Source organism: Enterococcus sp. C50, assembly GCF_040887505.1.
GTDB classification, from domain to species: Bacteria; Bacillota; Bacilli; order Lactobacillales; family Enterococcaceae; genus Enterococcus_B; species Enterococcus_B thailandicus.
Map to the genome: position 1 here is coordinate 115344 of NZ_JBFOFW010000001.1, position 57671 is coordinate 173014.

General features: G+C 37.1%; 47 protein-coding genes and 1 pseudogene (1 of these 48 only partly in view). 39 read left to right on the forward strand and 9 right to left on the reverse strand.

Features of this window, described 5'->3' with window-relative positions:
• Positions 1-430 precede the first annotated feature (430 nt).
• The 7 genes from AB3I20_RS00535 to AB3I20_RS00565 all read left to right on the forward strand — a co-directional run bounded on the left by AB3I20_RS00535 (position 431) and on the right by AB3I20_RS00565 (position 7861).
• Entirely contained in the window at positions 431-1288 is an 858-nt protein-coding gene (locus tag AB3I20_RS00535) for a shikimate dehydrogenase (protein WP_067482213.1), read from the forward strand.
• Positions 1289-1301: 13 nt separating this feature from the next.
• Positions 1302-2327, forward strand: a complete 1026-nt coding sequence (gene aroF, locus AB3I20_RS00540; protein ID WP_368026801.1) for a 3-deoxy-7-phosphoheptulonate synthase — start codon at positions 1302-1304, stop codon at positions 2325-2327.
• Positions 2328-2352: 25 nt separating this feature from the next.
• Entirely contained in the window at positions 2353-3426 is a 1074-nt protein-coding gene (aroB, locus tag AB3I20_RS00545) for a 3-dehydroquinate synthase (protein WP_368026802.1), read from the forward strand.
• Between the two features lies 1 nt (position 3427).
• Positions 3428-4594 carry a chorismate synthase gene (aroC, locus tag AB3I20_RS00550; RefSeq protein ID WP_270345416.1) on the forward strand — a complete coding sequence of 389 codons (1167 nt, stop codon included), beginning with the start codon at positions 3428-3430 and terminating at the stop codon, positions 4592-4594.
• 54 nt (positions 4595-4648) lie between these two features.
• Complete coding sequence (aroA, locus tag AB3I20_RS00555; RefSeq protein WP_071868422.1) at positions 4649-5959, forward strand: 3-phosphoshikimate 1-carboxyvinyltransferase; 1311 nt, start codon at positions 4649-4651, stop codon at positions 5957-5959.
• The gene (locus AB3I20_RS00560; protein ID WP_067482203.1) at positions 5952-6461 is read left to right on the forward strand and encodes a shikimate kinase; all 510 of its coding nucleotides are present in this window, start codon (positions 5952-5954) and stop codon (positions 6459-6461) included. Before aroA ends, AB3I20_RS00560 begins: the two co-directional genes overlap by 8 nt.
• A 215-nt stretch (positions 6462-6676) precedes the next feature.
• Positions 6677-7861: an LCP family protein gene (locus AB3I20_RS00565; RefSeq protein WP_095803671.1), complete on the forward strand. Its 1185-nt coding sequence runs from the start codon at positions 6677-6679 to the stop codon at positions 7859-7861.
• Positions 7862-8036: 175 nt separating this feature from the next.
• Here the strand turns inward: AB3I20_RS00565 and AB3I20_RS00570 are convergent, their stop codons facing one another.
• Positions 8037-8927: a hypothetical protein gene (locus AB3I20_RS00570; RefSeq protein WP_368026803.1), complete on the reverse strand. Its 891-nt coding sequence runs from the start codon at positions 8925-8927 to the stop codon at positions 8037-8039.
• An 81-nt stretch (positions 8928-9008) separates the two neighbouring features.
• Between AB3I20_RS00570 and AB3I20_RS00575 the strand changes: the two are divergent.
• Both AB3I20_RS00575 and AB3I20_RS00580 read left to right on the forward strand, forming a co-directional pair.
• Positions 9009-9161 (forward strand): annotated as a pseudogene (locus tag AB3I20_RS00575) (N-acetylmuramoyl-L-alanine amidase); the annotation flags it as partial.
• A 250-nt stretch (positions 9162-9411) separates the two neighbouring features.
• Positions 9412-9843, forward strand: a complete 432-nt coding sequence (locus AB3I20_RS00580; protein ID WP_172843727.1) for a DUF4231 domain-containing protein — start codon at positions 9412-9414, stop codon at positions 9841-9843.
• A 231-nt stretch (positions 9844-10074) separates the two neighbouring features.
• Here the strand turns inward: AB3I20_RS00580 and AB3I20_RS00585 are convergent, their stop codons facing one another.
• Entirely contained in the window at positions 10075-10332 is a 258-nt protein-coding gene (locus AB3I20_RS00585; protein WP_002295273.1) for a hypothetical protein, read from the reverse strand.
• Between the two features lie 162 nt (positions 10333-10494).
• Here AB3I20_RS00585 and bsh point away from each other — a divergent pair, with 162 nt between their 5' ends.
• Positions 10495-11469 carry a choloylglycine hydrolase gene (gene bsh / locus AB3I20_RS00590; RefSeq protein ID WP_067482195.1) on the forward strand — a complete coding sequence of 325 codons (975 nt, stop codon included), beginning with the start codon at positions 10495-10497 and terminating at the stop codon, positions 11467-11469.
• Positions 11470-12007: 538 nt separating this feature from the next.
• Here the strand turns inward: bsh and AB3I20_RS00595 are convergent.
• Positions 12008-12310 carry a DUF5960 family protein gene (locus AB3I20_RS00595; protein ID WP_271027236.1) on the reverse strand — a complete coding sequence of 101 codons (303 nt, stop codon included), beginning with the start codon at positions 12308-12310 and terminating at the stop codon, positions 12008-12010.
• Between the two features lie 390 nt (positions 12311-12700).
• Positions 12701-14323 (reverse strand): alpha-glucosidase, encoded by a 1623-nt coding sequence (locus tag AB3I20_RS00600; RefSeq protein ID WP_368026804.1) that lies wholly within the window; start codon positions 14321-14323, stop codon positions 12701-12703.
• A 210-nt stretch (positions 14324-14533) separates the two neighbouring features.
• Between AB3I20_RS00600 and AB3I20_RS00605 the strand changes: the two genes are divergently transcribed.
• The 6 genes from AB3I20_RS00605 to AB3I20_RS00630 all read left to right on the forward strand — a co-directional run bounded on the left by AB3I20_RS00605 (position 14534) and on the right by AB3I20_RS00630 (position 24116).
• Positions 14534-15775: a sugar ABC transporter substrate-binding protein gene (locus AB3I20_RS00605; protein ID WP_071868418.1), complete on the forward strand. Its 1242-nt coding sequence runs from the start codon at positions 14534-14536 to the stop codon at positions 15773-15775.
• Positions 15776-15913: 138 nt separating this feature from the next.
• On the forward strand, positions 15914-16807 hold the full coding sequence (locus AB3I20_RS00610; protein ID WP_067482187.1) for a carbohydrate ABC transporter permease: 894 nt from the start codon (positions 15914-15916) through the stop codon (positions 16805-16807).
• 13 nt (positions 16808-16820) lie between these two features.
• Positions 16821-17651 (forward strand): carbohydrate ABC transporter permease, encoded by an 831-nt coding sequence (locus AB3I20_RS00615; protein ID WP_368026805.1) that lies wholly within the window; start codon positions 16821-16823, stop codon positions 17649-17651.
• A gap of 12 nt (positions 17652-17663) precedes the next feature.
• On the forward strand, positions 17664-19814 hold the full coding sequence (gene bglX / locus AB3I20_RS00620; RefSeq protein ID WP_368026806.1) for a beta-glucosidase BglX: 2151 nt from the start codon (positions 17664-17666) through the stop codon (positions 19812-19814).
• Between the two features lie 16 nt (positions 19815-19830).
• The gene (locus tag AB3I20_RS00625; protein ID WP_368026897.1) at positions 19831-23142 is read left to right on the forward strand and encodes a cellobiose phosphorylase; all 3312 of its coding nucleotides are present in this window, start codon (positions 19831-19833) and stop codon (positions 23140-23142) included.
• Positions 23143-23156: 14 nt separating this feature from the next.
• Positions 23157-24116: a LacI family DNA-binding transcriptional regulator gene (locus AB3I20_RS00630; protein WP_368026807.1), complete on the forward strand. Its 960-nt coding sequence runs from the start codon at positions 23157-23159 to the stop codon at positions 24114-24116.
• Positions 24117-24257: 141 nt separating this feature from the next.
• Here AB3I20_RS00630 and AB3I20_RS00635 read toward each other — a convergent pair whose 3' ends face one another.
• Complete coding sequence (locus AB3I20_RS00635) at positions 24258-25106, reverse strand: YitT family protein (protein WP_067482176.1); 849 nt, start codon at positions 25104-25106, stop codon at positions 24258-24260.
• A gap of 207 nt (positions 25107-25313) precedes the next feature.
• On the opposite strand from AB3I20_RS00635, the gene AB3I20_RS00640 reads away from it, so the two are divergent.
• Together AB3I20_RS00640 and AB3I20_RS00645 are read left to right on the forward strand one after the other, a co-directional pair.
• A complete protein-coding gene (locus AB3I20_RS00640; protein ID WP_368026808.1) occupies positions 25314-25781 on the forward strand; it encodes a MarR family transcriptional regulator in 468 nt (155 codons plus the stop codon).
• Between the two features lie 151 nt (positions 25782-25932).
• Complete coding sequence (locus AB3I20_RS00645) at positions 25933-27174, forward strand: MFS transporter (protein WP_368026809.1); 1242 nt, start codon at positions 25933-25935, stop codon at positions 27172-27174.
• Positions 27175-27231: 57 nt separating this feature from the next.
• Here the strand turns inward: AB3I20_RS00645 and AB3I20_RS00650 are convergent, their stop codons facing one another.
• The gene (locus AB3I20_RS00650; protein WP_067482170.1) at positions 27232-27591 is read right to left on the reverse strand and encodes a PaaI family thioesterase; all 360 of its coding nucleotides are present in this window, start codon (positions 27589-27591) and stop codon (positions 27232-27234) included.
• Positions 27592-27709: 118 nt separating this feature from the next.
• Here AB3I20_RS00650 and menB point away from each other — a divergent pair, with 118 nt between their 5' ends.
• From menB to AB3I20_RS00720, 14 genes are all read left to right on the forward strand, one after another.
• Positions 27710-28525, forward strand: a complete 816-nt coding sequence (gene menB, locus AB3I20_RS00655) for a 1,4-dihydroxy-2-naphthoyl-CoA synthase (protein WP_067482168.1) — start codon at positions 27710-27712, stop codon at positions 28523-28525.
• Complete coding sequence (menE, locus tag AB3I20_RS00660) at positions 28470-29984, forward strand: o-succinylbenzoate--CoA ligase (protein WP_368026810.1); 1515 nt, start codon at positions 28470-28472, stop codon at positions 29982-29984. The genes menB and menE overlap by 56 nt, the downstream gene beginning before the upstream one ends.
• A complete protein-coding gene (locus AB3I20_RS00665) occupies positions 29965-31347 on the forward strand; it encodes an isochorismate synthase MenF (RefSeq protein WP_368026811.1) in 1383 nt (460 codons plus the stop codon). Before menE ends, AB3I20_RS00665 begins: the two co-directional genes overlap by 20 nt.
• Complete coding sequence (menD, locus tag AB3I20_RS00670; protein WP_368026812.1) at positions 31337-33064, forward strand: 2-succinyl-5-enolpyruvyl-6-hydroxy-3-cyclohexene-1-carboxylic-acid synthase; 1728 nt, start codon at positions 31337-31339, stop codon at positions 33062-33064. Before AB3I20_RS00665 ends, menD begins: the two co-directional genes overlap by 11 nt.
• Positions 33057-33881, forward strand: a complete 825-nt coding sequence (gene menH, locus AB3I20_RS00675) for a 2-succinyl-6-hydroxy-2,4-cyclohexadiene-1-carboxylate synthase (protein WP_067482163.1) — start codon at positions 33057-33059, stop codon at positions 33879-33881. The genes menD and menH overlap by 8 nt, the downstream gene beginning before the upstream one ends.
• Positions 33882-33894: 13 nt before the next feature.
• Positions 33895-35001 carry an o-succinylbenzoate synthase gene (menC, locus tag AB3I20_RS00680; RefSeq protein ID WP_368026813.1) on the forward strand — a complete coding sequence of 369 codons (1107 nt, stop codon included), beginning with the start codon at positions 33895-33897 and terminating at the stop codon, positions 34999-35001.
• A gap of 165 nt (positions 35002-35166) precedes the next feature.
• Positions 35167-36933, forward strand: a complete 1767-nt coding sequence (locus AB3I20_RS00685; RefSeq protein WP_067482159.1) for a glycoside hydrolase family 13 protein — start codon at positions 35167-35169, stop codon at positions 36931-36933.
• 108 nt (positions 36934-37041) lie between these two features.
• Positions 37042-38301, forward strand: a complete 1260-nt coding sequence (locus AB3I20_RS00690; protein ID WP_067482157.1) for an extracellular solute-binding protein — start codon at positions 37042-37044, stop codon at positions 38299-38301.
• 97 nt (positions 38302-38398) lie between these two features.
• Positions 38399-39703 (forward strand): carbohydrate ABC transporter permease, encoded by a 1305-nt coding sequence (locus tag AB3I20_RS00695; protein WP_067482155.1) that lies wholly within the window; start codon positions 38399-38401, stop codon positions 39701-39703.
• A 3-nt stretch (positions 39704-39706) separates the two neighbouring features.
• A complete protein-coding gene (locus AB3I20_RS00700) occupies positions 39707-40558 on the forward strand; it encodes a sugar ABC transporter permease (protein WP_071868410.1) in 852 nt (283 codons plus the stop codon).
• Between the two features lie 12 nt (positions 40559-40570).
• The gene (locus AB3I20_RS00705; protein ID WP_086270918.1) at positions 40571-41392 is read left to right on the forward strand and encodes a maltodextrose utilization protein MalA; all 822 of its coding nucleotides are present in this window, start codon (positions 40571-40573) and stop codon (positions 41390-41392) included.
• Between the two features lie 243 nt (positions 41393-41635).
• A complete protein-coding gene (gene abc-f / locus AB3I20_RS00710) occupies positions 41636-43105 on the forward strand; it encodes a ribosomal protection-like ABC-F family protein (protein ID WP_368026814.1) in 1470 nt (489 codons plus the stop codon).
• A 182-nt stretch (positions 43106-43287) separates the two neighbouring features.
• Positions 43288-43620, forward strand: a complete 333-nt coding sequence (locus tag AB3I20_RS00715) for a PadR family transcriptional regulator (RefSeq protein WP_095803660.1) — start codon at positions 43288-43290, stop codon at positions 43618-43620.
• Positions 43621-43635: 15 nt separating this feature from the next.
• Entirely contained in the window at positions 43636-43965 is a 330-nt protein-coding gene (locus AB3I20_RS00720; RefSeq protein WP_368026815.1) for a DUF1048 domain-containing protein, read from the forward strand.
• 195 nt (positions 43966-44160) lie between these two features.
• Here the strand turns inward: AB3I20_RS00720 and AB3I20_RS00725 are convergent, their stop codons facing one another.
• On the reverse strand, positions 44161-45072 hold the full coding sequence (locus AB3I20_RS00725) for an NAD-dependent epimerase/dehydratase family protein (RefSeq protein ID WP_368026816.1): 912 nt from the start codon (positions 45070-45072) through the stop codon (positions 44161-44163).
• Between the two features lie 104 nt (positions 45073-45176).
• Here AB3I20_RS00725 and AB3I20_RS00730 point away from each other — a divergent pair, with 104 nt between their 5' ends.
• The 6 genes from AB3I20_RS00730 to AB3I20_RS00755 all read left to right on the forward strand — a co-directional run bounded on the left by AB3I20_RS00730 (position 45177) and on the right by AB3I20_RS00755 (position 53288).
• Entirely contained in the window at positions 45177-45710 is a 534-nt protein-coding gene (locus tag AB3I20_RS00730) for a TetR/AcrR family transcriptional regulator (RefSeq protein ID WP_368026817.1), read from the forward strand.
• A 181-nt stretch (positions 45711-45891) separates the two neighbouring features.
• Entirely contained in the window at positions 45892-47223 is a 1332-nt protein-coding gene (locus AB3I20_RS00735; RefSeq protein ID WP_071868405.1) for a PTS sugar transporter subunit IIC, read from the forward strand.
• Positions 47216-49510, forward strand: coding sequence for a glycoside hydrolase family 3 N-terminal domain-containing protein (locus tag AB3I20_RS00740; protein ID WP_067482142.1), 2295 nt, complete (start codon positions 47216-47218; stop codon positions 49508-49510). The genes AB3I20_RS00735 and AB3I20_RS00740 overlap by 8 nt, the downstream gene beginning before the upstream one ends.
• 11 nt (positions 49511-49521) lie before the next feature.
• Complete coding sequence (locus AB3I20_RS00745) at positions 49522-50508, forward strand: LacI family DNA-binding transcriptional regulator (RefSeq protein ID WP_067482140.1); 987 nt, start codon at positions 49522-49524, stop codon at positions 50506-50508.
• Between the two features lie 230 nt (positions 50509-50738).
• Positions 50739-51953, forward strand: coding sequence for a multidrug effflux MFS transporter (locus tag AB3I20_RS00750; RefSeq protein WP_067482138.1), 1215 nt, complete (start codon positions 50739-50741; stop codon positions 51951-51953).
• Between the two features lie 393 nt (positions 51954-52346).
• A complete protein-coding gene (locus AB3I20_RS00755) occupies positions 52347-53288 on the forward strand; it encodes a dihydroorotate oxidase (protein WP_071868402.1) in 942 nt (313 codons plus the stop codon).
• 52 nt (positions 53289-53340) lie between these two features.
• Here the strand turns inward: AB3I20_RS00755 and AB3I20_RS00760 are convergent, their stop codons facing one another.
• Both AB3I20_RS00760 and AB3I20_RS00765 read right to left on the reverse strand, forming a co-directional pair.
• Positions 53341-54849 carry a helix-turn-helix domain-containing protein gene (locus AB3I20_RS00760; RefSeq protein ID WP_179189254.1) on the reverse strand — a complete coding sequence of 503 codons (1509 nt, stop codon included), beginning with the start codon at positions 54847-54849 and terminating at the stop codon, positions 53341-53343.
• Between the two features lie 463 nt (positions 54850-55312).
• Positions 55313-56224: a transcriptional regulator gene (locus AB3I20_RS00765; RefSeq protein ID WP_270607590.1), complete on the reverse strand. Its 912-nt coding sequence runs from the start codon at positions 56222-56224 to the stop codon at positions 55313-55315.
• Between the two features lie 251 nt (positions 56225-56475).
• Here AB3I20_RS00765 and AB3I20_RS00770 point away from each other — a divergent pair, with 251 nt between their 5' ends.
• Positions 56476-57671, forward strand: the 5' portion of a protein-coding gene (locus tag AB3I20_RS00770; RefSeq protein ID WP_067482130.1) for an extracellular solute-binding protein. The gene runs 67 nt beyond the window's last position; the window shows 1196 of its 1263 coding nt (coding positions 1-1196); it begins with the start codon at positions 56476-56478; the stop codon falls past the right edge of the window.

Sequence of the window (57671 nt, forward strand, 5' to 3'; positions counted from 1 at the left end):
AACCAAGCAAGAGTGTTGTGAATGTCTTCGCCAATGTTTGCGCAACATTGAGTCGTGTCTCCAACTTGTGGACGTTTTCTTCTGATTGAATCGGATACAATCAAAAGAAAGAGGTAAGGACTTCTATCTATCCTTACCTCTTTTTAGCTGGCGAAGTAGAATGAAAAAGGAATTGACAAGCTCCTTTCATTCGTCCTATACTTAGTACAATCTAAGACAGTTTAGGCGTTTCGTGAGGTTATACTTTGAGTGAAAATTAAATAAGTTTCATGAGATGCTTTACGTTTTGTGAATAGTTCAAGACATCTTGCCACGTAGTCGTTTACTGTACTTTTTGTTTAGTACGAAAACACTAGGTGGTTTTTTTATATTTCATGACAAGATAAATAAACAAAATAGTATTACTTTGGACAATCAAGGAGGACAAAGCGTGATTTCTGGGAAAACAAAACTTGCAGGTTTTTTTGCAAATCCAGCGGAACATAGTTTATCACCACGGATGCATAATCGTGGGTTTCAAGCTTGTGGTGTTGATGCGGTATATTTAGCTTTTGAAGTAGATCAAACAAATCTGGCACGAGCAATTGAAAGTATTCGCACATTGGATATGTTAGGTGTGAATTTGTCAATGCCTAACAAAACGACGGCTATCGCTTATGTCGATGAACTAAGTCAAGAAGCACAGTTGATTGGTGCAATCAACACGATCGTGAATCAAAATGGAAAACTGATCGGCTATAATACAGATGGTATTGGTTTTGTGAAAGCAATGGCAGAAACCGCAAAAATTAAGATAAAAGACAAAAAAATAACTATTCTCGGTGCTGGTGGTGCGGCTAAAGCAATCACTGTCCAGGCTGCTCTTGAAGGTGCTAGAGAAGTTGTTTTATATAAAAGAAAAAATGAACGATTTTTAACGGTGAAACGTGACTTTGAAAAAATTGGAGAACAGACTGATTCAATCGTACGAGTGGTTGATTATGCAGATGAGGAACAACTCGTACGTGACTTGCAGACGAGTGAACTATTAGTGAATGCAACAGATATTGGCATGGGTACAAAAGAAGGACAATCGCCGTTAGCAAAAGCTACCTTTTTACATGAAAACTTATTTGTGATTGATTTAATTTATTCACCAAGAAAAACACAATTACTAAAAGAGGCAGAAAAAATAGGTGCGCCTGCCTTTAATGGTTTAGGTATGCTATTATATCAAGGTGCAACGGCTTTTCATTTATGGACGAATCACGAAATGCCACTTGATATCATGAAAGATTTATTTGAATAAAGGGGAAAAAGAAATGATTATTATTATGAAACAAAATGCAACAGATGAACAAATTTCACAAGTCGTGAATCGTGTAAAAGAAGAAGGCTTAGCTGTTCAAATGAATCGTGGAAATGAGCAACAAATCGTTGGCTTAGTTGGTGATACTAGAAAAATTCAGGATGTTGCCTTTCAACGATACGACGGAGTAGAAGAAATTGTTCGTATTACAAATACGTACAAACTAACCTCGCGTGAGTTTCATCCACAAGATACAGTTGTGGATATTAACGGCGTCAAAATCGGTGATGGTTCGTTTGTCACAATGGCGGGCCCATGTTCCATTGAGGGCTTAGATCAAATTCGCGAAACAGCTCGGATGGCTAAAGCTGGTGGTGCGAAAATCTTGCGTGGTGGTGCATTCAAGCCAAGAACTTCACCTTATGCTTTCCAAGGGTTGGAAGAAGAAGGATTGAAATACATTCGCCAAGCGGCAGACGAACTTAATATGCAGGTCATCACTGAGGTAATGGATGAAGCCCACATTGAAATGGTGGCACATTATAGTGATATTTTACAAATTGGCGCACGAAATATGCAAAATTTCCGTTTACTTGAAGCGGTTGGAAAAACAGGCATGCCAATTGGATTAAAACGAGGGATTGCTGGAACGATTAATGAATGGCTAAATGCTGCAGAATATATTGCTGTTCAAAATAATAATCAGATTATTTTTATTGAAAGAGGTATTCGAACGTATGAAACGGCAACTCGAAATACGTTTGATTTAAGTGCCGTTCCTTTGATTAAAAAGCTTAGTCATTTCCCAATCATTGTTGATCCAAGCCATGGGACTGGAGTTTGGGATTTGGTTCCGCCGATGGCTCGTGCTGGTGTTGCTGCAGGTGCCGATGGCATGATTGTTGAAATCCACCCCGATCCGGTTAATGCTTGGTCAGATGGCCCGCAGTCTTTGAATGAAAAAACGTATCTGAAGATGATGGAAGAAGTGCATATTTTAGAAAAAGCAATGAAAGAAATTCGTGAATTAAATAGCTAATGACAAAGGAAATGCAGGTGTGAACATGAGTATTCAAGTAGAGCTACCACAACATTCTTATGAAATCATTATTGAAAAAGGTGCATTATCGAGAATCGGTCAATGGGTGAACGCTTTGTGGTCCCCACAAAAAATTTGTTTGATAACTGATAAAAATGTTGATTCACTTTATGCTCAAACAGTGAGTGACCAATTAACTAATGCAGGCTACATGGTAATCAAAGCTGTGATTGAGCCGGGCGAAGCAAGCAAATCATTGCAGCAAGCAGAAAAGTTGTTTCAGTTACTAACAGAAAAACAATTTACTAGAAGTGATGGCATCATTGCTTTAGGTGGTGGCGTAATTGGTGATCTAGCAGGTTTTGTTGCAGCAACGTTTATGCGTGGTATTCATTTTTTACAAATCCCGACGACTTTACTTGCTCAAGTAGACAGTAGTATTGGTGGAAAAACAGCAGTGAATACCTCGTATGCCAAAAACATCATTGGTGCATTTTGGCAACCTGAAGGGGTATTGATTGATCCGGATACGTTACTTACGTTAACACCAAGAAGAGTCAGTGAAGGATTAGCAGAAGTAATCAAATATGCTGCAATTGCTGACAAAAATTTATGGGAAACCTTAGTGAATATAAATGGACGAGAGGAAATAGTTCAGCAATCTGAACAAATAATTGAAGCGTGTTTAGCTATAAAAAAAACAGTAGTTGAAGCAGATGAATTTGATAATGGGCAACGACTAATTCTTAATTTTGGCCATACAATCGGTCATGCTGTTGAAAAAACTGCCGGTTATGGAAAGATTACCCATGGAGAAGCTGTTGCAATCGGAATGATTCAATTAACCAACGTCGCGGAAAAAAAGGGTTTAACGGAAACAGGAACAACGGAAAGTTTACGTGAAATGGTGCGGAAATTTGAACTTCCTGAAGAAACAACTGAATGGCAAGAGCGTGCATTATTTGAAGCTATCACTCACGATAAAAAAGCACGAGGAAATCGAGTGAAATTAATTGTGCTCAATAAAATTGGTGAAGCAACTATTTTGCCGACCCCCTTAAATGAATTAATGGATTATTTGAAGAAGGAGGAGAAATGAGATGCGCTTTTTGACAGCCGGAGAATCGCATGGATTAGAATTAACCGCGATTATCGAAGGATTGCCAGCAGGTCTTTTCTTATCTGTTGATGAAATCAATCTTGAACTAGCAAGACGTCAGGTCGGTTATGGTCGTGGTGGCAGAATGAAAATCGAAAAGGATCGAGTAAAAATTACTTCGGGTGTTCGTCATGGCTATACACTAGGTTCCCCAGTAACATTAGTTATTGAGAATAAAGACTGGAAAAACTGGCAAACTGTGATGTCGCCTGAACAAGTTTCTGAGAAAGATGCACCCCTGCGACAAGTGACTAGACCTCGACCAGGACATGCAGATCTTGTTGGGGGGATGAAGTATGGTCACCGCGATTTAAGAAATGTTTTGGAACGATCATCCGCGCGTGAAACGGCAATACGAGTAGCGATTGGAGCCGTTTGTAAACAATTGCTTAAGGAACTGGACGTTTCGGTTGCTGGGCACGTATTAGCCCTTGGAGGTTTGAGAGGTGAACTACCGGATAACTTGACAGTAGAAGAAATCAAACATCGCTCTGAAAATTCCGAATTACGTGTAGTTGATCCTAAAGTTGAAGCTGCGATGAAAGAGTTGATTGATCAGACGAAAAAAGCGGGAGATACTTTGGGTGGCGTAGTCGAAGTGCTAGTAGCAAATGTTCCAGCTGGGTTGGGAAGCTATGTCCATTGGGATGAAAAACTAGATGCGAAAATCGCCCAAGCAGTGATGAGTATCAATGCTTTTAAAGGTGTCCAGTTTGGCTTAGGTTTTACTATGGCAAACTTGCCTGGATCAAAAGTCATGGATGAAATCACTTGGGATGAAACGCGTGGATTTACTCGGCAGTCTGATAACTTAGGTGGTTTCGAAGGTGGCATGACCAATGGTGAAACGATTATCGTACAAGGAGTAATGAAGCCAATTCCAACTTTATATCGTCCGTTACAAAGTGTTGATATTCAATCAAAAGAAGCATACCGAGCAAGTGTTGAACGTTCTGACACGACAGCTGTTCCTGCAGCAAGCGTTATTTGCGAAAGCGTCGTGGCAACAGAGATAGCTAAAGCATTTTTAACAAAATTTTCTGCGGACACTTGTGGGGAATTAAAAGAAGCTGTTGACTTGTATCGCGATCGAATTGCTCAGTTTTAACGGCAACAAATAGTTTAGCTATTATTTCAGCTATGTTAGGAAGTGGGACAAAAGATGAAATTACTGACAAATCAGACGAAGCTCCGAGGCACTTTACAAGTACCTGCAGATAAATCAATTTCTCATCGAAGTGTTATGTTTGGTGCAATCAGTTATGGAGAAACTGTTATTCATAATTTTTTGCGGGCACAAGACTGCCTTTCAACGTTACAGCTATTCCGAAACTTAGGTGTCGAGATCACTGAGGAGATAGACCAAACTATTCGTATCAATGGAAAAGGGATTGAAGGATTACGTCCAAGTAGTAGTCCGCTAGATTGTGGGAATTCAGGAACAACGGTTCGGCTCGTTTCAGGAATTTTAGCTGGTGCGGCCTTCTCGTCAACGTTAATTGGAGATGCTTCGTTAAGCAAACGACCAATGAACCGAATCATTGATCCGCTGACTCAAATGAATGCTCGAATAACTGGGGCGACGGAGAAAGGTTTGTTACCTCTCAAAATCGATCAAACAAATCAATTAATACCAATCACATATGAAATGCCTGTTGCAAGTGCTCAAGTGAAATCAGCTATTTTATTTGGAAGCTTACAGGCAGAAGGTACGACAACAATTATTGAAAAAACACCTTCTAGAAATCATACAGAAGAAATGATCCAACAGTTTGGTGGGCGAATTCAGCAGTCAGGAAAAGAAATCACACTTGTTGGACCACAAAAATTAACCGGCTGTGAAGTAAATATTCCCGGTGATATTTCTTCAGCTGCGTTTTTTATTGTTGCAGGTTTGTTGTGTCCAGAAAGTGAAATTACACTAAAAAATGTCGGTATTAACCCAACTCGAACTGGCATTTTAGATGTAGTTAAACAGATGAATGGTCAAATCAAGCTAACGGAAGAAGATTCTGTTAACCAATCAGCAACGATTCAGGTGAAAACATCTGAACTTCAAGGCATCGAAATCGGAGGGGCAATCATTCCGCGACTGATTGATGAACTACCTGTGATTGCGTTACTTGCTACCCAAGCAAAAGGAACAACCCGAATTTATGATGCCGAAGAATTAAAAGTGAAAGAAACCAATCGAATTGATGCAGTGGCGACAGAATTAACAAAATTGGGTGCAAAAATCCAAGCGACAGAAGATGGGCTAATCATTGAGGGACCAACACCACTTCGAGTTTTCCAAAAAAAACAACAAGTTTCCAGCCATAACGATCATCGGATTGGTATGATGTTACAAATTGCTGCTTTGTTAGTCGAAACTGGCGAAATAGAACTAGCGGAAGCAGAAGCGGTAGCCATTTCATATCCTCAGTTCTTTGGTGATTTAGCTAAATTAGTCCAAGGTACATCAAATGAATAATTCGATTATACTTGTTGGTTTTATGGGGTCGGGAAAAACCACGATTGGCACACTCTTAGCAGAAAAACTTGCTGTTTCTTTAGTCGATTTAGATGAATTGTTCGAACAGAAATATGCGACTACGATTACACAATATTTTGAAAAATATGGCGAATCACACTTTCGTCAAGCTGAGACAAAGCTGCTTCAAGAACAATTGACTGTTTCAAAAGCACAAGTGATTTCTACTGGTGGTGGCATTATTTTAAATCAAAGAAATCGAACATTGCTAAAAAATGGTGGAAATGTTATTTTTTTAGAAGCATCAATTGCTGAGCTGTATCAAAGAGTTATTCATGACGAAAAAAATGTGAGACCTTTGGCACGACAGAAGACAGTTGCTGAATTCTCAGAACTATATCAGACTAGAAAAGCATTTTATCAAGAAGTAGCCACGTTTCAAATTGAGACGACGAACAAATCGCCACAACAAATCGTGACAGAAATTTTAGCACGCTGTTAAGAAAGCATCTCGAATGACTATTGGTAAATTGGCAAAGAAGAGTGGGGGAAAACAAGAAGTTTGTTTTGTCCTACTTTTTTACGAAATTGACTGAAAAAAAATAGTATTTCAAATAAAAAATCGTTATTTTTTATTAAATTGGACTTAAGTAGCATGCTTTTTATCGATAGGTAACGTATCCTTGAACTATCACTAGGTAATTAGGAGGAAATGCGATGAGTCGGATGGACCGTCACAATAAAAAAAACAAAGGGAAATCCTTAAAAAATAATACAGATAATCTCTTCGCTCGCCGTCAACGAAAACAGGATATTCAGCGAGAATCAGATCAACATGTAGAACAAAATCAAAGCAATCAGTCATTTTCGAATGATTTTGATTCATCAAACAACCAATTGAATCGACCATTTGATGAATACAATGAATATGAGCAATTGAATCAGCAAACAACTGAGAAAAAGAAATTTTTTCGGAAAAAGAAATCACCACAGCCACCACCAAAAGGACGAAAAAAACGTTCATGGAAGAAAATGCTTTTTGGTCTTTTCATTCTTATTCTACTTTATTCAGGTATTTCTTTTTTTGTAGGAAAATTTATGGCTGAGCATGACAGTAGTTTAGCTAATGCACCAGTTGAGACCTTTAATGGTGTTCAGTCAGAAAACGGAGCAAAAAACATTTTGATTTTGGGAAGTGATACAAGGGGAGAAGACGCTGGTCGGGCAGACACAATTATGGTTTTGCAGCTACGAGGTCCAGCGCACAAACCGAAGCTCGTTTCCTTTATGCGTGATAGCTTTGTTAACATTCCTGGTGTCGGGCAAAACAAAATCAATTCTGCTTATGCCTATGGCGGTGCAGAGCTAGTCCGGCAGACGTTAGCAGAAAACTTTGGAATCGAGTGTCAGTATTACGCAAAAGTTGATTTTCAGTCGTTTGAAAAAGTAATTGATGCGTTATTTATGTTCGGTGTGAAGCTAGATGCTGAGAAAGACCTGAATCTTGATGGTGTCGATATCAAGAAAGGGGTCCAAAAAATGGATGGCCATGTCTTATTGCAATATGCTCGTTTTCGAATGGATGAGGAAGGGGACTTTGGTCGTGTTAGACGTCAGCAACAGGTGATGAATGCAATTTTCAGTCAACTAAAAAATCCAATTAACTTACTTCGAGCACCTTATGCGGCTGGAAAAGCAATTGGGTATACTTCGACAGACGTCACCGCAACATTTATAGCTACTCATCTGCTTTCAATTGCTCGTGGTGCAACTGGCATCGATCGACTAAGCGTACCAGTTGACGGCTCTTGGGATTATGGTAACAGTGAGTATGCAGGAAGTGTCTTAGTCATTGATAATCAAATGAACCAAGATGCGATTACCACGTTTTTGAATGAATAATTTGAGTAAAGATAAGAGTGATTTTGTTATCAGATAGGCTCATAATGGAAGCAATTAAAAAAAATCCTAGGATGAAAAAATTCCTAGGATTTTTTTATTAGGGACTTTAGTCATTTTTTCGCAAAGCATGTAAAAAAACCACGCATTTTATGCGTGGTTTAATTTATTTTCGTTGCTAGTCCTCAAAGCCGCATAAACCATACGAACCTTGTGCCTCGGACAATGGAATACTTACAACCGAATTTGCGTTATTTAGCCCACGACAATTGGGATTATAGTGATATTTTCGACCAGAATCCGGAGCAATATAAACCATTTGTTGGTTTTGATTTTGCTGGGCTGCAGCTTGCGCAGCGGCGGCTTGTTCCGCAGCGACTCTAGCTTGTTCTGCTTGTTCATCGGCGATCCGCTTAGCTTCAGCTGCAGCCTGCTCTTCAGCGACACGTTTAGCTTCAGCCGCAGCTTTTTCTTCGGCGACTCGCTGTTCTTCAGCAATTCGTTTGGCTTCAGCGGCCTTTTCCTCAGCGACGCGTTTTTCTTCTGCTGCCTTTTTTTCCGCAGTAACGATGGTTTGTTCAACTTTATTTGTTCGTTCAGTTAATGCACTGCTTCCACCAGGGATTTTTCCAATCGCTGTCAACGCAATGTTTAGTTGATCTCTGGTTGGTTCTTTTTCCGCTTTTTCAACTTCTTGTTGTGCCTGTTTTGTTAAATTTTCTAGTTCTTTTTTCTTAGCTTTTTCTTTTGAAATCTCAGTAGTATCTTTAGTTGATGATTCACTTGTTTTTGATGACTTGGTTATGTTGGTCGAACTACTAGTGCTTTCTGTAGTTATAGCCGAACCAGTTCCACAGGCACCAAGAATCAGTGAAAGGGAAAAGATTATTGGCAAAAGCCATTTCTTGTATTGAACTCTTTGTGTTTGTTTTAGTTGCCAACCAACGAATGCAAAGAGTAAGGTACCCAATGTAATCGAGGCAGTTGCCTCCATATTAATTATTGATTGAAAGAATAAAACCATCCCAATCCCTGCAAGAAACCAAGTTACCCCATTTTTCTTTTTCATTTTTTCCTCCTAGATAATTTTTGCTCCCACTTATTGGCAGGTAGCGATAGTCGCCATATAGTTGTGTAAAAGTTATTTAAAGTTGGCTATCATGTATCTTTCAATATGCGTGATTTCCCTAATAAGAAAGTATACGTCATGATGCGTGCGACAAACGATCCAGAAGGAAATACTAAGGGTGGAGCACAAGATTTTCATGACAAGCGTTGGTATTTAAATATTCCACAACGATAAAAAATTCCCCCCTCTTTGAGGGGCGGTACATAAAAATTTATTATTTAGATTCTATAAACATGTACAACTTATCTAACAACAAAGTATATATTCTACAGAAGTAAACAAATAGCTTATATTTTAGGATGTACACAAATTGACAAGTATAATAAAACTTTGATAAAATACAAATGTTTTTTTATTTTTATGTGTGATTAGTTAGAACTTACTTAAATCCTATTATAATATTTTTGTTAATGATTTTAATAAAATGATTGGAGAGAAAATGATGGATCAAAAAGCGTTTATCGAATCTATTGATTCTACAATCGATAGATTAAAAAAAGAAATTCGATTTTATAATAGAGTAATTGCTATCGGAAATATTATAAAAATAGTCTTATCAGCTAGTATCCCAATATTAATTGATCAGGCTTCCGAACACAGGTCTTTACTATTGATTGTTTCAATTGCTTCAGCAATAATTACAATTATACAAAGTGGGATGTCTGCATTTAATTATCAAGATAAAGTACAGACTTCGACAGAGTTATTAATGAAAATTGAAAAAGAAAAGTTGTTATATATAACGAAAACATCCCCATATAATAAAACAGATGAAGAAAATTTCCATTTAATCGTTACAACCCTTCAAACTGAATTAAATGATATTATCTCTGATTTTAATCAAGTTAATAACTAAAAATTTATTTAATTATAAAGTAGTGCAGATAGTACTAATTGTACAATTAAGAAAAGAGATAAGACTTTACATTCCTAAAAAAATGTAAAGTCTTATCTCTTTTCTTAATGCTATAAATTCATAATAACATTATGGACAATAAATTTAAAATTTATTCAGACTGTAGACAAACTCCTAAATTTAGAGTGTTGTTTGCAGTCTGACGACTCAAAAATGAGTCGTATAAATCAATTATAGTAATAAGTCATTGATTTCTTTAAATTCTTTATCAAGTTCTTTTTCATCATATTTTTCATATTTATCAGCTTCATGAAGAACTTTTTTAATTTCATGAATAGCCTTTCGTTCAACTAACCATTTTTTTAGGTTATGTTTTTTTTCTGGATTTTCAGATAACGTATCAAGTTCGTCTAACTCTTTATCCAGTTTATTGACAACAGAAACAATTTTGTTTACAACTTTTTCTTCTTTGTTTTCTAAATTTGACATTTATCTTCACGTCCTTTTTATTTGATAATTTAAGTATAGAACTTTGATATAGTTTATACAAATAGAAACGCTTCTTCGTGTATTCTGTGATTTTCTTTTGAAATGAGGAAAACTTTGGAGTAAAATGAACGTGGACAGAACAATATTTAGGAGGAATAAACTATGTGTACGTCTATTACTTATGTAACAAGTGATCATTATTTTGGAAGGAATTTTGATTATGAAATATCTTACAATGAAGTAGTCACTGTTACTCCAAGAAATTATAAGTTGAATTTTCGAAAGGTAAATGATTTGGATACTCATTATGCAATGATTGGTATTGCCGCTGGTATAGATGACTACCCTCTTTATTACGATGCGACAAATGAAAAAGGATTGAGTATGGCTGGGCTAAATTTTTCTGGGTATGCTGATTATAAAGAAATACAAGAAGGGAAAGACAATGTATCTCCTTTTGAATTTATTCCTTGGATTTTAGGACAATGCTCAACAGTAGGAGAAGCTAAAAAATTGTTAAAAAATATCAATTTAGCAAATATAAATTATAGTGATGAACTTCCTTTATCCCCTTTACATTGGCTATTAGCTGATAAAGAAAAATCAATTGTCATTGAAAGTATGAAAGATGGACTTCATATATATGATAACCCTGTGGGCGTTCTTACCAATAATCCTTCATTTGACTATCAATTATTTAATTTAAACAATTATCGTGTCTTATCGAGTGAAACTCCTAAAAATAATTTTTCAAATCAAATAAGTTTGAATGCCTATAGCCGCGGTATGGGAGGGATAGGCTTGCCTGGAGATTTATCCTCAGTATCTCGTTTTGTTAAAGCGACTTTTACGAAGCTGAATTCTGTATCTGGAGATTCAGAGTCAGAAAGTATTAGTCAATTTTTCCATATCTTAGGTTCAGTAGAACAACAAAAAGGTTTGTGTGATGTTGGTGATGGAAAATATGAATATACAATTTATTCTTCTTGTTGCAATGTTGACAAAGGAATATATTATTATCGAACATATGAAGACAGTCAAATTACTGCAATTGATATGAATAAAGAAGACTTAGATAGTCATAAGTTAATTAGTTATCCAATTATAGAAAAACAACAAATTAAATATATAAATTAGTTAATGTGTTGTGATTGATTATTTAATATAGATATAATACAAAAAGGCAAAGATATTTTCAAAACATTTTTTCTTGATGTGATATCCTTGTCTTTTTTGTAATGTTTTTAACTTATTGCTTTTGCAAAATTTATTTACCTGTTTTCTGGATCAACGATAGTGTATATTATGCTATCCTTGTTTGGATTTTAGGACGTTTAAAGAGGCACTTTTTTACATAACTTAATCTATAGACCTTTTAAGCATGCTGTGAGATAATAATAAAGAAGAGTTTAAAGCGCACCCCAAACCACTTCCCCATAAGTGTTTTACGCTTTAAACTCTTTTATATTTGAATTCACTAAGAAGCATACCATATTTTTGAAAAAAAGTGAGAAAAAAGGCTTATAATTAGGATTTAGAGTAATTAATTAGATGTTTATTTTATAGGACTGATACTATAGATTACAAATAGTATCGTATTTCGCAATCTTAAAATTATCTTCTTACTATGAATAAGATAATAAAATTTGTATTTGTCCTTTTTAGGTAACTTATTTTAATCTATATACCTTTCTGGATCAACGAAAGTATAATTTATATAGTCATAACGTCGATGTTTTTGGCGAACATCGGGGACATCTGTTTTAACATTAAATAAAAAATAGATTGACTTGCCAATTCTACTCTTAGATGCCGAAATCTTAATGTATTTTTTTTGACTATAATATAAATTGATTAGCAATCTATCTTCGATAGCTTCAAATATGATTTCAGTACTCCAAAATTTGTACAAGTCTTTAACGAATTTATGTGTTGGGTCATAGTTGAACCACAGATAGACTCCATCAATTGCAAACATAAGATCACCTCGAAAATATTATACGAACAAACGTTCTTATTGTAAAGTTGATTTTCTGAGACGGAAGGGGCAAAAAAGGGGCAAAAAACTATTTCTAGTGCGCTCTAGTTCGATCTTTGCGTAAATAAAAAACGTTATATTTCCTTGATTTTATGCGAAAAAGTACCAGTTTGTATTAGTGATAAACAAGTTGAATTAAAGTTAATCTTAAAATAACCATCTTATTAAATAAGTTTACTATATTGTAACTAGTAATTAAAGAATTAATCAGGAAATTAAAATGACAAAATGAAATTTAAGTTAGCGGTTACTTTTGAAATAATTTTGCTATAAATAAAAACTGCTATTTTTCTAGTTACTAAAATCGTAAATAGAAAAATAGCAGAGTAGTCAAGGTGTAAGTTTTACAACAAAAGTTTCGTATGGACGTAAGTTAAGTTGGTCAAGTGTTGAATAAGTGGCATCGTAATTACTGATAATTGTCGTTTCTGGTTTTTCAGAAAAGGAATAGAAAGTCTTTTGATCTGAAAAATTTGCGCAGACTAACCAAGTCTCGTGTTCGTAATTTCTTTTATAGGCAAAAATTGTAGGGGGAGTATCTAATAACTCATAGTTTCCCCAAATAATAATTGGGTATTTTTTTCGTAAAGCAATCAGCTTTTGATAAGTAAAGAAAAGTGAATTAGGATGATTCAAATTTGCTTCGACATTGATTTGCTCGTGATTTGGATTGATTGGGTACCAAGGAGAAACAGTTGAGAATCCCCCAAAGAGCGAATCGTCCCATTGCATAGGTGTACGTGCATTGTCACGACCTTTGGTATTGATCGCTTCAAAAATTTTTTCTTTCGCAATCCCCGCTTCTTGTTGACTATGATAAAAATTTAGACTTTCGATATCTTGAATCTGCTTGGCGGAATGAATCGGAAAATTCGTCATACCAATTTCTTCACCTTGATAAATAAATGGGGTCCCACGCATCAAATGAAGCAGGATTGCTAACATTTTCCCGCTCTCTAATGGATAGTTTAAGTCTCCCCAACGAGATAAAATGCGAGGCTGATCGTGATTGCTCCAAAATAAACTATTCCAAGCATTTTCAGGTAGGGCAGTTTGCCATTTTGAAAGCACCTTTTTTAGTTCAGCAACACTTAACTTTTTAAGTGCCCACTTTGAGTGCCCAGTTTGCTCATCTAATGCCATATGTTGAAATTGAAAGACCATTGAAAGTTCGTTTCTTTCTGGTGCCGTATATAACGGTGCAGTTTCAGGAGTCACACTTCCTGCTTCGCCAATAGTCACTAGGTCAGTTTCTTTTAAGACTTCATGATACATTTCTTGGAGGTATGTGTGTAAGTTTGGTCCGTTACCGAGTACTTCTTTTTCAGGTTGCTTTCCAATCAAATCAATAACATCTAATCGAAAGCCACCGATCCCTTTATCAATCCAAAAGCGCATCATTTCCCAAATCTCTTTTCGCATATTGGGATTCTCCCAATTTAAATCTGGTTGATGTTTGGAAAATAAATGCAAATAATACCGATTTTGTTTTTCGTTAAATGTCCAGGCCGTTCCGCCAAAAAAGGACTGCAAAGTATTGGGTGGTTCTTTTTGCCAAATATAATAATCCTGATATTTTTTATTTCCTTTTTCTGCTTCCAAAAACCAAGAATGTTGATCAGATGTATGATTAACAACTAAATCCATAATGATTCGGATTCCAAAAGACTTCGCTTTGGTAATTAACTGTTCAACATCCGCCATTGTTCCAAATTCATTTAAAATTGCATAATAGTTGTCAATATCATAACCATTATCAACGTTAGGCGAGGAATAAACCGGTGATAGCCAAATCGCATCAATTCCCAGTTGATGCAAGTAGGGAAGGCGAGAGACAATGCCGTTGATATCACCAATCCCGTCATGATTGCTGTCTTGAAAACTCTTTGGATAGATTTGATAAAAAACCGCTGATTGCCACCAAGGTATAGTCTCTTTATTGTCTTTATTCATAAAAAACTCCTTTCTGGTGAAACGTTTCTAAGAGTCGCTTGATAAAATTCAAACAAGTTCCTGACTTAGCTTTCATTATAATCAAAAAAATCAAGCTTTCAATGCTTTTTTATCGAAAAAAATATTTTAGAAAGCGCTTTACAAATTAGAAACAAGCTAGTATACTTCTCCCTGTAGAAACGTTTCACTAAAAAATGGAGGAGTAAAAAAATGAAACTATCGAAGAAAATTGGCTTATTAGGATTGACAGCTGTAATGGCACTTGGTGGATTGGCGGCGTGTGGTTCAAGCAATAATTCAGCAAAAGATAGCGAAGTTTTAAATATTTGGGGAATGGGGGACGAAGTAAAGCAGTTATCAAAAATGACTGATAAATTTACAGATGAAACTGGAATTGAAGTGAAAATTCAATCTATCCCATGGTCGAATGCACACGATAAACTACTAACGGCTGTGGCTTCAAAAAGTGGTCCAGATGTTTTACAGATGGGAACGACTTGGATGCCTGAATTTCAAGAAGCTGGTGCATTAGCAGATATGTCAAGTTACATTGATAAGTACGATGCGATGAATCCAGATAACTTTTATGAAGGTTCTGTTGAAACGACACAGTTTGATGGGAAGTCTTATGGTATTCCTTGGGCGGCAGAAACACGTGTCTTGTTTTACCGAACAGATATCTTAGAATCAATAGGATATAAAGAACCACCAAAAACTTGGGAAGAATTAGAAGATGCTGCGAAAAAATTAGCAGCACGTGGAGATGATAAATATGGAATCAATATTGATTCCAAGGAACAAACATTAGGGTTCATGTTTGCACGACAAAATGGTTCACCTTTGATTAAAGATAACCAACCAGAATTTGACCAAGCACCTTTTGTCGACAGTGTTGCTTACTTGAACAACTTTATCCAAAAAGGCTATGCGCCTAAGCAAGATCTTGGCTTAGATGTCAGCCAAACGTTTTCAGGCGATGCGATGGTTCCAATGTTCATTAGTGGACCGTGGATGGCAAAAACGGTGAAGGATACTGTTCCAGATATTGATGGAAAATGGGCAATCGCACCGTTACCGGGTAAAGAAAACAATATCTCATCCATGGGTGGGTCAAACTTAACTATTTTTGAATATTCAGAGAAAAAAGATGACGCGGCGAAATTTATTAACTTTATGGCACAGCCAGACAATCAGTTAGAGTGGATGCATTTGACAGACGCACTTCCAACAGCTAAAAAGACTTGGGAAAATCCTGAATTGAAAGATGATCCAATTTATAGTGTCTTCAATGAACAACTACTTAATTCAGAACCAATGCCATTAATCACACAATTTGAAGAAATCGCTCAAAACTATTTGAAACATTTTGAACAAATCTATTTAGGTGGTCAAGATGTTCAAAAAGAAATGGATTCATTCAATCAAGAAACAGAAACTTTATTAAATAAATAGTTTATCGGGCCTGAGGTCAGCAACTCGTGTCGCTATCTCGGGCCGATTTATTCAATTAAATTGGCGAAAGAATCTAATGTTTGCTTGTCAAATAGCAATCAAGCTAGCTTTCCCCATTCTAGAAAGGAAGTTCTGAAAGTGAAAAAAAGTCGAACACTTAAAGCACCATATTTATTTATTGCACCTGCACTTCTTTTGCTTTTACTTTTTTCAATCATTCCGATTTTTGTCGCTTTTTTTATTAGTTTTACTGATATGAGCTTGGTAGGGTTAGCAGATTGGTCAAAAATCAATTTTGTTTCATTCGATAACTATCAAGAAATCATTAGTGACCCGGTGTTTTTAAAAAGTATTCAAAATACGATTTTTTATGTTGTTTTGGGCGTGCCGTTAGTCATTGTCATGTCGCTAGGCTTAGCATTAATGATTAACTTTGGAAAAAATAAATTATTCTCAGCTTTTCGAATGATTTTTTACACACCAGCAATTACCAATGTGGTTGCCGTTGCAGTGGTGTTTAGTTATCTTTACAATCCAAGTTTTGGTTTTTTGAACTATTTGTTGTCTTTAGTTCATTTACCAGCTGTTCCTTGGCTAACGGATCCAACCATCGCAAAAATATCCTTGATTATCTTGGGTGTTTGGCGGGCTGTTGGAACAAATATGTTAATCTTTTTAGCGGCAATCCAAGGAATCCCCAAAGAATTATATGAAGCAGCATCATTAGATGGCGCTTCAAAAAAAGCACAGATTTTTTATATCACGATTCCGTCCTTACGTTTTTCAACTTTCTTTGTAACGGTGACAACTTTAATCGGCTGGCTTCAATTTTTTGAAGAACCATTTGTAATGACGAATGGTGGACCATTAGATAGCACGACTTCAGTTGCGTTATTCATTTATCGTAATGGGTTCCAATTCAGTAAATTTGGGTATGCCGCTGCGGGGTCATTTATTTTATTTGCGGTAATTATCCTAGTTACTTTATTCCAATTTAGAATGCAAAAACGCAATATTGAAAATCAACTATAGAGGTGTGACTGTTATGAATAAAGAATTACAAAGTAACCGACGAGTGAAATTTGTTATGGGTCTGGTTCTAACGATTGGCGCACTAGTCTGGATGTTGCCGTTTATTTGGATGCTATTATCCTCGTTAAAAACGGATATGGAAATCATGCAATTTCCACCTAGAATTTTTCCAGAAAAAGCGAGTTTAGATAATTTTATTGAATTGTTCAATACATTTGATTTTACGACGTACTTAAAAAATACGCTGATTGTTGTCGCATTTTCTTTTTTAGGAATGATTTTTAATGCGATGGCAGGTTTTGGTTTTGCTAAATATAAATTTAAGGGAAGAGAACCTCTTTTTTATTTAGTATTAGCAACGATGATGATTCCTGGTCAAGTGACAATGATCCCCGTTTACTTGATTATGAATTCAATGAACTTGACTAATACGATGCCAGGGATTGTATTGCCAGGCTTGGTTGGAGCATATGGTATCTTCTTGTTCCGACAGTTCATGTCAGCAATCTCAAATGAGTTATTAGAAGCTGCTCGTTTGGATGGTGCGAGTGAATGGTTTATTTTTACGAGAATCATTTTGCCAATTTCTAAACCAGTATTGGCTGTTCAAGGAATTGCCACATTTATCGGTGGTTGGAACTCATTCTTATGGCCGTTGATTATGGCAAGTGATGAAAAATATTATACGTTATCAGTTGGGTTGCAGTTATTAAAAGGTCAATATGCAAACAACTATGCGTTACAAATGGCAGGATCTGCTTTTATGGTCGTACCGATTATTATTATCTTTATGTTTTTACAAAAATATATTCTAGATGGGTACAATGTGTCTGGTAATAAATAGAGGAGCTTACGCATGAAACAACAAGAAATTCTGAATTTACTTGAAAAAATGACGCTAGAAGAAAAAATCGATCAGCTGTTACAATTAGCAGCAGAATTTTATTCGGAAAACGCAGAAGAACGAACAGGTCCAATGGCTGATTTAGGCTTAACTGAAGCAACCATTGCAAATGCAGGGACAACGTTAGGGGTTTCAGGTGCAGAAGAAGCCATTCGAATCCAAAAAAAATATTTAGAAAAAAACCGTTTGGGTATTCCTACTATTTTGATGGCAGATATCATCCACGGGTTTCGTACGATTTTTCCGATTCCATTAGGGTTAGGGAGTTCATGGGATCTGGATGCTGCTGAAAAAATGGCAGAGATTTCAGCGAAAGAAGCCGCTGTATCTGGCTTACATGTGACTTTTTCACCAATGGTTGACCTCGTTCGAGATCCGCGCTGGGGCAGAGTAATGGAATCAACGGGTGAAGATTCCTTTCTAAATAGTCGGTTTGCTGAGCGCTTTGTGAAGGGATATCAAGGAGAAGATTTAAAAGAAGATTTCTTCAGAGTGGCTGCTTGTGTCAAACATTTTGCAGCTTATGGAGCAGCGATTGCTGGTCGTGATTATAACACGGTGAACATGTCAGAACGCCAGTTGAGAGAAAGCTATCTTCCCGGGTATCAGGCTGCACTAGAAGCAGGTGCTAAATTAGTAATGACTTCTTTTAACACCATAGATGGTATTCCAGCAACAGGGAATAAGTGGTTATTTAGAGAAGTTCTCAGGAAAGAACTTAATTTTCAAGGAGTTGTGATTTCTGACTGGGGTGCAGTAAAAGAACTGATTCCACACGGCGTTGCCAAAGATGAAAAAGAAGCGGCTAAACAAGCGTTGCTAGCTGGAGTAGATATTGAAATGATGACGACTTGCTACAGCAATTATTTAAGTGAGTTGATTGAAGAAGAACAAATCTCTGTCGAATTATTAGATGAAGCTGTCGTTCGAATTTTAGAATTGAAAAATGATTTAGGCTTGTTTGAACAACCATTCCGTGGGGCAGATCCAGTGAAAGAAAAAGAGATTGTTCTATCCAATGAACATCGAGAAGTCGCGTGTGAGATTGCTAAAAAATCAATGGTATTATTGAAAAATGATGATATCTTACCTTTTAAAAAAGAAGAAACCATCGCGATTATTGGCCCAGCTGCTGCTTCTAAGAAAATTTTAGGTGCGTGGTCTTGGCAAGGGAAATCAGAAGAGGCAATTTCGTTAGTTGAAGGTGCCGCTAGTTTAAGCAAGAAATTGTTAGTTGGAAACGAAGTATTTGATTATCTAGAACCAACGACTGAGGCGATTCAAGAAGCCTTATTGTTAGCAGAACAAGCAGATAAAGTTGTTATTGCATTAGGTGAATTAGAAGAAATGAGTGGAGAAGCAGCAAGTCGCAGTGATATTCGCTTACCAGGTGCGCAATTAGCATTTTTCCAACAAGTTTTGGAAATAAATGATCAAGTTGTTGTTACTTTGTATAATGGTCGTCCATTAGACTTACAGGGAATTGATGAAGCAAAAGGAATCATTGAAGCATGGTTTCCTGGGACAGAAGGTGGGAGAGCATTAGCAGAAATTCTTTGGGGTAAATATAATCCAAGTGGACGATTAAGTATGTCCTTTCCTGAAACAGTTGGTCAAGTACCGATTTATTATAATTGTGATAATACTGGTCGTCCGTTTGAGACGACACCTGATGAAAAATATGTTTCAAAATATCTAGATGTTTCAAATTATGCAAAATATCCGTTTGGTTTTGGCCTCAGCTATAGCGATTTTCGTTACTCAGCAATTTCTTTAACCAGTGATGAATTGACACCAGCAACGGAGATAACTGTTTCTGTTACGATCAAAAATCAATCAGTTTTTGCGGGTGAAGAAACGGTTCAGCTCTATATTCATGATTTAGTCGGTGAAGTTGTTCGACCAGTCAAAGAACTAAAAGGATTCCAGAAAGTTCACTTGGCACCTTTTGAAGAGAAAACGGTGGCTTTTTCGATTGATGAGTCGCTCTTGCAATATGTACACAGTAACCAAGAAATGAGCAGTGACGCAGGTGAGTTTGAAGCAATGATTGGTCCAAACAGCCGAGAAGTTTCGTCGGTGCGTTTCAACTTAAAAAAATAGATAGGAAGATTAGATGATGACACAAAAAATGATTGATTTGACAGAAAAAAATAGCCATTTTTCTTTTCTGCCAACAGGTGATTTAGCAGAAATCGAAAGTCATGGGATGATGATCAACCAACTAATGGGAAATTATTTAGATGGTAGTTTAACTCAACTTTATTTAAGAGTTTATCAAGAAGAAACTATTTTATTTGCGCCAATGATTGGGTCGAATGCGCATAGTCAGTTTTTCCAAAAAGAGAATCAATTGGTGTGGAAAGGACAATTTGCAGGAGTTAGTTATCAAGTGGACTTTCAATTAGCAAACACTGGCTTGTGGTTTTGGCAAGTCAATTTGCAAGGAACGGGACAGCAAGCAGATGTGATTTATGGACAAGATTTAGGCAATGCGTTACCAGGAGCAGTTCGTTCAAACGAGGCGTATATGTCACAATACTTGGATCACCATATTACCCAAGTCGATGATAAACTTGTAATTTCTTCGCGCCAAAATCAAATTCAAGGGGAAAATTATCCTTTAGTAGAAGTAGGAAGTTTAACAAATGCTGTTGCTTTTTCAACAGATGGGTATCAATTTTTTGGCCAGAGTTATAAAGAAACGAATCAGCCAGAAGCATTGAACCAGCCATTTTTAGCAAATGAAGTTTATCAATATGAATTTGCTTATGTTGCGTTGCAGTCAGAAAAAATAACAGTTACACAAGAGAAACAAACGATTATTTTTTATGGTGGGACACTGGCAAATCAAGCAACGGCTGTGACAAAGCCAGCTTTTTCAAAAGCAGAAGTTGTAGCCTCGTATCATTCATTAACGTTTGATCATTCGTTTATGGGGACTGAAGGAAAACAAGTAACGAAACATTTGGGCGAGCCAATTGTTGGTGAAACGATGACTAAAGAAGAAATTTTGAAGTACTTTCCTGTGAAAGAACAAGTTGAACAAGAAAATCAGCAGTTACTTTCCTTTTTTACAACCAATTATCATCATGTCGTTACCAAAGCAAAAGAGCGAGCAATGGAGCGAACGCATGGACATATCTTATTAAGCGGAACTGAGCTAGATGTTGATCGTCCCTTATTAAGTACAACTGTTTATATGCCCGGAATTTTTAATTCCCAAGTGGTCTTAGGCAATACGACAATGAATAAATTGATGAGTAATAGTCGAAATGCTTTAAATGTTATCAAGGAATCTGGTCAAAGAATCTATTTGAAACAGGGCGAAAATTGGCGGATTTTAACAATGCCTTCTTTATTTGAGATGGGACTGAATTCGGCTAAATGGTACTATAAATTAGAGGACGATTTGTTGACCATTACGACTTATACTGTGGTTGACGGCCGTGAAATCCGAACAGAAATCCACAGCCAGAAAGGGAAAAACTATACATTCGCGATTGCCAACCAGCTAGTGATGGGTGCCGATGAAGCACAACCAACTTATCAGTTAGAGCAAAACAAGCAAGTGGTGACGGTAACAGGGAGTGAACAGTCAGATACACAGCAAACGTATCCTAATCTAGCTTATCGTTTCACCTTGGATCAACCGTTTCAGCTAACAGACGAATCACTGTTTTTTGCTAGTCCTAATAATGACCAGAAACTAACTATTTTCCTAATTGAAAATCAAGCAGAAGTAACAGTCAAAATTGAAGGAAGCCTAACAGGTGAATTTAAGGAAGCTAAGGCAACAACTCTTGCTGAACAAGATCAACAGTATACAGAATATATCAATGAGTTATTAAACAACTTTGAATTAGTGCATGAAACACAAACAGTTGAGCAAATGAATTTGATTGCACGCTGGTACACCCATAATATGTTAGTTCATTATTTATCTCCACATGGGTTAGAACAATATGGCGGAGCTGCCTGGGGAACCAGAGATGTTTCGCAAGGACCAACTGAATTTTTCTTTGCTGTGAATCGACCGGAAGTTGTTGCGTCCATTATCAAAAAAGTTTATGCTAACCAATTCTCTGATGATGGAAACTGGCCGCAATGGTTTATGTTTGATCGTTACGAAACACAAAAAGCGGATGAAAGCCATGGAGATGTAATTGTTTGGCCAATGAAGGTTGTTGCAGATTACTTGGATAAAACGAGTGATTGGGGCATTCTGAACGAAAAGATAACTTATACTGATCGTAAAACTTTTTTGAAAACAAATGAAGCAGAGACACTATTAAACCATATCAAAAAAGAAATTTCCTATATCGAATCCCACTTTTTACCTGGGACAGCTTTGTCTTGCTACGGTGACGGTGATTGGGATGATACGTTGCAACCATTTGATAATCAATTAAAGAAATCAATGGCAAGTAGCTGGACAGTCGCTTTGACGTATCAAGTACTGCACAAGTTAAGTATTTTGCTGAGAGAGGTCGATCAGTCTTATAGTCAGCATTTGAGTGAATTAGTTGCTAAAATAAAACAGGATTATGAAACATATATGTTCACAACCGATACTTTGCCAGGCTTTGTCCGAATGGACGCACAAAACGAAGTAGAATTGATGATCCATCCAAATGATCAGAAAACGGGCATTCATTATCGTTTGTTGCCAATGACTAGAGGAATGATTGCTGAATTACTGACGCCAAAACAGGCTGAACATCATTTAGCCATTATCAAAAAACACTTACAATTTCCTGATGGTGTTCGGTTGATGAATCGCCCAGCGGCTTATCAAGGTGGTGTAAGTACGAACTTCAAACGGGCAGAACAATCTGCCAATTTTGGGAGAGAAATTGGGTTACAATATGTGCATGCACACATTCGTTTTACAGAAGCCATGGCGAAATTAGGCAAGACAGAAGAAACTTGGCATGCACTCAACATTATTAATCCTATCGGAATAACGAACCAAGTGAAGCATGCAAAATTACGACAAGCAAATGTCTATTTCAGTAGTTCTGATGGAGATTTTAAAACAAGGTATGAAGCGGAATCAAACTTTGGTAAACTGAAAGATGGAAGTGTACCAGTAAAAGGTGGCTGGCGCATTTATTCAAGTGGTCCGGGAATTTATTTAGGCCAATTGATCTCAAGTGTTTTAGGTATTCGAGAAACAAGTCAGAGCGTAACCTTCGATCCAGTATTGCCAACTGAGCTGGACCAATTAAGCCTTCGCTATCAATTGCTAGGAAAACCAGTCACTATTCATTACCATTTAGGTTCAGGTGAATCAAAAGTGATGTTGAACCAGCAAGAGTTGCCAGTTGAACATGAAAAAAATCCGTATCGAACGGGTGGCTTGAAAGTATCTAACCAGGCGATTATAGCGCAGTTACAAGCAACAAATCGAATTGATATCTATTGTTAGGAGATGAGAGCAACATGGTGGGAATTAAAGATATCGCAAAAAAAGCAGGGGTATCCATCTCTACTGTTTCGTACGCTTTAAATGGTAGCCAAAAGGTGACGGAAGAAACGAGAGAAAGAATCAAGGCAATTGCGGATGAATTAAACTACGTTCCTAATATGGCTGCTCGTACATTAAAAAGACAGCAAACAAATATTATTGGTGTTTATTTAGCAGATTATGGTGGCAGTTTTTATGGTGAATTATTAGATGGAATCAAAAAAGGCTTAGCATTTTATGACTTTGAGATGATTGTTTGTAGTGGTGAGAAATCTCATTTATTCATTCCTGAACGAATGGTCGACGGTGCAATCATTTTAGATTGGACATTTGATTCACAGGAAATTTTACAGTTTGCACAACGGGGACATTCAATCGTTGTGTTGGATCGTAAACTTTCTCATGAACATGTTCGGAAAGTATTGTTAGATAATAAAGGTGGAGCAACACTGGCAGTAGGTGAAATGGTTGCAAAACAGACGAAATTTGTTCACCTGATTACGGGTTCAACAAAAGCATATGATAGTCAGCAACGTTTAGCTGCAAGTACAAAAGAGCTTCAACGATTTGGTATTGATTATCACACAATTGAGGGGGATTTTACAGAGCCATCTGGTTATCAAGCAGCCAAAGAAATCGTAGCTAGCCAACCGGATTTTCCAATTGATATTTTTGCTTTCAATGATGAAATGGCGGTAGGTGTGTATAAATTTTTCAAAGAAACGCAGTATGAAATAGGAAAAGACGTTCGCATAATCGGGTTTGACCATATCGAAATTGGTGAGTTTTTAACGCCAACGTTAGCAACGATTTCATATTCTAAACATCGTTGGGGAATGTTAGCAGCAGAAAAAATTATTCAATTGATCCAAGGCGAATCTACAGAAGATGAGCACATTTACACGACGTTTATCAATGGGGATTCCTTCAGCTAAACAGAAATCAAAATAAGCAGAACTTACTTTGTGTCCAAAGATGAGTTCTGCTTATTTTTTGAGAAAAGAAGATGAAAAAATTAGGAGTTTTGGGATGTCCTAATAATAAGGAATGAACCTTAAAAAAAGCATAAAAGCTCATCATTCAATCGGATGATAGGTGAAGCCACTACCTGTAACTTCAGCAACATTATTTGCGATAACGAAAGCAGTTGGATCGATTTCTTTGATCAATGGTTTGATCCGAGTAAATTCCTGATCCGTCGTGACAATCAGTAAGACTTCTTTAGGCTTTCGATTATAGCCGCCTTTTGCTTCTAATAAAGTCAAACCGCGACCAATCTCCGCAGTTAAACGAATACGGATTTCTTCTAATGAATCTTCACTCATAATCATAATTGATTTCTTACGATTGAGACCAGTTTCGATATAGGTCATGACAATTGAAGTAATAACAATGGAGAGAATGGCATAAAGAAATTCTTCAAAACCGAAAATAAGTAAGTTTAAGGAGACTACCACAGCGTCAGTTAACAGCAACCCAATGGATGTATTCAAGTGAAAATATTTTTTAAAGATTAACGGAGGGATGGTCGTTCCACCACTAGAAGAGTTGTTGTTGTATAAAATCGCAACACCTAAGGCAAAAATGGCACTACCAAAAATAACTGATAGTAGGCGATCAGAGGTCACCATTGTCTCAGGGACGATGGCAATCACAAGGGGAAAAACGATGCTACCAAAAAGAACTTTTAAAAATAATTTTTTGCCTAAAAAGAGAATAGCAAGCACTAGCATGAGACTATTCAAAGCCAAAATAACTAAAGCACGATTCATTCCAAAAGCGGATTCAAATAAAATACCTAGCCCACTAACACCGCCAGCCGCTACATGGTGAGGGCCTAAAAATAAGTTGATACTTACACCTAAAATAAGTAAAGCAAAAAGAATTTTTATGTAAGTCCAAATAAAATCTTTTGTTTGTCTCATTCATCCACATCCTAAACACATTTTGTTTTAATTCCTTTTTTTCAAGTAGTTCATTATAACCTAATTTTTGTGTAATGTTAACTATGGTTTTTGTTTTTTTTTAGGCATAGCGAACATTTCTTTTGATTTGAAAAATAATGGATGTAGTTGAATCAACTTCGAAAAATCACTATACTAGGTGAGAAGAAGCTTACGGGAGGGCTAGAAATGGGCAAAAAGGAAACAAATGCAGCCGTTATGGATAAAGCAAGAAATGTTTTCAGCAAAATGGCGTGGCTGAACAAATTAACAATGGAAAAACGATTAGAAGGCTATCAGCCATCAGAAGTCCACTGTATCGAATTCATCGGGAAAAATCAGGACTCAAATGTGACTAAGCTTGCTAGTTCATTATTTATGACAAGAAGTGCAATTAGTAAAATAACTAAAAAATTAGTGAAAAAAGGCTATATCGAAAGTTATCAAAAACCTGACAATAAAAAAGAAGTTTATTTCAAATTGACTGGGAAGGGAAAAGAAGTTTTTGAAGTGAACGAACGGACACATCAAGAATTTCAGCAACGAGACCAAGTGATTTTTGACCAAGTGACGGAACAACAGTATGAAGAATTAGGGCTTTTTTTAGCAAAGTATGACCAACATCTAAATCAGGAAATCGAGAAATTAGGTTTGTGAGAAGAAAATTTAGAGAGCAAAATGGTGACTGAAAATAGAGCGAATCATTCGCTCTATTTTTTTGCGTAAAAATTGTTGACAAGGACACAAAAAAAGAATATTATTTTGTTGCCTAGGACACAATATGATATTTATAACAAAGGAGTTTTTTATGTTTTCTAATCAACAAAATACGATCAAATCACGTAATCAAATCGACCAAAAGGCTTTTCTTTTTGGTTTGATCTCAGTTTTTCTTTCAGGCATTGGTTTTACAATTGTTTCACCTGTGATTCCATTTTTAGTTCAACCTTATATCAGTAATCCAGCCAATCAAGCACTTGCAGTGACAGCACTGACTTCTGTATATGCTGTTTGTGTTTTTCTGGCAGCCCCTGGATTAGGTGCATTAAGCGATCGCTTTGGCCGACGAGTTGTGTTGCTGATTTGCTTGTTAGGTTCAACAATTGGCTATTTAGTATTTGGTTTAGGTGGTGCACTTTGGATTTTATTTCTTGGTCGGATAATTGAAGGGTTCACGGGAGGGACGATTGGTACGATTTTTGCCTATTTTTCAGATATCACTCCAGCTGAGGAACGAACGAAATATTTTGGCTGGATTAGTGCTGTTACCGGTGTTGGTGTCGTATTCGGACCAACGATCGGTGGTTTACTTGCTAATTTTGGTTATGCAATTCCAATGTTTGCCGGTGCTTTTGTAACGTTTCTCAATTTTTTATTTGGGTACTTCTTTATGCCAGAAAGTTTAGCAAAAGAAAGTCGCTTGACCGCAGTTCCTGTTAGTCGCTTAAATCCATTTACCCAATTAAAAAATATTCTTTCCATTAAGCAAGTCAGTCGTTTATTGTTCGCCGGTTTTTTGCTTTGGATTCCAAACGGTGCATTTCAAGCAGTGTTTTCTCAATTTACGATTGATTCTTTTCACTGGCAGCCGACAGTTATCGGTTTAGTTTTTTCAATAATTGGTATTCAAGATATTTTTTCTCAAAGCTTAATCATGCCTCGACTACTAAAATGGCTCACGGATCGTCAAATTGTTACCTTAGGAATGAGTGCTGAAATTGTTGGCTATGTATTGATTGCTTGTTCGACAATTTTTCACCAACCAAGTTTATTTATTATCGGAATGTTTATCTTTGGTTTTGGTGATTCAATTTTTGGGCCAGCGTTCAACGGCCTCTTATCTAAAGCAGTTACACAACAGGAACAAGGACGCGTGCAAGGTGGAAGTCAAGCAATCCAATCGTTAGCAAGAGTTATCGGACCATTGATTGGTGGACAGCTATATGTCTCGCTGGGACATTCTGCGCCAGCAGTTATGGGGATTTTCTTGATTTTCTGTGCAATTGCAGTGATGTATCAAACCATTCAAACAGTAATAGTTAAACATTAATCGTTTTACTGAAAACAGGTGAAGCTCTTCAAAAATAACTTGAAAGCTTCACCTGTTTTATTTGACAGCTAAGGTACAGCGTCCGACTGCGATTTTTGTTTGTTGATTTAAAAAAATGTCTGCATGCCAAACTTGTAAAGAGCGTCCAACTTTGTCTGGCACAGCAATGACAGTTAACGTACCCGTCTGTGCTTTATTGAGATGATTTACTTGTAGATCCACACCAACAGCAAAATGAGGTTGCTCTAAATGTTGATTTGCGCCAAGGCTACAAGCTGTTTCAATCAAAACACCATTGATTCCGCCATGTAGATAGCCATAAGGTTGCAAATGAATGGCGTGGATGTCTAAAGATAAGACAACTTTTTCTGGAGAAAGTTCTAGCGTTTTGATTTGTAAATGTTCCAGTAAATTCATATAAATATCACTCCGTTCTTTTTCTTAGTATAGCAGAATACTAAAAATTCCGCGGATTTTTAACCGTTTTCTTTCGTTCTTGTGTATAATAAAAAGGATGAATTGAAGGAGGAAAATTATGAGAACATGGCAAACAATTAAAGAATATAGTGAAATTTTATTTGAACAATATGGAAAAATCGCGAAAATCACAATCAATCGCCCAGAGGTTCATAATGCGTTTACCCCAAAAACAGTTTTTGAAATGATGGACGCTTTTACAATTAGTCGTGAACGTCAAGATATCGGTGTCATTATTTTAACTGGCGCTGGGGATCAGGCATTTTGTTCTGGTGGTGATCAAAAAGTTCGAGGGAATGGGGGTTACGTTGGTGACGATCAAGTTCCACGTTTAAATGTTCTTGACTTACAACGCTTAATTCGTGTGATTCCCAAGCCAGTAATTGCAATGGTTAAGGGCTGGTCAATTGGTGGAGGAAATGTATTGCAGTTGGTTTGTGATTTAACGATTGCGGCTGATAATGCCAAATTCGGGCAGACGGGTCCTAATGTTGGTAGTTTTGATGGCGGCTATGGCGCAGGTTATTTAGCGCGGGTAGTAGGTCATAAAAAAGCAAAAGAAGTTTGGTTCATGACCAAACAATATACAGCTGAAGAAGCACTAGCAATGAATTGGATTAATACGGTGGTTCCACTAGCTGATGTGGAAGATGTGACAATTGAATGGGCAGAAGAAATGTTGAAAAAAAGTCCATTGGCATTGCGCATGATTAAAGCTGCTATGAATGCTGATACAGATGGCCTTGCTGGCATTCAACAACTTGCTGGTGATGCAACGTTACTTTATTACACTATGGATGAAGCACAAGAAGGGCGCGATGCCTTTAAAGAAAAACGAGAACCAGATTTTGATCAATTCCCTAAATTCCCATAGGCTACATCCAAGGAGTTGGTTGCAGCAACAAGCACAGCTTCATCCAACTAGACCAGCTTTTTATTTTGAAAATAAAAGGTGGTCTTTTGCTGCATTAAATCAATCTGTCCAAAGATACGCGACTTATTTTGCACAAAAATTGCCTGAAAACGAAAAAAGAGTAGCCATTCATAGCCAAAACTCAGAGCAATGTTATTTGACAATTTTGGCTTTGTGGGAGTTAGGTCTTGAAGTTCAGTTCTTAAACACACACCTGACATCGGAGGAGATTGCATTTCAATTAGCTGATGCTGAAACTAAGTGGCTGATTACAGAACATACACATATTTTTGTAACTAGTTCTTTACTGGAATTTCCAAGTCCAACACAATTGCCTGTAGTGGATCAACTGGACTACCATGATTCTGGTTATGATGAGGAAAAAATTGCTTCTATTATGTATACATCTGGAACGACAGGGAAACCAAAAGGAGTGCCACAAACATTTGCAAATCATCGTGCCAGCGCTTTCGCAACCAAGATGAACATGAAACTAACAGCTTCTGAGAGCTGGATTTGTTGTTTGCCTCTGTATCATATTAGTGGTTTGTCAATCTTGTTGCGTTCATTAGTGTTGGGTATTAGTGTTCGTTTACATACGAATTTTTCTCCAGAAAGAATCCATGAAGAGCTATTGGAAGGGCAAGAAATCTGTCTTTCTGTTGTGACAAAAACGTTAAAAGACCTTCTACCGCTTGTTCCGGAAAATGGGTATGCTACTGCACCAAAACTATTATTGGGTGGTGGGCCAGTTGATCGGGAAACGTTAAGCGAATGTGTAGTCAAAAAACTATTGGTAATCCAGTCTTATGGAATGACAGAAACTTGTTCACAAGTGGTTGCTTTATCACCAGAAAAAGCGTCAGAAAAATTGGGTTCTGCTGGTGTCCCGTTGACCGGAACTAGGTTGAAAATCGAAACGAACCAGGATCAGCAAACTACTGGAGAAATTTTACTAAAAGGGCCGACAATTGCTAGTCACTATTTAAACTATCGCGACGAAGAATCATGGACACAAGATGGCTGGTTCAGAACGGGGGATTTAGGTCATCTGGATGAAGATGGTTTTTTATATGTGGATAGCCGGATGAGCGAATTGATTATCTCTGGTGGCGAAAACATTTATCCTGCAGAAATTGAATCTACGTTGCTCCAGAGTGAGTTGATCCAAGAAGTCGTGGTGGTAGGACGAAGAGACGAACGCTGGGGACAACGACCAGTAGCCTATTTAGTAGTGAGAGAAATGGCTGATTTAACAAGTGATGAATTAGCCAGAGTCTTACAACCGTTAGCAACGTTTAAACATCCTAGTGAAGTCTTTAGTGTGTCGCGTATTCCAAAAACGGCGAGTGGCAAACCATTGAAACGACTATTTCTGACAGAAGAAAGAGTGAATTATATTGAAAATCAACTTAAGTAATTGGAAAGAAAAAGTGTCTTCAACTGAGAAAGCCTACTTTAGTTATAGTTATGAACTTCCGTCTCAAGAATTTGGTCAATTATTTGCTAAAACTAGCGACTATCGTGGTGCGCGTTTTTTTTGGCAAACCCCAGACCGTCACTTAAGCTATATTGGGTTAGGAACAGTGAAGCAGTTTTTCAATGCGGAAACAGAATTTGAAGCGATTGAGCGATTTAAGAAGGAGTTTTTTAAAAGTTTTTGCATGGTGAGTAAACGAAAAGAAGCACCTATCTTATTCGGTGGGTTCCCGTTTGACCGTGAGGGCGCAAAAGAATCATTTTGGGGAAAGTTAGAAAATGGCTACTTTTTATTACCTGAAATTTTGTTTACTCAAAGAGAGGATTTTTGCGTAGTCACGCTAATTTGTCATCAAGAAAAAGGAACTTGTGACTCGAAGTTTTTTAAAAGACTCGAGAAACACTTTGAATCATTGGAAAATGAAGTTGCGAACTTACTCGATCACCCTCCTGTCGAATCTTCATGCACAAATGTCGTTAGGAAAGAACGAAACGTTGGCGCGTTTGTTTCCTTGGTTGATGAAAGCGTGGAGGAAATCAAAAAAACAAATGCTAAACTCAGAAAGGTTGTTCTAGCACGTCAAATGGAACTCAAGGGAAAGTCTTTTTCAATCGAAACAATTGTCGAAAATTTATTGCGACAACAACCAAATACTTATGTTTTTGCCTTGGAGGACAAACAGCAAGCTTTCGTCGGAGCAACGCCTGAACGACTTGTTGAAGCAAGCAGAACGATGTTTGCAACAGCGGGCATTGCAGGTTCAATTTCACGAGGGAAAAATCAAACAGAAGACCAGGAAAATAGTTTGAAACTTTTAAAAGACGCTAAAAACTCATATGAACATCAAGTGGTAGTCGAACGAATCAAAAAGCAGCTAAAAGATTTTACGCAAGGTGAATTGCTTGTTTCAGATAAGAGTCTTTTAAAAAACCGAGACATTCAGCATTTATTTGTAACTGTCAAAGGTTCTAGGAAAGGGCAAACTAGTTTGCTAGATGTTGTTCGAGAATTGCATCCAACGCCTGCATTAGGTGGAGAGCCTAAGGCAGAGGCTTTACGTTGGCTGGCGGAAAAAGAAGTCGCCGGACGAGGACTTTATGGCGCACCAATTGGTTGGCTTGACTTAACCGAAGATGTCGGTGAGTTTGCAGTGGGGATTCGTTCAGGTATTTTCAGCGGAAATCAAGGCTTATTATATGCTGGATGTGGAATTGTTGATGATTCAGATCCAGAAGCAGAACGATTGGAAACAAGGTTGAAATTCCAGCCAATGATTAGAGGGGTGAGAGGCAATGACGAGTAAACAAGAAACAACTAGTTATCTGTTAGCTTTTATTCAAGGCTTAAAAGAAGGTGGGTTAACGAAGGTAGTCATTAGTCCTGGTTCACGCTCTACACCTCTAGCACTATTGCTTTTTCGCGATCCTGAAGTTGAATGTTACGTTGACGTTGACGAGCGCTCTGCGGGTTTTTTTGCCTTAGGCTTAGCTAAAGGATCAAAAAAAGAACTAGTTGCCTTGTTATGTACATCTGGGACAGCGGCAGCAAATTATTATCCAGCAATTTGTGAGGCCAAAGAAACCAATCATCCATTGGTTGTTTTAACTGCAGACCGCCCGCCAGAACTACGTGAAGTGGGTGCACCTCAAACGATGAATCAACAGGAGCTTTATCGGACCCATGTGAAAAAATTTGTGGAGTTAGCTGTTCCGGAAGGCTCGGAGTCAATGCAACGTTATAGTTATTGGCAAGGTGTCCAGCTAGGATATACTGCTCAACAAATACCAGTGGGGCCTGTTCATGCCAATTTACCTTTTCGTGAGCCATTGCTACCAGATTTAGATTTTCAGTTAGAAAAATCTTTTAAAAGTGAAAAATTGACGAAGAATGAAGAAGCAGTCCAATCAATACCAGAGCTTTCAGATTGGTTGGAAAAAAAAGGATTATTGATTGTTGGAAATGAAGTGAGTGTAACAGAAGCACAATTGTTGATCCAGCTTGCAGAGTATTTGGGCTGGCCGATTATTGGCGATCCGCTAACTAATTTAGCAACCTGTGGTAGTCAAAGTGAGAATTACTTGAAGCATGCCGAGTTGATTTTCTCTAGTAGCAATGTGGAACAGCCAGAAGTAGTGATTCGTTTTGGTCGGCTACCAGTTACGAAAAATGTCATGCTGTATTTACAAAAACTAACTAGAGAAACGACGACTTTTGTGTTAGTCGATGAGCAAGAACAGTGGCAAGACTTATTACACGTAACCAATTACTTTTTACCTTTCACGATTTCCGTTTTTTGTCAATCAGCCCTAGCTGTGGATTCGATAGAAAAACAAAAGCATTCAAGCTGGCTAAATGGATGGAAGCAAGCTGAAGAAACAGCACAAGTCGTACTTCAAAAAGAAACCCTGTCACAGTCTTTCAATGAAAGTAGTGCCAGCTTGAAATTGAGTGAGTTACTTTATGCTGATGAACAACTTTTTTTATCAAACAGTAATGCCATTCGTTTTGTAGACCGTTATGCAATGAGTAGCGTCACTTCTTATCCAGTATTTGGTAATCGTGGAATCAATGGAATTGACGGCATTGTTTCAACGGCAGCCGGTATTTCAGCTGCTACGATGCAACGGACTTATTTATTGATTGGGGACTTGGCACTTTTTCATGATATGAATGGACTGCAAATGATCCGTTCATTGAAGTTACCAGTTACAATTGTATTACTCAATAATAATGGTGGCGGAATCTTTTCTTTTTTACCGCAAAAACAATTGGATAAAACAGATTTTACTCCGTTATTTGAGACACCACTTTCATTGGATTTTGCAAAAGTGGCTGATTTATACGATGGCCAGTATATCAAACCAACTTCCTTAGCTGAATTTGAATTTGCAATCGAGAAAAGTCGGTTTGCTGATCGTTGGACATTGATTGAGATTGCAGGAAATCAAGATGAACCAGTGCAGTTTTGGCAAGAGGTAGTAGCTGAATACCGAGAAAAAATCGGTGAAATAAATGAATAAGATCATTCGTGGCGTAAAATATGCGTATAGCTGGCAACAAAAATACGATCCTTCAAAGGAGACGATTGTTTGCTTGCATGGTTTCACTGGAACGAGGCAAACGTTTCAGTTGCTTCAAGATCCAATATATAATTTCCTGTTCATTGATTTGCTTGGCCATGGTGAATCAAGTATTTTTGTACATCCGTGGCGTTATCAATTGTCCGAAATAGTGAAGGACCTCAATCAGTTGATACAGGAATTAGGAATTAACCAATGGTATGTTTTAGGCTATTCTATGGGGGCAAGAGTCGCATTAGCTTGGGCGATTGAGCATCCAAGTAAACTTCTTGGTGTCATTTTAGAAGCTGGAACTCCTGGAATTGTAGACGAGCAAGAAAGAAAACAGCGAAAAGAGTCTGACCGACGATTAGCGCTCAGGCTATGGCGTGAACCACTCGTTGATTTTGTAGATTTTTGGCAAAATCTTCCGTTATTTTCTAGCCAAAAAAAATTACCGAAAGAAATACAAAAAAAGATTCGAGATGAGCGATTGAGTCAAAATAAATTTGGTTTGGCAATGAGTTTGTGGTTTATGGGGACAGGTGTACAAAAAAATTATTGGTTGGAATTAGAAGAGTTAAAGCAACCAGTTCTATACGTGGTAGGGGAACAAGATCCAAAATTTCTTGCTATTGGGGATACGTTGTGTCAGCAACTTCCACATTCGACATTGGCAGTTATTCCTGATAGTGGTCACTGTGTGCATCTGGAACAGTCACAAGCTTTTGCGAACAAATTGTCTCAATGGTTAGCAAAAAGAAAAACGCACTGTTAGTGAGGAACATGTGATGAAAATTATGAAAGTTGAGCAGTACCAACTACGTTTACCATTAGTTACCCCTTTTCAAACCAGTTATGGTGTCCTTAACGAAAAAGCGTTAGACCTTTTGATTTTAGAAGATGAGCTAGGCAATCAAGGATACGGAGAGCTAGTTTCTTTTGAAAAACCTGATTATATCGAAGAAACGATTGGTGCGGATCGGCAACTTATCGAACAGCAATTAGTGCCACGTCTATTTCAAGCTGATTTGCAAAAGGTAGGGGATGTTTGGTCATTGTTTCAAACTGTCCAAGGAAATTTTATGGCAAAATCAGCATTGGAAACGGCCGTTTGGGATTTGTTTGCGAAACGAGAACAGCGAAGTTTACAAAGTTATTTTGGCAGCCACAAATCAGAAATCCCAGTTGGTGTCAGTATTGGGATTCATGCGACAACAGAGGATTTGATTGCACAAGTATCAAATTATCTTGAACAAGGATATCAGCGAATCAAAGTGAAAATCAAACCGGGCTATGACATTGTGCCACTAAGTGCTATTCGTGAAGCGTTCCCAGATGTTCCCCTGATGGCAGACGCAAATTCAGCGTATACATTCGCTGATTTAGAGTTATTTAAACAACTAGATCAATTGAACTTAGCGATGATTGAGCAACCTTTTCATCAACGAGATTTTGTCGACCATGCCAGACTTCAACAACATCTTCAGACAAAGATTTGTTTAGATGAAAATATTCGGACATTGGAGGATGTGAAAACCGCTTATACGCTAGGAAGTTGTCAAGGAATCAATTTGAAGATTCCACGCGTGGGAGGAATCACAGAAGCTCTACGAATCGTTGATTTTTGTCAAACACATCAGTTACTAGTTTGGCTTGGAGGAATGTTCGAGTCTGGAATTGGCCGAGCGTTAAATTTACAGTTTGCTAGCCAAAATATCTTTACTTTTCCTGGTGATATCTCAGCTGCTGATCGTTATTACACTGCAGACGTCATAAAGAAACCAGCAAAAATGGAAAGAGGAAATATTGTCGTTCCTCAAGGAGTTGGTTTAGGCGTTGAGTTAGATTGGCAAGTGATTGAACAAGTTTGTGACCAGAAACAAACCTATCAATAAAATCATTGAAACAATCAGTAAACGAATGTACGAAAACAAAAAATGTTTTCGTACATTTTTTTGTTTCAAGAGAACTTGTTATCGTTAACATTTTTGAAAGCGTTGTCTTTCGTACTTGATTCTTTTATAGTGAAATTATCTTAGAAGTAAAAAAGGAGGAAATACATGAACACAGCAGCAGTTTATCATCGTCCAGAAAGCGAATTTGCTTATTTGTATACGAAAGAAACACTTCGTTTGCGGCTACGAACTGGCAAAGATGATATCGAAAAAGTATTTGTGATAAAGGGTGATCCATACACATTCACGACGGAACAGTGGTACTTAGAAGAAGTGCCGATGAAAAAAGGATTAAGTACCAATGTGCATGATTATTGGGAACTTGAAGTCCATAGTGATACGAGGAGAATCCAATATGGGTTTCATGTGATTGGCAAAGATGAAACGGAATGTTTTTATGGGGATCAAGGCGTGTTTCCTTATCAAAATCGCTTTTTAGCAGAACCAAACATGTACTTTAGAATGCCTTATTTTCAAGAAATTGATCGTTTCAAAGTGCCAGAATGGGTGAAAGAAACTGTTTGGTATCAAATTTTCCCAGAACGTTTTGCTAATGGAGATACGAATAACGATCCAGAAAACACATTACCGTGGGGAAGTAAAGCGCCGGATCGGGATGATTTTTTTGGCGGTGATCTGCAAGGAGTAATTGATCATCTGGATTACTTAGTTGATTTAGGAATCAATGGTATTTATTTCTGTCCAGTTTTTAAAGCAACGTCTAATCATAAATATGACACGATTGACTATTTAGAGATTGATCCTCATTTCGGTGATAAAAAATTATTTAAAACATTAATTGAGCAAGCGCATCAACGAGGGATTCGCGTGATGTTAGATGCTGTTTTCAACCATATGGGCGATGATTCACCACAATGGCAAGACGTAATTAAAAACGGTGAAGAGTCGATTTATAAAGATTGGTTTCATATTCATTCCTTTCCAGTGGACGATTACCGGTTGACAGAGGTGCCAGAAACAGCAGAACATCTTTCGTATGATACGTTTGCATTTACGCCACATATGCCTAAGCTAAATACGGCAAATCCTGAAGTGCAAGCACATCTTTTAAAGATTGCGACTTATTGGATCGAAGAATTCGATATCGATGGTTGGCGATTAGATGTAGCAAATGAAGTCGATCATCACTTCTGGAAGAAATTCTATACAGTAGTCACTGAGGCAAAACCCGATATCTATATTTTGGGTGAAATCTGGCATTCTTCACAAGCTTGGTTACAGGGAGATGAATTTCACGCAGTAATGAATTATGCATTTACAGATTCAATCAAAGATTATTTTGTGAAAAAGAAAATCAGTGTTTCGCAAATGATTAGCGGAATGAATCAACAACAAATGCTTTACCGAGACCAAGTCAATGAAGGAACTTTCAATTTATTGGATTCCCATGACACAGCGCGAATTCTCACGATGTGTGAAGAAAATAAAGAGTTGCTGAAAGCTGTCATGACGTTCATGTTTTTACAAAAAGGTTCACCTTGTATTTACTATGGAACAGAAATTGGTTTAACAGGACATGATGATCCTGATTGTCGGAAATGTATGATTTGGGACGAAGAAAAGCAAGACTTGGAACTTTTTGCCTTTATGAAAGAACTTATTCATTTGCGCAAACGGTTGCATTTGATTTTATCCGAGGGAGAAACTTTGTGGAAAACATCACCTGAAACACAAGGAATTATTTCGTTTGCTCGACAACTAGATCAACAAAAAGTTCAAGCCATTTTTAATGAATCAGAGAACGTGTATGTCGTAGACCAACCAAGTGAAGTACTTTTTTCACAAGGTGTTCATGTCTTGAAAGATGAAAAAATTGAGATCCAACCACATGGGTTTATTCTTAGCTGCTGATATTTTGTTACCGGTAACAAAGAGAAAGCGGTTGCACTAATATTTTTAATAACAGTATAATGATTTTAGTAAGAAAACAGAAAAATAAACTACAGGGGGAAATAAAAAATGAAAAGTAAAATGATGAAGACATTAGGTTTAGGTTTGCTTTCAGTCGGTGTGATTGGTGGACTTGCTGCTTGTGGTAATGGTGGGAAATCAAACAGTAAAGCAGCAGATGATGAGAAAACACTAACGATTTCTGTTGATTCAGGTTATACCGATTACATGAACGAGATTAAAGGTAAGTTTGAAAAAGAGAATGATGTCAAAATAAAATTAGTTGAAAAAGACATGTTTGACCAATTAGAAGCGTTAGCTCTTGATGGTCCTGCAGGAAAAGGGCCAGATGTGATGATGGCTGCTTATGACCGAATCGGTGCTTTGGGACAACAAGGTCACTTAGCAGAAGTAAAATTAGGAAATGAAGCAGATTACGATGAAACGGATAAAGCACAAGTAACTTATGATGGCAAAATTTACGGAGAACCTGCTGTAATTGAAACACTGGTTTTGTATTATAACAAAGACTTGATCGATGCAGCGCCAACAACATTCAAAGAAGTCGAAGATCTTGCGAAAGACGAACGATTTGCATTTGATTCAGAAGCAGGTAAAAACACTGGCTTCCTAGCAAAATGGACTGATTTTTATTATTCATACGGACTACTTGCAGGTTATGGTGGTTATGTTTTTGGTGAAGATGGAACGGATGCTTCAGATATTGGTTTGAACAATGCTGGTGCAGTTGAAGGAATCACTTATGCAACTGACTGGTTCCAAAATGTTTGGCCAAAAGGAATGCAAGATGTGACTAGTGCTGGCGACTTTGTGACACAACAGTTTACTTCAAACAAAGCAGCAGCGATTATTGATGGACCATGGCAAGCACAATCATATAAAGAAAGTAAAGTTAACTACGGCGTAGCAAAAATTCCAACATTAGATAACGGTGAATCTTACCAACCATTTGGTGGAGGTAAAGGTTGGGTTGTTAGCAACTACGCAAAAAATAAAGATGTGGCTCAAAAGTGGCTTGATTATGTGACTAACCAAGAAAACCAAGAAACATTCTTCGAAATGGTCAATGAAATTCCTGCAAATCAAAGCGCACGTGAAACAGCTAAAGCTAAAAATGATGAATTGACAACTGCGGTAATCGAACAGTATGAAACAGCACAAGCAATGCCAAACATTCCGGAAATGGCTGAAGTTTGGACAGGGGCAGAAAACTTAATGTTTGATGCAGCTTCTGGTGCTAAAACACCAAAAGAATCTGCTAACAGCGCAGTCAAAACAATTACTGAGGCAATTGAACAAAAATATTAAAGTTCCACAAAGCTAGACATAAAGGAAGAAGGGGAGTGGTGGCTTAGGTCACTTCCCCTTTAACTAGTTAGAATCAAATGATTAGGGGGCGTTTTAGATGAAACAGTCTGGAACGAAAAATGAAGTTCAAGTCAATAAAGTGACACTTTTTTCGCTAATACCTGGCTTCGGTCAGCTAGCAAATGGACAAAAAGCGAAAGGAATTGCCTTTTTCAGTATCTTTCTTATTTTTGTGATTCAAATGATCCTTGGTGGTTTTCAATCATTAGTTGGATTAGTAACACTGGGAAGTATCCCTATAGAAGATCATTCATTGTTTATTTTGATTGAAGGAACATTACAATTAATCATCACGATTATTTTCTTTCTCTTTTATGGTTTAAATCTTTATGATGCACGACGTGTCGCAACTATGCGAAAAAATGGCCAAAAAATCAATGTAACAATGAAAGAAACGTTGCAGACTATTGGGGATGAAGGATTTCCTTACTTACTAACTTTACCAGCCTATCTTTTAATGATTTTTACCATTATTTTTCCAGTGTTGGTTACCTTATTTACAGCATTTACAAACTACGATTTCAACCACATTCCGCCTGCAAGCTTGATTGATTGGGTGGGATTCAAAAACTTCTTTAGTATCTTCTTTTTAAGTTCCTATCGAAATACTTTTTTATCTGTTTTCAGTTGGACAATCATCTGGACTTTGTGTGCAACAACTTTGCAAATTAGCTTAGGCGTGTTGACTGCCGTAGTTGCTCATCAAAAGTTTATTAAATTTAAACGTGTATTTGGTATTATTTTCTTATTACCTTGGGCGGTTCCTGCTTTTATTACAATTATGAGTTTCTCTAACATTTTTAATGACAGTGTTGGAGCGATTAACACACAAGTTATCCCATTTTTGAACAACTTACCTTTGGTTGATATTGGCGCAATTTCTTGGAAAACAGATCCGAATTGGACAAAAGTGGCAATTATTCTTGTTCAAGGTTGGTTAGGTTTCCCATATATCTATGTCATGGTCACTGGAATCTTGCAGTCAATCTCTGAAGATTTGTATGAAGCTGCAAAAATTGACGGGGCGAATGCTTGGAAACGTTTCTCAAATATAACGTTACCTGCAATTTTCTTAGTGGCGGCGCCAACATTCATTACGCAATACACAGGGAACTTCAACAATTTCTCGATGATCTACCTATTTAATAATGGAGGGCCAGGTAGTGTTGGTGGTGGCGCAGGCTCAACTGATATTTTGATTTCTTGGATCTATAAACTGACAACAGGGACATCACCACAGTATTCAATGGCTTCGGCAATTACATTGATTATTTCTGCTGTAGTAATTTGTGTTTCCTTGCTTGTCTTTAAGAAAACAAATGCGTTCAACATGGGGGATTAGCAGATGAAAAAAATAAATTCTAGTGCGAGATTTCAACGAAGCGTGTCACATTTTTTTACTTATGCCTTCTTGATATTTCTCTCAATCATTATTTTATATCCACTATTGATTACTGCTAGTACAGCATTTAAGCCAGGGAACATTGCTGCATTTAGCTTAGACTTATCCGGTGAATGGACATTAAATAATTTTTCACGTTTGTTTAATGAAACATTGTATGGCACTTGGTATAAAAATACCTTGATTATTTCTGTATTAACAATGGTGATACAAGTAACGGTTGTAACATTAGCAGGTTACACATATAGTCGTTATCGCTTTATTGGTCGCAAATCAAGTTTGATGTTTTTCTTAGTTATTCAGATGGTGCCAACAATGGCGGCTTTGACTGCCTTTTATGTTATGGCATTCTTGCTTGATGCGCTAGACAAGTATTGGTTCCTAACAATGATTTATATTGGTGGTGGCATCCCGATGAATACTTGGCTGATGAAAGGCTATTTCGATACTGTGCCGATTGACCTTGATGAATCAGCGAAGTTAGATGGCGCAGGTCATTTTCGAATTTTCGCTCAAATTGTTTTGCCATTAGTTAAGCCAATGATTGCCGTTCAAGCATTGTGGGCATTCATGGGACCATTTGGCGATTTCATGCTATCGAAATTTTTATTACGCACACCTGAGAACCAAACCGTAGCAGTTGGGTTGCAAACATTTATCTCTGATGTGACGAATCAAAGAGTATCGTTATTTGCAGCGGGAGCAATCTTAATTGCTTTACCAATTTGTTTGTTATTCTTCTTCTTACAAAAGAACTTTGTTACAGGGCTGACTTCAGGCGGAACCAAAGGATAGGAGGTATCAGAAATGCAAACTTTCCCATTTAATTATTTCGCCAGTCTAGCTGGACCAAAACGTTTGTTTGCTGGACGAAAGGAACTTTCATGGCCAAAATTGTTCTTAATATTAGTCTTTTTAGTCTCTTTTATGACGATCCCAATCACTCTTTATTACGCAAATCAGGTTACAGCAATACCGAGTCAGCAATTTTTAGCGGTCAATCAGATGATAGATCAAGCAGGTGTGGAGCAATTTTCTCACTTACGAGTTGTCAACGGCGAATTAAAGGGGAAAGAAGCTATCATTTTTGAAAACCAAGAGCTGATAGTGGGCGTGGATTTACCAAAGAGTGTTCAACAAAAGGGTACGTTTATTAATTTTGAAAAAACACAGTGGCACATTCAGCAACAAGAAAATGGACAAACTAGAAGCTATACGATGAACTATGGGCCGTCTTTTACACCAGCAATGAGTCAAACACCACAAGAATTTGAACAATTTCTAGAAGAACAATTTTATCTCAGCAATCGTCCAGTGATTATTTTGTCCTATAGTCTAAGTTTGGGGTTTATCTTACTCGTTATGACTATCATGATTTTGTTTGGCGCATCTCTCTTTTTATGGATGACAAGAAAGAGTCGTTTTTCTTCTATCCAAACGTTTAAGGAAAGTGCGAATCTAATGCTGAATGTTTTGGGTGTAGGATCGATTCTTGCTGCGGTAGTTGGTTTTGTACATTTTGATCTGATTTTAATGTTAGGTATCCAGTCAACGGTAGCTGTTTTGTTACTATTATGGATTTTCGCGAAAACAGGCTTCAAGGATGAACGGCAAGTAGCCGAGGCTTGAAGGACATCGGTATTTTTGTTATAGTTTAGAAAAGAAAAAGTAAAGGAGAACAAAGATGACTGCTTCCATGAAATTGCGCATTGAACTTTTAATGACATTTAGTTAATAAAAAAGTCCTAAGCACATGTGATTTCAGGGGATGAGTGTATCCTTTTTCCTTCGATAATTTTGATTGAAATCAAAGAGGTGGCTTATGGCTACCTCTTTTTTGTACACTTTTCCCTCATAAAAGGAGCGGAAAAAATGGAAACTTTAGCTGTTAAATTAATAAATATTGAAAAAAATTTTGGCGCCAAAAACATTTTATCTATTGATGAATTAACGATTTATCAAAATGAACGAATTGCAATTATTGGAAAAAACGGAAGTGGAAAATCAACATTACTAAAAATGATTGCTGGTAAAGTTGAGCCTGATCGTGGAAAAGTTCAAAGAGAAATTGAATTTAATTACTATGCCCAAAGCGAAGAGCTAACAAAGGTCCACGTTAGTAACCAACTAGATGGCGAACTGTTAAGTCGATTTGCTGTTCCAACAATGGGAATGGAGACTCTTAGTGGGGGAGAACAAGCGAAATTTCGTTTAGCCAATCAGCTATCAGATTATCAAATGGGCTTATTACTGGACGAGCCAACCACTCATTTGGATAGCCAGAGTATTGAAACATTGATTAAAGAACTAAGTTATTATTACGGTACATTAATTGTAGTTAGTCATGACCGATTCTTCATAAACCAAATCGCGACCAAAATTTGGGAAATTGAAGAGGGACGCGTGAGAGAATTTCACGGAAATTATACGGAGTATGTGAAACAAAAAGAAGCAGAGTGCATCGAAAAAGAGCGTTTAGCAGATCATTTTCAAAAAGAGAAGAAGCGTTTAGAACATGCTATCAAGAAAAAACAAGCACAGGCAGAAAAACTAACACAATCAACGAAAAAACAGAAACAAAAAAGTCAACGTCCAGATCGGCTAGCTTCATCAAAACAAAAAGATACGGTCCAAAAATCTTTACAAAAAACAGCAAAAGCAATGACCAGTCGTTTAGACCAATTAGTAGAACAAACTGTTGATGTGAAAAATCAAAAAATTATTTTTCCTGTGCCAAAAACACTGGAAATCCATAATAAATTTCCAATCATGGGAGATCGGGTGACGCTGGAAGTTGCTGGAAAAAAGCTAATAGAAGAAGCTACTTTTCAATTTGGGTTAGGAAAAAAAATTGCAATTACAGGTGCTAACGGTTCTGGAAAATCGACGTTATTGCGTTATATTCTTGACCAAAAACGAGGCATAATTGTCTCTTCAAATGTTATTTTTTCTGTTTATCAGCAAATGGACTATCAATTAACAAGTGAGGAACCCTTATTAGCTTATTTATTGAAACAAACGGAATATCCAGAACCTTTTGTGCGAGCCTTGCTAAATAATTTAGGGTTTAAACAAATAGAAATCACTAAACCTATTCGTGAGTTGAGTGGTGGTGAAGCCACACGTTTGGCGATTGCCTTACTTTTTACCAAACCAGCAAATACGCTAATCTTAGATGAGCCAACGAACTTTATTGATGTAAATACGATGCAAGCTTTAGAAGCATTAATCAAACAATATCCGGGAACTGTTATTTTTACTTCTCATGATACGTTATTTGTTCATGAAGTGGCAGAGGTAGTTTATCAAATTGAAAATCAAAAGTTGATTTTGAAAAAATAAGTTTTATGACTATTTTCTCACAAGAAAGAGTGAAGCTGCGGCCTTATCGGTCGTAGCTTCTTTTTTTGGGTATCTTTTTTAGAAATACACACAAAAGTTTGACAACTTAAGTAATAAGTAATACTATATAGCGGTGCTTAGTAATACTTATTACTGAAAGTGGGAAATTTAAGGAGAAGGATATGGAAAATTTAACAGAAATGCTCAAAGGCGTACTTGAGGGTTGCGTCTTGGAAATCATTAGTCAGCAAGAGACGTATGGCTATGAGATAACAAAAAAGCTAAATGCTCTTGGGTTTACTGATGTGGTGGATGGCACAGTGTACACGATTTTGTTACGTCTTGAAAAAAATAAACTGGTGGATACGAAAAAGAAGCCCTCTGATATAGGACCACCAAGAAAATTTTTTACCCTCAATGATGCTGGGCGAGCTGAACTGGCAATTTTTTGGGAAAAGTGGGCATTTTTATCAGAAAAGATGACTCAATTAAAGGAGGAAACAGTAAATGAATAAGTTTTTGATGATTACTTGAATGTAAAAAAAATCATTACAAGTAAAAAAGAATATAAAGCACAAATGGCACGAGTCGATGCGTTGCCAAATGATTACCAATTTGTTTTCAAAAAAATCCAAAGCCATATGTGGAAATTTGCAACTGGTAGTGGTTATGACATGATGGCAGTGCAATATGATTTGATTGATCTGTTTGAAGAAGGTATAGCTGACGGGAAAAAAGTTCTTGAAGTGACGGGAACAGATGTGGCTTCTTTTTGCGATGAACTGTTGAAAAGTACAAAAACGTATACGGAAGATTGGCGCGAAAATTTGAATCGTGAAATCAACAAAAAGCTGAGATAAGTCTAGCTATTTTTTCCGACAAGTACTTGATTCGGTTCAGAGAATCACATTTAAAATAGGATTGGGACAAAAGTAATCTAAATAAAAGAACGCCTAAAATTCGTTTTGTAAACGTTAATTTTAGGCGTTCTTTGAAGTGAAGAATGTGCGATGAATGACTGGATTTTTAATTTTGCCCCAGACTCGTTCTTTAACTTAATTTTCGATTGCTTCGAGTACCGTTTGACGTCCATCTCGTGGTTGCCACCCCAACTTGATCGCTTTTTGATTACTATGAGTATATTTACGTTTCAACATGGGAACTAATGAACGCAATTCGCCAACAAATTTGGCTGCAAATTTTAAAGCAAAATCAGGGACGATAATTGGTTGATTTCCATAAATTCGACTGATTTGTGCGAAAGAGAGGTCTGTATTTTTTGCTAAAATTCGTTCGCCAATCGTGTCATTATTTTCTAAAGCTAAAAGATGTAAATTAGCTAGATCGTTAACATCTGTCACTTCAAGCGTAATTTTTGGTACTAAACGAGAACGTTTGATACCATCTAAGACACCATTTGATGAGCGGTTACTGGTTAAAGCCTTACCAAAAATAGCGCCTGGTAAAATTGTTGTCAAAGCTAAATCATACTTTTGGGCTAATTCCCAAGCCTTTTTTTCTGCAGCAAGTTTTGATAACCGATAAGCATTGAGTTCTGGATTGTGCTGATCAGACCAATACGTTTCATCAATCACGCCTGTCGTGCTTGCCAAAGGAGTAGCTGCTGCTTGACTGGAGGTCATGATAATCCGTTTGATTCCAGCTTGATGTGCAGCATCAAAAACATGTTGAACACCTTGAACAGCCTCATCAATCAGTTTTGGATCGTTGGAATTTTCATGTCCAAGAGGGCTAGCAACATGGAGAATTGCATCAACACCAACCATCGAATCTTTCCAACCAGAAGCACTTGTTAAATCTGCAGCAAAGTAAGAAACACCTTCAAAAATAACAGGAGCTCGATCCAAATTCCGAACAGTTCCATTAACTTCGTAATTTTTTTCTTGCAATAATTTTATGATATGAGTTGCGACAAATCCATTTGCGCCTGTGACTAATACTTTCATTTTTTACCTCCTAGTGTTACATTTGTTATGGATGCTATTTTAGAAGATAAAAAGTGCCTAATCAAGCAATTGATCGGCATTTGTAACAGAAGGAGGAATCTGTTATGGCAGTGACAAATTATTCAAAAAGTATCAAAGAGGATACCAAAAAATGGCTCACATTAGCTACACTCGAATTATTAAAAACAACACAGTTATCAAAACTGACAGTTTCTGAAGTAGCTAAGAGATCAGGTGTGAGTAGAATGGCATTTTATCGGCATTTTACTGATCTAACACAAGTGTTGACCGAATATTATGAACCAAAATTTCAAGCTATTTTTGATAAAACAATCAACAAAGTTAGTCCTGAACAGAAAATTGATGATTTGTCTGAATTTTTTCAAGAACTGACACCAGATTTCCAAGCGGCTATTGAAGGAGGTCACAAAGAGATTATCTTTCAACTCTTTAGTAAACAAATGGCCCGCTTTTACGATGAAACGACCACTTGGGAAGATTGGGAAGGAAGTAAACGTTACTACTGGATCAAATTTATGTCAGCTGGCATCTTTGAAGTGTGGTTGAGTTGGATCGAAACGGGACAGAAAGAAAGTATTTCAGCAATGACAGATTTAATTAAGGAATTTCATGAGTAGTTATTTCTTAAAAAACAAAATCTAAAATACCCATCCAATTTTTTGGTTGGGTATTTTTTTAGTTAACTAGCTATTTTACAAAAAAATGAATCCGCCTCCAAAAAAACTGTTGCAAAAAATAAAAGTCATGCTATAGTGAAGTTGAACCGGTTCAACTTATTTAAATGGGGGAGATTTACTAATGAGTTTTGTAGACAAGTTATCTGAAAAGTTATTACCAATCGTTTCTAAGATGAACAACCAGCGTCACTTACTTGCAATTCGAGATAGTTTTATCATTACGATGCCACTAGTAATGGCGGCGTCTGTCATGGTCTTGTTAAATGCATTGATTTTTTCTAATGCCTTTGTTCAACAATGGATTGACTTGAGTTTTCTAGCAAACCTGGCTTCCATCGTCAATAATGGTACGATGAGTATTTTAGCAATTGTTGTGTGTTATAACATCGGCTGGAATTTAGCAAATCATTACATTCGATCAGGTGAGATGAATGATCCGGCTTTTAGTGCAGTACATGCAGGTGTGTTAAGCGTTGCTGTTATGTTTATTCTGATGCCGTTGAAAAGCAGTGTTACTTTGGTGGACGGTAGTACAGCTGAAGCAACTGGCGTATTTTTACAAAGTCTGACTTCTTCTTCCGGTCTAGCAACGGCGATGATTGCTTCCATTGTTGGGACAGAGTTATTTATGAAGCTAGCAAAAATCAAGAAGTTAAAAATCAAAATGCCTGATGGTGTTCCACCGGCAGTTGCTACTTCATTCAATTCTTTAGTTCCTGAAACAGCAGTTATTCTTTTATTTGCTATTTTTGTTTTTCTACTGGATAAGTTTACTGGTCTTGATTTTCCAAGTTTGATTGAATTAGCCATTCAAACACCTTTAAAAGCTTTCGTCTTATCTGTTCCTGGTATTTTATTTTTACAATTCTTCTCTGATTTTCTTTGGGTTTTTGGTATGCATGGTTCAAGTATTTTGGCACCAATTCGTCAAGCACCATTATTACAATCGATTCAAGAAAATATGGATGCTTTTTCTGCTGGAAAAGAAATTCCTAATATTATTACCGAACCTTTTACGAATGCATTTGGATTAATTGGTGGAGGAGGCTGTATCTTACCATTAGTGATTGCGATTTTGTGGGTTTCAAAACGACAAGAACAGCGACAAATCGCCAAGTTTGGTTTGACAACTTGCTTGTTCAATATTACTGAACCTGTGATGTTTGGGCTACCAGTCGTAATGAATCCAATTTATATGATTCCCTGTGCGCTTATTCCATCAATCAATTTAGTTATTGCTTATGTTGCAACAAGTGTTGGTTTGATTGAAAAAACAGTTGCTGCAGCACCATGGATTACACCGCCAGTAATCCAATCATTTATTGCAACTGGGGGCGATGTAAAAGCAGCTATTTTGACTGTGTTATTAATTATTTTAGACGTCTTTTTATTTGTACCGTTTGTATTAGCTGCAAATAAAGCACGACAAGAAGGAGCGGGGGAACTTGGCTAAGTATCCATATCAAAATCCAGAACTAACGATTCGCCAACGTGTAGAAGACTTATTGGCACGCTTAAGTCTTAGCGAAAAAGTTGGGCAAGTCAATCAGCATCTCTATGGCTGGGAGTGTTATAAAAAGGAACAAGAAGCTGTTGAATTAACAGAAAAATTTAAGAATCATGTTCAGTGGGGTGGTGGCTTAGGCGCACTTTACGGGTTGTTTCGTGCAGATCCTTGGTCAAAAGTTGATGATAAAAATGGAATTGCTGCAAAGGATAGTTGGAAGGTAGCAAACCAAGTGCAAGAGTACGTGATTAGCCATTCTCGTTGGGGAATTCCCGCTTTAATCGTTGAAGAGTGTCCTCATGGGCATCAAGGACTGGAAAGCATTTCTTATCCTACGAATGTTGGTCGAGGTAGTAGTTTTAACCTAGAACTAGTTGAGCAGACAAGTCGCTTAATGGCGAAAGAACTAGCAGCAAAAGGTGTGCACTTAGCATTAGTTTCAACCTTGGATTTATTAAAAGATCCGCGCTGGGGAAGGTCAGAAGAATGCTTTGGGGAAGATCCGATTCTCAGTGCACGAATGAGCGAAGCAATTGTTCAAGGTTTTCAAGGTTCTCTGATTTCTGATGAAATAGCTTTCTTGGATCAACGAGTGGCAGATATTAATCGGTCTAAAGAACAAATTGGTGTGGTCTTGAAGCATTGCATTGCACAAGGGGAGGCTCTTGGTGGTCATAATTCTGGAACTGTTCCAATTGGCAGACGAGAATTTGCAGATGTTTATACACCGTTATTAAAAAGTACACGTAATGCTGTCGGAGTAATGGCTGCATACAATGATATTGATGGTGTCCCTTGTCATGTGAACCATGAATTGTTTGAACAAAACCTGCGAGCAAAAATGGGGTTCCAAGGATTGGTCATGGCAGATGGGATTGCTCTGGATCGTCTGAATGATGTATATGAAAGCCAAACAGAAGCAGCTAGCCATGCATTAACTGCTGGGATTGATTTAAGTTTGTGGGATGAAACTTATACTCGGATTGAAGAAGGTGTGTTGGAAGATGTGATTGACGAAACCATGCTTGATCGGTCTGTCCGACGCATTCTAGCAATTAAATTTTTATTGGGATTATTTGAAGATCCTTTTATCAAAGACCCGAAAGATCAATGGGAAGAGTTATTGACAGAATCAAGAAAATTAAATCAACAGTTGGCAGAGGAAAGCTTAGTTCTTACTAAAAACAATGGTGTGCTTCCGCTAAATCCAAGCGGGAAAAAAGTTGCTGTTATCGGACCGAATGCAGATAACTTGTATCATTTGTTGGGTGATTATTCAGCTCCACAAACAGAAATCCAATTAGAAAAAACGGTTTATCGGGAAATCAAGCAGCTATTTTCTTCAGCGACTGTTACGTATGCCGAGGGTTGCGAAATTCGAAATGAAGTATCACAAGAAGCAAAAATCGAAGAAGCACTTCAAGTAGCAGGAGAGGCAGATCTAATCATTACTGTTTTAGGTGGCTCAAGTGCGCGAAATTTCGATATGGAATTTTTACAAAATGGCGCGGTCTCATCAAAAGGGGTAAATATGGACTCTGGAGAAAATGTTGATGTCGCCTCGTTATCTTTAGGAGGAAAGCAAGAATTCCTCTTAACTGAACTGTCAAAACTTGAAAAACCACTCGTTTCAGTAGTAATCCAAGGTCGTCCATCTGACTTGTCATTGGTCGAAGCAGTGTCTGATGCTGTTTTGATTGGCTGGTTTCCAGGCCAAGAAGGAGGAAAAGCAATCGCGAAGACATTACTCGGACAATCAAATCCAAGTGGTCGTTTAAGTGTTACTTATCCTAGAAATAGTCAGCAATTACCTGTTTATTATTATCAGAGAGATGCCTCAAAACAAGAGAATTATTATGATTTAAGTGGCAGTCCACTGCATGATTTTGGGGAAGGGTTAAGCTATACCACGTTTGCTTATTCAGCACTTCAATGCAAAACAAATGTTGACAAACTAACGGTATCCGTTAAAGTTAAAAATAAAGGAACGATTGCTGGCAAAGTTAGTTCGCTTGTATTTGTCAAACTCCTTGGAGGATCTGTTATTCAGCGTAAAAAATTGCTGAAAGCTTTTAGCAAACATGAATTAAAAGCGCAGGAAGAAAAAACGGTGACGTTTGAGTTGTCTCCAGAGGATTTTCAATATGTAGGTGCAGACAATTGCTGGCATTTCGCCAAAAAAGCAAAAATCATGGTTGGTGATCAGGAGGCAGAAATCAATTGTGATTGGTAGGAGTGGGAGAAATGGCATCAATTAGAGACGTTGCTCAACTTGCTGGTGTTTCAGTAGGAACAGTATCACGGTACTTGAATGGTCAAAAATTAAGACAATCAAATGTTGAAAAAATTACTTCAGCGATCAAAGTTTTAGACTATAAAGAAAATATTATTGCCAAGGGGCTTAAAAATAATCGAAGTTTTTCCATTGGCTTACTGATGAACAGTATTTCTAGTCGATTCGGCTCAGAAGTTGTGTCAGGAATTGAAAAAGTTGCTGAAGCAAATGGTTATAGCATACTACTTAGTGGTTTTTCGAAAAGTGAAAAGCAAATGGATGAGAAAATTGATTATTTGTTGAAACACTCCGTGGATGGATTGATTGTCTTTTTATCAAGTGAAGAGTGGATTGACATGGAAAAATTAGCACAAGTCAACGTCCCAATTGTCTCTTTGAATTATCCAGATCCATTGAACAATGCAGATGTCATTTTATTGGATGATCGTGAAAGTGTCTCAAATGTGATTTCCGATTACATTGCTAAAGGCCATCAAAAAATCGGTTATATCACTGCTCCGCAAACAGATTACACAGCAAAAGAACGACTGTTAGGCGCAAAAGATGCAGTCGAGAATCACCCCGAAGTAGCACTTGAAATTTACGAAGGGGATTACACCAGAAGGAGTGGCTACCAAGGAACAAAAGAATTATTAATGGCAAATGCAACAGCTATCTTTGTCAGCAACTACAATATGTCTCTTGGATCCTTAGAATGTTTTAATGAACAAGGAATTTCTGTAAAAAAAGACATTGCCTTTGGTCATTATGACTATTTATCTGAAGGGGAGCAAAGTATTTTACCGCAGGTCACGATTAATCCGCCAACCGAAAAAATTGGTGAAACGGCAGCAACGATTATCCTTGAACGAATCAAAAGAATACCGGAAAACTTGCCATCTGAAAAACAAACAATTATTCTGAATAACCAGATTTTAGGTATGGCTACTGAATAATAGTGGAAAAGTTTATTTGATAAAAGGAATCGGGAAGAATTAGTAGTTGATTTCATAGGAATGATGAAAGACGTGCGAGATCAAATGAGGTCTCGGCGTTTTTTGTTTGCGGTGAAAAATGACTTAAATGAGTATTGTTCTCATTTTTTTGAAAAAAGTGAAAATTTACTGGTTTTTTTATTGATATTTCCGTTTTTCCATGCTATTTTCTTTTTTGAGGTGAAAGGAAAATGATTGAAAACAAAAAGAAAATATGGTGGCTATCTATTTTGCTTGGCACATTAAGCGCCTATGGCCCCTTACTACTTGATACTTATTTACCAGCTTTACCAGTGTTAGAAACGGACTTTGGCATCCCGACATCAATGGTTCAGTTAAGCTTGACCATGTGTTTAGCAGGACTCGCATTTGGTCCATTGTTTATTGGCGCAATCAGTGACCGTATCGGGCGGAAGAAACCACTTCTATGGGGCATTGGTATTTCTGTCATTGCCTGTTTATTATCAGTATCTGTCACAAATATTTGGTTATTTTTAAGCTTACGTTTGATTCAAGGAATTGCTAGCTCAACTGGCGTTGTTCTGACGCGAGCAATTGCAAAAGATTTATTTTCTGGAACTCAATTGACTCGATTCATTGCAATGTTGATGGCAATCAATGGTATTTTTCCAATTGTTTCTCCTTTACTGGGCAGTTTTTTCCTGAGCTATTTTTCTTGGCGAGTTATTTTTATTTTTCTTGCAGTAATTGGTTTGTTATTGTTTTTAGGTATTCTAATCGGGTTTAAGGAAACGCATGAAGTCCAATTGGCAACTGAAAAAGTTGATCAAAGAGCAGGTTGGCAAGCAGTATTCAGCGATCGGCCATTTATGATGTTCGTGCTGATTCAAGGTTTCGTTTATGCAGCGATGTTTTGTTACATTTCTGGTTCGTCCTTTATGTTACAAAATGTTTTTGGTTTGTCGGATAAAATGTTTAGCTTGATTTATGGAATCAATGGAATCGGAATTGTAGTTGCAGCAGAACTTGCTGGTGTGTTATCGAAGAGAATGAGTAGCTTCCGTCAGCTAGGTTGGGGAGTAGGTCTTGGTTTTTTGGGTAGCATTTTAGTGATTATTAGTGGCATCCATACAAATCACTTGTGGTTAGCTCTGCTTGGGTTGTTGTTAGTCGTGTCGACATTGGGGTTAGTAAATGCAGTGGTAACAACAATGGCGATGGAAAGGCAAGGCAAACATGCTGGGATTGCTTCTTCCGTACTTGGATTAGGAATGTATGCAATCGGGATGGTCTTCACGCCGCTAGTAGGAATCATGGGAAGCAATACGTATTTACCTTTAGCTGTATTGATTTTTATTTCTGAAGCATGTGCGGTTATTTTATATAGAATGTTAGGAAGAGATATCTTTTCGAAAGAAAAAAAGAAATCACTGTTAAAAAATTAGTTAAGTAAAAGTGGCTGAAACAAAAGGCTGGCTTTCGTTTCAGTACGTAATTGAATGTTGAAAAGAGGAGAGGCTGGACAGCGTTCTGGCCTTTTTTGTGTAAAATAGACGCTTTCTGGTATCTGAAAACGTCTAAAAAGAGGATAGAGTATTTTTTACCTGTTTTTGCCAGAAAATCAGCAATCTTCTTGTCTAAGTTGATAAAAATGAAGCTGGTTGTGTGAAGGTGATTGCTCATTGTTAGTGAAATAAACAGAAACCTTCGTTAAAATAAATTTTGTTCTTGTAAAAGACGAACGTTATCCAGTTCGTTTGAAAAAAATAAAGTTTTTTTGTTGATTTTCTAGTTGGAAATGCTAAACTAGATAAAATGCCTTTGAAGGAGCGATTATCTTGAATTTAGAAATGACCTTTGCCAACCATACTTTTGCTAATCCGTTTATGAATGCGTCTGGTGTTCATTGTATAACGGTGCAAGAAATGCATGAACTAGCAAGCTCAGATGCTGGTGCAATGATTACTAAGAGTTGCACCATCCCAGAGCGCGCAGGAAATCCTGAACCACGATACTATGATGTAGCGTTAGGGAGCATCAATTCGATGGGGTTACCTAATTTAGGTTTTGCTTATTATTTGGACTACGCACTTCAATATGAAAAAGAAAATCCAACTGCTGCTCCGTTATTTTTCTCAATTGCGGGAATGAGTGTAGCAGAGAACTTAGAAATGTTAGAAATGATCGAAAAAAGTGATTTTCGTGGAATCACAGAATTAAATCTTTCTTGTCCTAATGTTCCAGGGAAACCACAACTTGCTTATGATTTCGATGCCACTTTTGAAACACTTAAACAAGCATTTGCCATTTTTACAAAACCATTGGGCGTGAAATTACCACCATATTTTGACTTTGCTCATTTCGATGCGATGGCAGATATCTTGAATCAATTTCCTTTGACCTACGTTAATGCAATCAATAGTGTGGGGAATGGGTTATATATCGATCCTCAAAGTGACACGGTAGTAATCAAACCGAAGGACGGGTTTGGCGGAATTGGTGGCGAGTATATCAAACCAACTGCTTTGGCAAATGTTCGTGCTTTTTATACTAGATTAAAACCTGAAATTCAAATTATTGGGACTGGTGGGATTTGTAATGGACAAGACGCCTTCGAACATTTATTGTGTGGCGCAAGCATGTTGCAAATTGGAACGCAATTGCACAAAGAAGGACCAGAAATTTTTACTAGAATAATCAAAGAATTAGCAGAAATTATGGAAGTAAAAGGGTATCAATCAATTAGCGAATTTCAAGGGAAATTACGAACTATTTCATAAAACTCAACAAAAAAACGTGAGGCAATTGTGCCCCACGTTTTTTTGTTTACGTTTATTCTTCTAAAGGTTTATTTTTTTGGGAATGTTTTGCTAATAGTTCGCGTAAAGAGCTAACATCCTTGTTGGTTTTGAAATTATTTGTGATATAAAGATCGGTATATCCAAAATCACAAAGAGAGATAGTGGAGTTAGTAACCAGAATATCATAAGACTTACCAAACTCAGCGATTTCACACGTGATGAAAAAATGGTTTTCAAATTCAGTTTTGACCATTTCCACCATGATGTTACTGTAAAGATAATCATCACTTGAGTGGACGCCAATCGTAATCTGATTTGTTGAAAAACGTTTTATCTGATTAATGAAATAAAGGTAGATACGAGTTACTAGTTGTTTAGTAGTATCTAATAAAGCTTTTTCAACTAAAATTTCTCCTTCATCTACGATTTGATTTGCAAGTTCGAAGTTAGGAATAAAGGTGGTTGCTTTTAGTAACCGTTCAGAAATAATTTTTTCTTCAAGAAAGGTGATACTTCCTCGAAAGTAGAGAAGTGAACCATGTATTTGTGTCAAATAGTACTTCCAATTAGCAATAAATGTTTCGTCAATTTTCTCTTGGCCAAGTTGATAGTCAGATTTAACTTTGCTTACTACCAGTTCATTCAGTGCGATGATTTTAGGGTTGCTGGTCGGCCAGTAGCCATCTTCTAAAATCATTGCAACATCAGGTGGCACTATCGACATAGAAGAGATGAATAGGTATAAATAAATTGCATTATGGGGTGAACCAAAGACAGCAGAGTGACTGAGTGAAAAAAAGTAAGCATCACGCACAATCTGATAAATAGAATCTTCTGTCTGATAGTCAAAAAAAGTTTCCAAAATAGGACTTGAATCATTTAAAGATTGCTTTAAAATACGTGTTTTTAAGATCCGAATCCAAAGGTATAGCTTTAATTTTGCTTCTCTTGTGAAAGTTTGTTTTAATTTCTTTTCCAAGTAATCTGCAAAACGCATGGCGCTTACGTCATTTGTTTTCCCTTCCAATTCGTCTAGCGGGACACCTACCCAAAATAATTGATAGAAAAAATAACAAATTTGTAGTTCGTCGCCAATGATGGTTCCTTTGCGAATCTGAATATCAAATTCTTTAATTTCTTTGTTTAATTTTTTTAGGTGACGATAAATAGCAGCTTCACTTAATGAAACGCTGTGACTTAAATCAACGATTGAATAACTTGGATGTTGATATAGATAGATGAGAATTTGATAGTCAACCGAACGATTCAAATAATAATAATAGAACTTGTCTAAGCTGGTGTGATTATCCTTTTGAAGTGTGATACTGTTGTGTATTTTATCGTATGTAAGAGATAACCCGATATTTAATTGCTCGAGGGTAGAGCCGACTTCTTCAATATTTGTTTCAAAAAGGAATCGAGTGAGTGCTAATTCTTCAATCATTGTTGTGGTGCTTGTCTTAGCATTATAATCCAATAAAAAATGGACCATTGAAATTTGAATACGACTATTTTTATCCAATAAATTCAAAAGGTTCAAAATCAACACCTGCTTTTCACATTTTTAGTAAGACTTAGTTCATCACACATAACACGGAATTTATAAATAACAACAATATATATGAATCTAGCATAGATAATTATAACATCAATTAAAAAAAAGCAAAGAATATTTTCTGGGCGCTAAAAATGTTTTTTTCTTCACAATGAACGAACCCAACGAGAAAAAGTCTTAGAAAAAGGGAGACTGGGACAAAATTAGTTCCAGTCTTTTTCTTTTCCGTCAATCAGTTTAGATGAAAAGAAGAGCAGATATAACTTGGGTGAGCAAGTGAATTTCGTCCTAACTCTGAAAAATAATTTTTGGAGATTTGGTTTCTGCTTTTTTTAAGCAAGCATTTTTACGTACATACTGTATGAATTGATGAGTAATAGCTTTCAACAAAAAAAGAAGAACGATTACTAGCGGTTTTCTCTTTTGGTTTTAAGGTTTCATGTTTAAGTTACTTTTTCAAATAATAGGTAGTAATCAAAATATCTTGCTGGTGGTTCCCAAATCCAGTACCGAACAATGTTAATCCTCCTTGATGCTTGGCATCATCTTCAACAGAAAAGCGTAATTTGATAAAAGATAGTTCACGTAGTTTCAAGTCTTCGATCGTCACATCAGAATAAGCTTCACCATCAATTCCGGTATCTAATTTATTGATGCGAAGATGCTTTAAAAGACCGTATTGACTGAAACTATCGTTCCACCATTCGGGCGTATAGCGTCCACGAATATCTGAAAAATTTCCAGGGACAGTGTAGACAGCTACTTTGACATCATTCACGTAGATGGAGATATCACTTGGCCAAACATTATTTGATAACGGAAATTCTGATGCAATTTCAAAACTAATTTCAAGCATTTCAGGTGTTTCATTTTCTTGTAATAAATTAGGTATTTTATACTCAACAAACCCACTACTGAACCATAACAATGACGCATCAACTCGTTTGGCGTCCATAAAATATTTTGGGTCATCTGCTTTACCAACCACATCTTCAATCGTCGCTAATCCACAAGTAGGTGTAACAGAAAAATCAGTAAAATGACCAAGTTTCAGGTTAGTAGAATAACGTTGAAATTCTTGATAAATTTTCTCTGGAAAACAAATATTAATATCATCGACTTTAAGGTAGACCATTTTTTTATTTCGATTGGCACCAACGCCACGCTCAGAATGTATCAAACCTGCATCTTCCATTTTTTGAATGTGTCTAGTGGTGATCGCACTACTGATTTCCAAATGTTTCGCAATCTCACCAATACTTTTTTTCTCGCTCCCGATAAATTTTAAAATTTCCAAACGGGTAGCACTAGCGAGGCATTCAAAAACAGGCAATGAACGTTCATCTAAAGAAAGTTCCATAATTTTCCATCTCCTATTTAACTAAAAAGTTAACAGATTATCTCTCAGTACGATTATATCCCAACACCTATTTAACTGTATAGTTGTTTTTGATAAACGTTGACAAAATAGTGTTGACTGCGCTTACATACGATGCTAATTTAGCAATGTACTAGTTGTTGAAAATAAAAAAATACTAAATGGTTCATTAGCCTAAAAATAATTTCGGTTGAAAATTAACTATTTAGTAAAATTGAGAGAGGGACAGAAAAATGAAAAAATTATTAGGTATGGCATTGGTGACGGGCGCTTGTTTGATGACATTAACAGCATGTGGCAGTTCTGGAAGTACGGGGTCGGCAAATGAAAAAGAAATCGTTTTTTGGAATCCATTTACAGGGGCGGACAGTTCAAACGTCAAGGCAATGATTGATGAGTATAACAAAACAGACCCTGAATATAAAATCAAAAATGTCTCGTTAAAAGAAACAGATATGTATACCAAAATCCCAACTGTCGTTAACTCAGGGAAAAATATCCCGGATTTGAATATTGTTCATGCAGAACGAATTAAGCAGTATAAAGACAACGACATGCTAGAAAATTATGATGAAATTTTGGCTGATTTTCCCGAAGTCAAAGCCGAAAATTACGTGACTGAAGCATGGAATTTGGGTGAATTGGATGGTGTGCGATACAGCTTACCACTTGATATCCACAACTGGGGAACTTATTACAATAAAGAACTGCTAGAAAAATATGCACCCAATGCTCTGGATGACAATATCTTGACCTTTGATGAGATCAAAGAGGCAGGCGAAAAAGCAAAAGCTGATGACGTTCGAGGCGTAGCTGTTACTTGGATGAAACCCAATTACTTATCTACATTCAAGCAAGCGGGAGGCGAATTAACGGAAGATGGAACGGCACCAACTTTGGATACACCAGCGGCTAAGGAAGCAATGAATGCATGGGCTGATTTATATCAAGCTGGAGTTACAACAAAAGATGGGGAAGACCCAACGCAATTATACTTAGCTGGAAAACTACTCTTTTTCCCAGAAGGCATTTGGCTACAAAATAATATCAAAGATGCAAAATTTGAGTGGGGATTGACCAATTCACCACAACTAACAGCTGACGCAAGTAAAATAGTCAATTGGGCATCTTCCCATCAATTTGTGATGTTCAAGAACAAAGATCGTTCCGATGAGAAAACAAAAGGAATCATGGAATTTATCAATTGGTTGCGGACGAATTCACTTGAGTGGGCAAAAGCGGGGCAAAATCCAGCAACGTTAGCAATTTTAGAGAATGAAGAATACCAAAAGATGCCACAATCATTCTTCATTGAAACACCTGAACAACAAGCAACACTTTCAATCTTTGACTATAAATATAATGGTTATGTTTCAGAGTACATTGATGCGCATGGTTTTGATACGATTTTTGGGAAACAGTCGGTGGC

What these genes read in the sequence shown, in the direction of transcription:
- aroA (WP_071868422.1), top strand. Translation starts at nt 4,649, where the DNA reads ATGAAATTACTGACAAATCAGACGAAGCTCCGAGGCACTTTACAAGTA.
- AB3I20_RS00570 (WP_368026803.1), bottom strand. Translation starts at nt 8,927, where the DNA reads ATGAAAAAGAAAAATGGGGTAACTTGGTTTCTTGCAGGGATTGGGATG.
- menE (WP_368026810.1), top strand. Translation starts at nt 28,470, where the DNA reads ATGCCTTTAAAGAAAAACGAGAACCAGATTTTGATCAATTCCCTAAAT.
- AB3I20_RS00645 (WP_368026809.1), top strand. Translation starts at nt 25,933, where the DNA reads ATGTTTTCTAATCAACAAAATACGATCAAATCACGTAATCAAATCGAC.
- AB3I20_RS00715 (WP_095803660.1), top strand. Translation starts at nt 43,288, where the DNA reads ATGGAAAATTTAACAGAAATGCTCAAAGGCGTACTTGAGGGTTGCGTC.
- aroF (WP_368026801.1), top strand. Translation starts at nt 1,302, where the DNA reads ATGATTATTATTATGAAACAAAATGCAACAGATGAACAAATTTCACAA.
- AB3I20_RS00690 (WP_067482157.1), top strand. Translation starts at nt 37,042, where the DNA reads ATGAAAAGTAAAATGATGAAGACATTAGGTTTAGGTTTGCTTTCAGTC.
- AB3I20_RS00600 (WP_368026804.1), bottom strand. Translation starts at nt 14,323, where the DNA reads ATGAATAAAGACAATAAAGAGACTATACCTTGGTGGCAATCAGCGGTT.
- aroC (WP_270345416.1), top strand. Translation starts at nt 3,428, where the DNA reads ATGCGCTTTTTGACAGCCGGAGAATCGCATGGATTAGAATTAACCGCG.
- AB3I20_RS00705 (WP_086270918.1), top strand. Translation starts at nt 40,571, where the DNA reads ATGCAAACTTTCCCATTTAATTATTTCGCCAGTCTAGCTGGACCAAAA.
- bsh (WP_067482195.1), top strand. Translation starts at nt 10,495, where the DNA reads ATGTGTACGTCTATTACTTATGTAACAAGTGATCATTATTTTGGAAGG.
- AB3I20_RS00725 (WP_368026816.1), bottom strand. Translation starts at nt 45,072, where the DNA reads ATGAAAGTATTAGTCACAGGCGCAAATGGATTTGTCGCAACTCATATC.
- AB3I20_RS00585 (WP_002295273.1), bottom strand. Translation starts at nt 10,332, where the DNA reads ATGTCAAATTTAGAAAACAAAGAAGAAAAAGTTGTAAACAAAATTGTT.
- AB3I20_RS00615 (WP_368026805.1), top strand. Translation starts at nt 16,821, where the DNA reads ATGAATAAAGAATTACAAAGTAACCGACGAGTGAAATTTGTTATGGGT.
- AB3I20_RS00765 (WP_270607590.1), bottom strand. Translation starts at nt 56,224, where the DNA reads ATGGAACTTTCTTTAGATGAACGTTCATTGCCTGTTTTTGAATGCCTC.
- AB3I20_RS00605 (WP_071868418.1), top strand. Translation starts at nt 14,534, where the DNA reads ATGAAACTATCGAAGAAAATTGGCTTATTAGGATTGACAGCTGTAATG.
- AB3I20_RS00695 (WP_067482155.1), top strand. Translation starts at nt 38,399, where the DNA reads ATGAAACAGTCTGGAACGAAAAATGAAGTTCAAGTCAATAAAGTGACA.
- menB (WP_067482168.1), top strand. Translation starts at nt 27,710, where the DNA reads ATGAGAACATGGCAAACAATTAAAGAATATAGTGAAATTTTATTTGAA.
- menD (WP_368026812.1), top strand. Translation starts at nt 31,337, where the DNA reads ATGACGAGTAAACAAGAAACAACTAGTTATCTGTTAGCTTTTATTCAA.
- AB3I20_RS00580 (WP_172843727.1), top strand. Translation starts at nt 9,412, where the DNA reads ATGATTGGAGAGAAAATGATGGATCAAAAAGCGTTTATCGAATCTATT.
- menC (WP_368026813.1), top strand. Translation starts at nt 33,895, where the DNA reads ATGAAAATTATGAAAGTTGAGCAGTACCAACTACGTTTACCATTAGTT.
- AB3I20_RS00630 (WP_368026807.1), top strand. Translation starts at nt 23,157, where the DNA reads ATGGTGGGAATTAAAGATATCGCAAAAAAAGCAGGGGTATCCATCTCT.
- AB3I20_RS00730 (WP_368026817.1), top strand. Translation starts at nt 45,177, where the DNA reads ATGGCAGTGACAAATTATTCAAAAAGTATCAAAGAGGATACCAAAAAA.
- AB3I20_RS00595 (WP_271027236.1), bottom strand. Translation starts at nt 12,310, where the DNA reads ATGTTTGCAATTGATGGAGTCTATCTGTGGTTCAACTATGACCCAACA.
- AB3I20_RS00560 (WP_067482203.1), top strand. Translation starts at nt 5,952, where the DNA reads ATGAATAATTCGATTATACTTGTTGGTTTTATGGGGTCGGGAAAAACC.
- AB3I20_RS00640 (WP_368026808.1), top strand. Translation starts at nt 25,314, where the DNA reads ATGGGCAAAAAGGAAACAAATGCAGCCGTTATGGATAAAGCAAGAAAT.
- AB3I20_RS00625 (WP_368026897.1), top strand. Translation starts at nt 19,831, where the DNA reads ATGACACAAAAAATGATTGATTTGACAGAAAAAAATAGCCATTTTTCT.
- AB3I20_RS00745 (WP_067482140.1), top strand. Translation starts at nt 49,522, where the DNA reads ATGGCATCAATTAGAGACGTTGCTCAACTTGCTGGTGTTTCAGTAGGA.
- AB3I20_RS00735 (WP_071868405.1), top strand. Translation starts at nt 45,892, where the DNA reads ATGAGTTTTGTAGACAAGTTATCTGAAAAGTTATTACCAATCGTTTCT.
- menH (WP_067482163.1), top strand. Translation starts at nt 33,057, where the DNA reads ATGAATAAGATCATTCGTGGCGTAAAATATGCGTATAGCTGGCAACAA.
- aroB (WP_368026802.1), top strand. Translation starts at nt 2,353, where the DNA reads ATGAGTATTCAAGTAGAGCTACCACAACATTCTTATGAAATCATTATT.
- AB3I20_RS00650 (WP_067482170.1), bottom strand. Translation starts at nt 27,591, where the DNA reads ATGAATTTACTGGAACATTTACAAATCAAAACGCTAGAACTTTCTCCA.
- bglX (WP_368026806.1), top strand. Translation starts at nt 17,664, where the DNA reads ATGAAACAACAAGAAATTCTGAATTTACTTGAAAAAATGACGCTAGAA.
- AB3I20_RS00750 (WP_067482138.1), top strand. Translation starts at nt 50,739, where the DNA reads ATGATTGAAAACAAAAAGAAAATATGGTGGCTATCTATTTTGCTTGGC.
- AB3I20_RS00700 (WP_071868410.1), top strand. Translation starts at nt 39,707, where the DNA reads ATGAAAAAAATAAATTCTAGTGCGAGATTTCAACGAAGCGTGTCACAT.
- AB3I20_RS00635 (WP_067482176.1), bottom strand. Translation starts at nt 25,106, where the DNA reads ATGAGACAAACAAAAGATTTTATTTGGACTTACATAAAAATTCTTTTT.
- AB3I20_RS00565 (WP_095803671.1), top strand. Translation starts at nt 6,677, where the DNA reads ATGAGTCGGATGGACCGTCACAATAAAAAAAACAAAGGGAAATCCTTA.
- AB3I20_RS00685 (WP_067482159.1), top strand. Translation starts at nt 35,167, where the DNA reads ATGAACACAGCAGCAGTTTATCATCGTCCAGAAAGCGAATTTGCTTAT.
- abc-f (WP_368026814.1), top strand. Translation starts at nt 41,636, where the DNA reads ATGGAAACTTTAGCTGTTAAATTAATAAATATTGAAAAAAATTTTGGC.